This is a genomic window from Oryzomonas japonica, assembly GCF_008802365.1.
GTDB classification, from domain to species: Bacteria; Desulfobacterota; Desulfuromonadia; order Geobacterales; family Pseudopelobacteraceae; genus Oryzomonas; species Oryzomonas japonica.
In genome coordinates this window covers 56,031-113,701 of sequence record NZ_VZQZ01000007.1, presented here as the reverse complement: position 1 = coordinate 113,701, position 57,671 = coordinate 56,031, and the positions used below count along the sequence as shown (strand labels likewise).

Genomic DNA, 57,671 nt, shown 5'->3' with positions numbered 1-57,671 from the left:
CCGCTCCCGCAAGGGGGGTATGTGCAGTTTGTGGTAACATATCCGGTGATAGAGGTCTTCCCTGAATGCACCCTCGGCGACCAGCTGTTTGAAATCCCGGTTGGAGGCAACGATAATCCGCGCGTCGCTCTTCAGGAGGACATCCGAGCCCAGGCGGTAATACTCGTTTTCCTGCAGGAGCCGGAGCAGCTTGATCTGGGATTCGGGCGCCAGATCGCCGATCTCGTCGAGAAACAGGGTCCCGCCCTGCGCCTTTGCGATCAATCCCTGGCGAAGTTCGTTCGCACCGGTGAATGCACCTTTTTTGTGGCCGAAGAGCGTATCCTCGAACATATGGGCATCGAGCCCGGCCACATTCAGGGGGGTAAAACTGCCCTGCTGGCCGCTGGCCTTGTGAATGGCGCGGGCGATCAGTTCCTTGCCGACCCCGGTTTCTCCGGTGATGAGCACCGGGTAGCGGGAGGGGGCGATGGTCTCCACCAGCTTGAAAATGGACTGCATCTTGTCGCTGCGGGTCAGGATGTCCTTGAAGGTATCCGGCTGGGCCAGGGGATCGCCCAGGAGATAGTTCTGGAGTTGCTGGTTCTGGTTTGAAAGCTCGAGGATCTTGAATGCGTTGTTGATGCTGGATATGAGCCGTGATGAATCGAGGGGTTTGGTGATGTAGTCCATGGCCCCCTGTTTCATGCAGCTTACCACCGTATCGACATCGCTTACCCCGGTCATGATGATGACCGGGATGGTCGGATATTTCTGGGTAATGACCGGTAGAAGGTCGGCACCCGAGACGCCCGGCATGATCCAGTCCAGGAAAAGAGCAGAATAGATGCCCTTGTCCAATTCCGCCAGTACCTGGCTGCTGTCGGTAAGTGTCACCATTTCGCAGATCGAGGTGGAAAGAAGCACAAACCGAATCTCTTCCAGAAAATCGGCATTATCATCGACAAACAGGACAAGGGGCACCTTGCCGTTTTTTTGCGATTTTTGCGTATCGGTCATGGGTCTTCCCTCCTGCTGCGGAATAATGCAAAATTATCGCCAAAACAACTTATGGCAACAAAAAAAGCAGGTCAATCTGCCGGCACTGGGGAAAAGAATTTATTACAAGAGCGGCAACTCTCCGAGCTTGGCACTTCGGCCCGGAGAGCGGCGACTAAGGGGGCCCCGCACGGCCGACCGCACGGCCCGAAACGGGAAAAATGAACGGCACGCACGGGGCAAAAGGTGATGAAAAAGAGAGACGAGGCGCGTGGGCACAAGGCTCGGTCGGCAGGACGTTACAGGGTCAGCTCGTCTGCCACCCTGACAAGGTTGGGCAGATCGGGTTTGGTCAGGATATGGTTGGCCCCCAGTCCGATCCACTTGCGCTTGTTATCCTCGGAGGCAAGGGAGGAGAAGATCACAACCGGCAAACTCTTCAGCGTTTCTTCCTTGCGCACGAGCGAGGTCAGGTGCAGGCCGTCCATCTGCGGCATCTCCACGTCGGTGATCATCATGCTGATGTGGGACCTGAAGTCGCTGCCATCCTGGGTGCAGTGGGTGATTTTATCCTGAATGATGCCCCATGCCTCGGCGCCGTTTTCCGCTTCGGTAACGGCATAGCCGGCCGAACGCAGGGTCTGGCACAGGGTATTGCGAATGAATAGGGAGTCGTCGGCGACCAGTATCGTTTTGTGGGAGCGGTCCACGACGCCACCTTCGGATGACAACAGGGCACCTTCTGCAAGCGGCCTCAAGGCGCTCTCCGAGCAGAGCTCGCCCACGATCTTCTCGAAGTCCAGCACCAGGATGATACGATCATCCATTTTCACCAGCCCGGTAACCTGTTCGCTGTGCACCGAGTGGGACGGCGGCTCGACGTTTTTCCACGAGATCCGGTAGATGCGGGAAACCGAGTGGACCAGCACCCCGACCATCAGGTTATTGAACTCGAGGACCACCACCCGGTCCGCCACCAGGTCTCCCGTATCCTTGCCGAGCACCTTGGCGAGGTTGATAACGGTAATGACCTTGTCCCGCAGCTTGATCATCCCCTCCACGCCCGGCTTGGCATTGACGACCCGGGACATCTGGGGCAGCCGGATAATCTCCCGGACCTTGGCCACATTGACGCCGTAGTGGCAGGGCACGAGATTATTGTGGGCATCCATCTCGTCGATCCTGAACTCGACGATTTCAAGCTCGTTGGTATCGCTCTCCAGCAGTATGTTAGTCTGTTTCATATCCGGGCCCTTTGCAGTAATTTTCGGAGCAGTATATCAACGAAAATCTATGAAGGGAAGAGTTTATAAATATCAAACCTGACGACCGGGCCACCCCGCTGAACTTGACTCCCCCGGGCGGTCTGTGCTAGCTTTTCCAATCATCCTGACAGATTTTCGGAGCCACGCACATGTTTTTTCCCCCCATTGACACCTTTCGCACCCTGTCCAGGAGCGGCAACCTGATCCCGGTCTACCGGGAAATCATGGCCGACATGGATACGCCGGTCACCGCCTTTAAAAAGCTCGACGACGGACGTTTTTCCTTTTTGCTCGAAAGTATCGAGGGTGGCGAAAAATGGGGGCGCTACTCCTTTCTCGGCTCCAGTCCCTCATGCGTCATCCGCTCCAAGGGGCACACCGTCGAGATCATCGAGAACGACGTCACGACCACGGTAACCACCGATGATCCGCTCGGCGCCATCCGCACCCTGCTGGCCCGATTCACCCCGGTGGAGGTCGAGGGCCTGCCCCGCTTCTTCGGCGGCGCCGTCGGCTACCTGGGGTACGACATGGTGCGCCACTTCGAGCACCTGCCCACGGAGAAACCGGCCGTCCTGGATGCCTACGAAGCCTATTTTCTGGTGACCGACACCATCGTCATCTTCGATACCATGGCCCAGAAGATCAAAGTGGTCTCCAATGCCCACCTGGATGGCGCCACTACCCCGGAAGAGGCCTATCGGCAGGCTACGGAGAAGATCGAAACCATCATCAGCAAACTGCGCGCCCCGCTACCGCCGGCCGCGCCCCCGTCTTCGGGAGGCCCGGTGGAGATGCGCTCCAATGTCACCCGCGAGGCGTACGAGGCGGCCGTGGAAAAGGCCAAGGAGTATGTCCGGGCCGGGGACATCATCCAGGTGGTCCCATCCCAGCGTTTCAGCGGGCGGCTCTCGGCCGACCCGTTTGACGTCTACCGCGTGCTGCGCACCATGAACCCCTCCCCCTATATGTTTTTCCTGAAACTGGACGGCACGGTCATCGCCGGGGCCTCGCCCGAGGTCATGGTGCGCAAGGAGGGGGACCGGGTCGAACTCCGTCCCATCGCCGGCACCCGCCCCCGGGGCGCCACGCCCCAGGAGGATGCCCGGCTGGCCGAGGAGTTGCTGGGCGACCCCAAGGAACGGGCCGAACACGTCATGCTGGTGGATTTGGGACGGAATGACCTGGGGCGCGTCTGCACCACGGGATCGGTCACGGTGTCGGAACTGATGGTCATCGAACGCTACTCCCACGTGATGCATATCGTGTCCAACGTACAGGGGCGGCTGAGGAGCGACCACGACGCCTTCGACGTCGTGCAGGCCACGTTTCCGGCCGGCACCCTCTCCGGTGCGCCCAAGATCAGGGCCATGGAGATCATCGACGAACTGGAACCGGTGCGCCGCGAAATCTATGGCGGCGCTGTGGGTTATTTTTCCTTTTCCGGCAACATGGACCTGGCCATCACCATCCGCACCTTGGTAATCAAGGACGGCATGGTGCACATCCAGGCCGGGGGCGGCGTTGTTGCCGATTCCGATCCGGCTGCCGAGTGGCAGGAAACCGTCAACAAGGCCATGGCCGCGCGGCGGGCGCTGGAGATTGCCGAGAAAGGGCTCGAATAACATGCTGCTGATGATCGATAACTACGATTCCTTCACCTTCAATATCGTCCAATACTTCGGCCAGCTGGGCGAAGACGTGCGCGTCTACCGCAACGACAAGATCACCCTGGAAGAGATCGAGGCCCTACAGCCGGAGCGACTGGTGATCTCCCCCGGCCCCTGCTCCCCCGGCGAGGCGGGCATATCGGTGCAGGCGATCAAACATTTCGCCGGCAAGATTCCGATCCTGGGTGTCTGTCTCGGCCATCAGGCCATCGGGGAGGCATTCGGGGGAAAGGTCGTCAGGAGCGTTTCCCTGATGCACGGCAAGACCTCGCCGATCATCCACGATGACCGGGAACTTTTTGCCGGGCTTCCGAACCCGTTCCAGGCCACCCGCTACCACTCCCTGGTGGTGGAGCGGAGCAGCCTGCCGGATTGTCTTGAGGTCACGGCATGGGTCGAGAACGGCGAAATCATGGGGATGCGCCACACGACGCTGCCCATCTGGGGGGTCCAGTTCCATCCCGAGTCGATCCTCACCGAGGGGGGGATGAACCTGCTGGAGAATTTTTTGAAGATAAGCAGATAACAAATGAACATCTGCCACGGAGACACAGAGACACAGAGAAAAATAAGAGATTACAGCAGGCCGCAAAGGCAAGATTCCTGATTTCCCTGAAGCCGTTACGCCTTTCTTTCTCTGTGTACCTCTGTGTCTCACTGTCTCTGTGGCGGATTTTGATGCTCTTATCACAAAAAAGCCCACCGGAAAGAATCCGGCGGGCTTTTGCTGTTTCTGCTATGAATCCAGAGATCAGGCGGCCTTGATGGTCACCTTGAGGGTTGCGACAACTTCGGGGTGAATCTTGACCGGAACGCTCGTCTCGCCCAGCTGCTTGATCGGCTCGGCAAGAACGATCTTCTTGCGGTCGATGTCAAAGCCCTTTTCGGTGAGGAACGCGGCGATCTCCATATTGGTGACGGAACCGAAGAGTTTTCCTTCTTCGCCGGCCTGGTGGATCAACTCGATGGCAAGCCCTTCCAGTTTGGCGGCCAGGCTGCGGGCGGCCTCCAGGGTCTTGTTCTTCTTGTAGGTCAACTGGCGTTTGGCGTGTTCAAGCGCCTTGGCGTTCTTCTCGGTCGCCTCGATGGCAAACCCTTTGGGGACCAGATAATTGCGGGCATAGCCGGGAGCAACCTTGACGATGTCGCCGATGTGGCCGAGGGTTTCGATGTTTTCCTTCAGAATGACCTTCATACTTCTCTCCTTTCGAGCCTGATTATTACAGGTTTTCCTGTTTTTTGGGGGTACGGAAGTCTCCCCACAGATCAAATATGCCGATGGCGGCAACAATGGCCGCGAGATACGGTTGTATCAGCAGCATCACCCAGAGAAACACGCGTATGATGCTGTAAAAAGCCTGGCGGGCGGTGAGGGTCAGGATAACCGCCAACCCCTGCAGAAAATAAAGCGTTGTCGTTACGACCAGTACGTTGAGAGCCGGCATCGTGACGAACCGGCTGGGCGCCAGCATGGCAAATCCGGCTGCAATCAGGATCCAGACCAAAGGTTCCGGCAGCCGGAGATCCTTGAAATCGCCCAGGGGAAACCGGTACCCCATCAGGAATGCCGGCCTGCGTATGAGCGCCAGATTGCATCCCGCCATAATCCCGAGCAGGATGGTCACCAATGACGGATAAACCCTGATCAATAGCGCTGCAGCCATGTCCATGGACTTTTTGACCATGGACAGCTCGTCGCCTTTGACGCCGCTCTTTTCATACAGGGCGAGCGCCCGGGAGATACTGGTGGAAATCTCGCCGGAAAGGGCTTGTTGCAGATCCTGGTTGCTGACCAGCGTCAGAGTGACGGCGACCACGGCCACAAGCGCCGCGCTAACGCCCGTGGTCCAGGCAATAGTCCGGGCCGCGCCATGCCCTCGCAGCAACAGTTCCGGCATCAGCAGGGCGATAACCCCGCATTGCAACAGATAGATAGCGCCCACATTCGGACTGTATACCGCCGTCAATGCGATACCGGCCAACGCAAGGATGACGGCCGCTGTGCCGCGTCCCTGACGCAAGCGATAATACACCACCGGGAAGGGGGCCAGAAGCCCCGTAAAGAAACCGAGCGGCGGTAGTACAAAGGACACCGCAAACAACGCGAACGTGCCTGCGGTGCCCACGAGAACTGCAGTAAGCCGCGCCTTAATGGAATCGGCCGGTGTGTTCGGGTTCATTCAGACCCTAGGACAGCGAGTGGTTCGCGGCGATCGGCAAGAGCGCTAGGTTGCGGGCGCGCTTGATGGCCTCGGTAATTTCCCGCTGGTGTTTCGCACAGTTGCCAGAGATGCGGCGGGGAACGATCTTGCCGCGCTCCGAGATGAAGTAGCGCAGGGTACGGGGTTCTTTGTAATCAATGGTCAGGTTCTTTTCGGCGCAAAAACGGCATACCTTCCTGCGCTGAAACGGACGGCGCTTGCGGGGGCCGCCGGGGCCGCCTGCGGGACGCTGGCCGGGACCGCCTGCCGGACGTTGATACGGGGTGCTGGGTCTTTCGTCGCTCATGATAGTATATCCTCCAGGAAATTATTCGTTTGCCGCTTCAACGGCAGGGACTGCTTCTTCAACAGCCTCGACCGCTTCCGCTTCGACTACGGGAGCTTTTTTCTCAACAGCCTTCTCGGGCTCTCCGGTAATGTTGACGCTCTGGTACCGGAGTACCTTTTCGTTAAGTCTGAGGCGCCGTTCCAACTCGGCGATCAGCTCCGCCCCGCCATCAAAACGAAGATAGTAGTAGCGTCCTCTGGCAAACTTCCTGATGGGGTATGCCAGCTTCCTGACACCCCAGTCGTCCAGCCTGAAGCACTCGCCATTGTACGACGAGATGACCTCCTGAACCTTGGCGCCGATGCTTTTGATCTCGTCTTCGCCAAGTTCCGGCTGGAGGATGAAAATTGTTTCATACTTCCTCATGTGATGTTTCCTCCTCACGGTTTTCGAGCCCCGGTCCTGCCCGGAGCAAGGAGATGCGGCACGGATGCCGTCTTTAAAAGAACAGGTTATGTACAATATTTTTCCAGCGATTGCAAACTATTTATCGTTTTCCCCTCACCTCCGGGGAGGATCAACCACCCCCTGCCCCCCTCCTTATCAAGGAGGGGGAAGAGTTTGGCGCTTTCCCCCCCTCCTAGTTTAGGAGGGGTCGGGGGTGGTAGCCTTTCTCCGTTTATGCGAAAGATCCGTGACAATCAATGATTGCTATAAATAGCTTGTGGTTATGGCGCCCGGCGAATGCGGAACTTTTTGATCAACTCGGCCGGATGGTAGGAAAGTTTGGCACTGCGCAACCCCGCATCCCCCAGGTCCTGCTCCCGGTTCACAAATTTGCAGTCATTGAACAAAAGACGGCTGTACTCGCGGTTAATGAGCTGGGAGAGCCCCTCCATGAAAGGGTCGGTCTTTTCGAAATGGCACACCGTGGTCTCGACGTTGAGCCGCTCCCCCAGGCTGAAGGCCTTGACCTCCCCGGCAACCGTCACCACAACCCCTTCCAGCCCCAAAAGTTCCGCTTTTTCCACCGCCTCGGCGGTGGCCTCGATCTCCAGCCCGAAGGACGGCTCCTCCTCGGCAGCCATACCCCTCCAGACCTCCAGCAGCTTACGACACCCCGCCCGGTACTGTTCCGAGAAGGGCTCCACCCGGTACTCGTGGCGGGCGGTAAAATAGCTGATACGGTTCTTTTTCTTGTGAAAACGGTTGCCCGGCAGGGTAGCAAGCTCCTCCCGCAGGTAGAGATAGTCGAAGGAGTCCCGGTCTTCCACCGCGGTCACCCCTCCCCGCTTCAGACAGCGTTCCGCAAACGCCTCATCGGTGCCGTAGAGTTCCAGCCCGTCGTCCCACACCCTGTCCAGCGCCGTTTCCACGCCCCCCCCCAGGGGCGGCATGCAGTAGCGCTCCCCCGAATACCCGCGCCCCAGGACCACCAACGAGTCCCCCACCATGGTCAACCGATAGTCGTGGGCGGCGCGAAACAGGTACAGGCCGGCAAAGGTCATTTCGGAGATACGCGGTTGGAAAACGGAAAAACGCACATCCAGCAAAGGCTTATCGACAAGATCGAGAGGACGTGAGTCAGGGTAGGATGGAATTTCCATTGAGTTCTCCGGAACGGTTGTAGTAATAAAGAAAGGAGTATCTTATCAGAAAAGGCACCAGGGAGGAACAGCCATGGCCATCGCTACCAAAATTGCCGGATTCATCTCACGATCATCCTGGATTCGCAAGATGTTCGAGGAGGGAGAGATTCTGCGCCGGGAATTCGGTGCCGACAACGTCTATGACTTCACCCTGGGAAACCCGAATGTGGAACCGCCCGAAGCCTTCTACCGCGAGCTTCTGGCCTTGGCCCAACATCCCCTGCCCGGCATGCACAGTTATATGAACAATGCGGGCTACACCGAAACCCGGGCCGCCGTGGCGGCCAAACTGGCCAAGGATTCCGGGCTGCCGGTCACCTTCGAACACGTGGTCATGACCTGCGGAGCGGGAGGGGCACTCAATGTGGTGCTCAAGACCATCCTCAATCCGGGTGATGAGGTTATCGTCCTGGCCCCCTATTTTGTGGAATACACATCGTACATCGACAACCACGGCGGCGTTCCGGTGCCGGTCTGGACCGACCGCGACACCTTCCAGCTCGACGTGGACGCCATCGAACGGGCGCTCACGCCGAAGACGCGGGCCATCATCGTCTGCTCTCCCAACAACCCTACCGGGGTGATCTATCCTGCGGAAAGCCTGCGTAAACTCGGCGATCTCCTGGAGAAGACGCAGCAGAAGACCAGCCGCCATATTTACGTCATCTCCGATGAACCCTACGCCCGCATTACCTATGACGGCAAGCACGTCCCCAATATCTTCCCGCTGATAGAAAATGCCGTCATCGTTACTTCCCACAGCAAAGATCTGGCCCTGCCGGGCGAGCGGATCGGGTACCTGGCCATCAACCCACGGATGCCCACCGCCATGCAGTTCATGGGGGGCGCCATCTACTGCAACCGTGTCCTGGGTTTCGTCAATGCACCGGCCCTCATGCAGCGTCTGGTGGCCAACCTGCAGGACGAGTCGGTGGATATCGAACCGTATCGGTCGAAACGCGATCTTCTGCTACGGGAGTTGACCGCCATGGGGTTCAAGGTGGTTAAACCGGACGGCGCCTTTTACCTCTTCCCCGCCTCCCCCCTGGCCGACGACGTGGCATTCATCAAACTGGCCCAGAAACACCGCATCCTCCTGGTGCCGGGAAGCGGATTTGGGGCGCCCGGCTTTTTCAGGATCGCCTACTGCGTGGACATGGGCATGATCGAGCGGAGCCTGCCGGCCTGGCGCGCATTGGCCCAGGAAGCCGGGCTCAAAGGATAAGTCGCCTTACCGACCGTACCCGCAGCAACATACCGGACATGAAACGGCAGAGGCCCCCAAAGGATTTTTCAACCTTTTGGGGGCCTCTGCCGTTTGGCTCGGCACACCTAACCACCCTGAAAACGTCCGCCACAGAGACACGGAGACACGGAGAAAAGCGGGAGCAAAACAAATAAACAGCGGATTCAAATGTTGTTTTCCCCAAATTAGATACTGCGTTTTTCTCTGTGTACCTCTGTGTCTCCGTGTCTCTGTGGCGGGTGTCGATCTTAAAACTGGGTCTGCCGCATCAATCCCGGAAACGCTTCACCAGGTCCCCATAGGCGTCGATACGCCGGTCACGGAGAAACGGCCAGATGCGCCGCACAGTTTCGCTCCGCGCCAGATCCAGGTCCACCAGCAGGATGTCCTCATCCTCCCGAGAGGCCTCCGCCAGCAGTTCCCCTTGGGGCCCGGCCGCAAAACTGCTTCCCCAGAACCGGATTCCGGTTTCGGGATGGTGAGGGGACGGCTCGAACCCGACCCGGTTAACGGCCAGAAGCGGCAGGCCATTGGCCACGGCATGGCCGCGCTGAACGGTGATCCAGGCGTCCCGCTGGCGCTCCTGCTCTGCCGTGCCGTCGGCCGGGTCCCAACCGATGGCAGTGGGGTAGATGAGGAGATCGGCCCCGGCCAGGGCCATCATGCGGGCCGCCTCGGGATACCACTGGTCCCAGCAGACCAGGACCCCGAGGGTGCCGACCGAGGTCTTGATCGGATTGAACCCCAGATCCCCCGGCGTAAAATAGAATTTCTCGTAAAAGCCCGGGTCGTCGGGGATGTGCATCTTGCGGTAGATGCCGGCGGTGGAGCCATCCTTTTCGAAGACCACAGCGGTGTTGTGGTACAGGCCGGGGGCACGACGCTCGAAGAGCGAGGCCACAACGACCACCCCCAACTCGCCGGCCAGGCCGGCAATGGCGCGGCTGGCGGCACCCGGGATCGGCTCGGCCATATCGAACAGGGCGGGGTCCTCCACCTGACAGAAGTATGGGCCGGCATGCAATTCCTGTAGGACCACCAGCGCAGCCCCATCGGCCGCGGCGCGCCTGATCATGGCGCAACTTCTCTCCAGGTTTGTGCCTTTATCGTTGCCGCAACGCTGCTGAATCAATGCAGTCCTGAGGAGTCGCGTCATGGCAGGACCCCCTGGGGCAACTGCATGGTCACGCAGTGCAGGGAGCCGTGCTGTTCCAGGAGCGGCAGGCAGTCGATGCCGATGATCTCCCGGCCGGGAAAGGCCTGACCGATGCACGCCATGGCCGGTTCGTCCTTTTCCGGATCCCGGTAGGTGGGGACCAGCACGGCGCCGTTGATCACCAGAAAATTGGCGTAGGTGGCCGGCAGACGGTGGGCCTGGTCATCGAAACGGGCCTTGGGCCAGGGAAGCGGGAGCAGGCGGTAGGGTGAACCGTCCGGAGCCCGGAAGGCCTTCAGTTCCTCCTCCATCAGTTTCAACTCCTGATAGTGTTCGTCCCGGGGGTCGTCGCAGGCCGTATAGACGATGGTATTGTCCGGGCAGATGCGCGCCAGTGTGTCGATATGGGAATCGGTGTCGTCCCCGGCCAGGAAACCGTGATTGAGCCACAGCACGCGGCCGGCCCCCAGAAGGGAGGCCAGGGCCAGTTCGATCTCCCCCTTGTCCAGTTGCGGGTTGCGATTGGGCGATAGCAGGCATTCGGCGGTGGTCAGGATGGTGCCGAGCCCGTCGCTCTCGACGCTGCCCCCTTCCAGGATCAGGCCGACGGTCTTGAGGTTGGGGACCAGCGCGCCCAGTTCCTTGAGCCGTTTGGAGATCAGATTATCATGATTGGCGGCGAACTTGAGTCCCCAGCCGTTGAAGCCGAAGTCCAGCAGCACCGGCCGGTCGTTGAAGATTACCGTAAGGGGGCCAAAGTCCCGGGCCCAGGTATCATTGCTGGGCACCTCGCAGACAACGACCCTGTCCAGGTCAATACCGGCGGCGGCCAGGCACTCCCGGGCCGAGGCGGCGCTGGGCGCGGTCAACACCACCCGTTCAAACCGGGTGATCCGGCGGATAATCTCGACAAAGGCCGGATGGACATCGTCCAGCATAGAGGACCAATCGGTGCCCTCGTGGGGCCAGGCCAGCAGGACGCCGTCCTGCGCTTCCCATTCGGCGGGAAATCTCGGATTCACGGTCACATCTCCTTTTGAACGAATCTCACCCCTGTCGTCAGGGGCGGTGACCAGTATAGTATGGTGAAACCTCGCCGCGCAAGCCCGCTTTTTATCGTCAAACGAAAAACCGCCGGCCCGATCTCCCCTGTTGCAGGCAACCGGGACGATGCCCGGCACCGGATAAACTCGCCGATGAGTTTTTAACCACCATGCCCGTGGACACTTTGGGCTTGCCTTTAAGGGGCTCTTGCGTTAAGTAAATATTCCCAATTTCAACCCACATCACTGCGGGGTGCGCCCCGCAACCATGGAGTGTGTGTGAAGAGCCTGACGTTACAAGCCCCTGCCAAGGTCAACTACCGCCTGGACGTGATCCGGCGCCGCCCCGACGGCTATCACGATCTGCGCATGGTCATGCAGCGGGTCAACCTGTGCGATATCATTACCATTACCCTGACCGACACCCCCGGCATCACCGTTACCTGCGGCAAAAACGGCGTGCCCGACGGGCCGGGAAACATCGCCTGGAAGGCTGCCAAAGCCTTGCTCGACCTGGCGGACCAGGGGATGGGGGCGGCCATCGACATCGCCAAGAACATCCCCGTTGCGGCCGGCCTGGGCGGGGGGAGCAGCGATGCCGCCACGGTGCTGATGGGCATGAATGAGTTGCTGGGCCTTCAGCTCTCGGAACAGCGCCTCATGGAGATCGGCCTTACCCTGGGGGCCGATGTGCCCTTCTTCGTCTTTCAAAAACCGGCCCTGGCGGAGGGCGTCGGCGAACAGCTCGCCCCCATGCCGGCCATGCCGCCCGTCTGGGTGCTGCTGGTCAACCCTGGTGTGCATGTTTCCACGGCCTGGGTTTATCGAAGTTTACAGTTGACAAACCGGGACGGTCTGGCTAAACTCCCCGAGCTTTTTCGGAGTATTGAGGATATCTGTTCGATCTTTTCCAACGACCTGGAATCGGTAACCATCCCCGCTTTTCCCGTAATTGCCGAGATCAAGGAAATCATGCTTCGCGAGGGTGCGGCAGGCGCCATGATGTCCGGTAGCGGCCCCACCGTCTTCGGTCTCTTCCGGGACCGGGAAAGCGCCGAACGGGCCCGCACCGTTCTGACCGCCGACACCGGTTGGTTCGCCGCCGTTGCCGAAACAATCTAAGATACAATCTCTTCCTCTTTCGTTTATTGGGGCGTCGCCAAGCGGTAAGGCACCGGATTTTGATTCCGGCATTCGCAGGTTCGATCCCTGCCGCCCCAGCCAATAAAACAGCCACTTACGTTAATTCGCAGGTGGCTGTTTTGTTGTTTTGAGACACACTGTAGCTTTTTTTCACTATCTCATGACACAGGTGGCAGAGCCGGATGGACAATCCTCCCATCCCGGACGTTCACCGCTGTTGCCAAAGCTGGCAGCTTGGCAACAGCCCGCTCTACCCCGTGTTCGGCAAGCATCATCACGTAGGGGAGTGTGGCATTGGTCAAGGCCAGGGTGGAGGTTTGCGGGTAGGCCCCAGGCATGTTGGCGACGGCATAGTGGACAATGCCGTCCACAAGGTAGAAGGGATCGCCATGTGTCGTGGGACGGGTCGTCTCGACGCAGCCGCCCTGGTCCACCGCGACGTCGACGATTACCGCCCCCTTCTTCATCTCGCCCACCATCTCCCCCGTTATGAGCAACGGAGTCCTGCCGCCCGGCGTCAAGACCGCGCCGATGACCACGTCCGCATCCCTTATCTCGGTGCTGATGGTTTCTCTCACCAGCGACCCGGTTCGCACCCGGCCGCCCGTCAACTCGTCGATCCGCCGCAGTCGCTCGATCCCCCGATTCAGCACGACGGTCTCCATGCCGATGCCCGTCGCAACCCGAGCTGCATGGGAACCAACCGTACCAGCCCCCAGGATGAGCGCCTTGGCAGGTCGTACCCCCACCGCACCCGTCGGAAGCAGGCCGCCCCCTCCCACGCACCTTTGCAACAACCAAGCCGCCACCAGGGGGGCCATCCGGCCTGCCACCTCGCTCATGGGGGCCAATAGCGGGAGGTCGCCGTTGATTTCAAGGGTTTCATAGGCCAGGGCGGCAATCCTTCTTTCCACGAGAAACATAGTCAATTTGCGATTGGGGGCCAGGTGAAGGTAGGCAAAGAGGGTCTGTCCTTCCCGGAATAGATCAAATTCCTCCGGTAGTGGTTCCTTAACCTTGACAATCAGTTCGCCCTGCCGGAACAGCTCTTTGTGAGCAACAATCGTGGCGCCGTTCTGCCGGTAGTGATCGTCATAGAAGCCGCTCCCGTTCCCCGCGCCGCTTTCCACAAGCACCTTGTGACCTGCCTTTGTCAGTTCCGCGGCGCCGGCCGGTGTAAGGGCCACCCGGTACTCTTCTCTCTTGATCTCTTTGGGAACGGCTATTATCATGGCATCCTCCATTCTCTGCCGCTCGTTATGATCGCCACGTTGTTGGCTCATGATTCCTCAGTTTGCCATTAAGTTTACCATCTTTCCGCTCTTGCGCCCGAAACCGTCGGACAGAAATTCACGTGTTATAATAAATTTCATAGCAGCCTCCCCCGAGGGTGAGTAGACGCCGGACAACCGGACAAATGAGGCACGGCTATGAGAGATACAGAGGGGCAGCGGGATAAAATCCGGGCAGCAATGGACTCTCTCCAATCACGCCTAAACCGCTCACCACTCTTTTTGCCCATTTCCCGAAAAAGGTTTATGATAATAATAAGGTAGTACGATGTACGACACATCCCGAAAGGGGGATCAGGTCATGGCAAGCAAAAGTGCAAAGATATGCGCGGTTACCGATAGCCGACAGCGCGCCCAATTGAGCAGCGAACCCGCATTCTATTGTTCCAGATGCGGGGCGAAAACCCACAGCAGCACCAGCGTCTGCGAACCGGTGCCGTTCGAGCCGGATCACTGAATCTCCGAGGATCATCCGATCCGGAGCATAGAGGCAAAGAATCAAAGTAAAGAGGCATCTTCATCGATAGATGGAGGTGCCTCTTTGCTGCGTAAGTCCCCCACCCCAGCGCATAACGCCGACAACGGCACGGGAAACCGCAAGGCCGCCCACAACTACCTGGGCAAAGCCTCTGCGGCCTCCGCTATCGGGGCGAGGTTCATTGCGAAATGTGAAGGAATGCGATTATGAACGGGTTGGTGCCGTCGCGGTATTTTCAGGCGTCTGTGGGCTTTTTGTCGGCATTTATGTGGAGCTGGCAATGGAGACATTTGCGCAAATAAAGGAGGGTCATACCATTGACATGGAAAAGATTTCCGCAGCGGGGGCAGACGCACACAGCCGACCAGAACATGGTAATAATGAGAATAACAACCCATATCCCGATGGAGGTGCCCATCGTGCGGTAGGTCGGCGAAATTGAATGGATGACCCACATGGCCGGTATGTAGATGGCGACGGTTCCGAAAAAATACCTGCGTCGTTTTCGAATCACGGCAAGTCCGGGACCGAATCCGGCTGCGTCAGGGGTTTGCTTGTCATCCATAGGCTTGCGTCCCTCGCCTGCGGTCATTGGGAAGAGAGTTTTGCGGAGAACCGAAATAAAGGCCGTTTTCTGTGCGAAAACGGCCTTTGCTTGTGTGACGCCCCGGCCATGCTGGGTTTAAAAAAGCCACCCATTGATACAGAGCTATTTCTTTTTTGCCTTTTTAGGAGCCGCCTTTTTGGGAGCGGCTTTCTTCGGCGCAGCTGCCTTAAGGTCTTTCAAAGGTTTGCCTGCGGAGAACTTGCCAACGGTCTTGGCCGGAATCTTGAGAGCCTTGCCGGTCTGGGGGTTCCGTCCGGTACGAGCTTTTCGCGTGACCGCACTGAAGGTACCGAAGCCGATCAAGGTGACTTTTTCGCCACTCCTGAGTGCTGCGGTTGTAGCATCGATGAACCCCTTGAGGGCCTTTTCAGCCTGCGTCTTGGTGATTCCTGCCGCCTCTGCGATCTTTACTGCCAGCTCTGCCTTGGTCATTGTGCTCTCCTTTCGAGCTCTATGAATTAGCCTCCATTACGAAGGCATCTGTACATGAATCAGAGCATTGCTTCTTGTAGATCAGACTAGATTCTTGCGACGACCACTCTCAGGTTTACCTGCTACTTCTTGCTATTTTTCATACACATATCACAAACCCTTTGCAAATTGCCAATAAAAATGCGGCTTGGCGACGACCTACGCATATAATTTGCTGGTATACAATGGTGCAGGTAGTGTAAACACCGGGCACACATCCCCGGCCAGCCACGGTAGTATCGAGCGAACATATTGATTTTGCTATTGACTTTGACCAGAAATTGTAGTAATTTTCCAAGCAACAAAGAAGGATCGCTACCAATAGGGTTAGCTTGCCAAGCTAACCCTTTTTCATTGTACCGGCCGCAAACCGCCTGGGCGTCCCCTTACCGGACGCTTCTTGAAAGGATTCGCACCCGTGCGCATCACCCTTGTCTCACTTCATCCCGCCCCTTCCCCCCAGGCGATTCCTCTTGCCAACGCCTTTTTAAAATGCTTTGCGGCCGAAACAGGCACAGAAATAGACTTGGAGGATTTTTTTGTCGGCGACGACGCCCTCGCGTGCGCCCACAACCTGGTAGAGCGGCAACCGGCAGCCATCGGTTTTTCCCTGTATGTATGGAACCGCGCCGCCTGCCTGGCAATCGCGGCCGAGGTGCGCCGCTGCATGCCCCGGGTGCTGCTTTTCGCCGGCGGGCCGGAGGTGACGGCCGACCCGCACGGCGTGCTCGACGGATCTTCCCTGGACCTGGCCATCGTGGGTGAAGGGGAAAAACCTTTTGCGACCCTCTGCACGCGACTGGCCGGCAACGCCCCCCTGGAGGGCATCCCCGGCATACTGCTGCCAGGGACGGCGACGCCCTTTACCCCCGCCGCCCCCTTGGCCGATCTGGACGCCATCCCCTCCCCTTACCTGGAGGGCCTTCTGGATTACGGCCGCTATCCGGGCATCCTGTGGCAGCTTTCCCGCGGATGCGGCTTTACCTGCGATTTTTGTTTCGACTCCCGGGGTCAGCACGGCGTACGGCGTTTTTCCCTGGAGCGGATCGAATCCGAACTGCGCCATTTTGCCAAGGGCCGGGTATCCCAGGTCTTTGTGCTCGATTCCACGTTCAACCAGGACTTGAAAAGGGCCAAGGCCATCCTGAGGCTGATCAAAAGGATCGCGCCCGGCATCCACTTCCACTTCGAAGTCCGCAGCGAGTTCATCGACCGGGAACTGGCCAACCTCTTTTCCCAAATCACCTGCTCGCTGCAGATCGGCCTGCAAAGCGCCGACAGCCATGTCCTGCGGGGGGTTGGGCGTTCCTTTCGGCCCGACGACTTTGCCGCACGGATCAGCCTGCTCAACGAGAGCGGCGCCACCTTCGGCTTCGACCTCATCTACGGCCTGCCCGGCGACACCCTGGCGGGTTTCCGCCGCAGCCTGGACTTTGCCCTGGCGCTCTACCCCAACCACCTGGACATCTTCCCCCTGGCGGTGCTGCCCGGCACCCCCCTTGCCGACCGGAGCGCCGCCATCGGCCTCAACCACCTGCCCCAGCCGCCCTACACCCTGCTCTCCTCCCCCACGATCTCGGCTGGCGACATGATCGTGGCGCAGCGCCTGGCAACGGCCTGCGACATCTTCTACACCCGGGGCAAGGCCGTGGCCTGGTTCAATGAGGTCGTCAAAGCCCTCAAGACATCCCCCAGCGGTTTTCTGAACCTGTTTTCCCAATGGCTGCCGACCGTGCAGGACGCGCAGATCGGTGAAAGCGATCTGGACGACCAGGCGGTCTGGCAACTCCAACGGGACTTTCTGGGCAGCGCATTCGGCAAACCGGGCCTGAAACGGCTTCTGCCCGTGGTTCTCGACCTGGTGGATTACCACTACCACTATGCCGCCGCACTCCTGACCCCGCCGGAACAACCGCCGGGGCGAAACAAGGATAAGGGCCGCCTCCTGCACCTACCATTGCGGCTGGCAGGGTCGGTCCGTCTGGCGGAGTTTCACTACGAAATCTTGGAAATTCTGGATGCCGGCGTGCCGGACATTCGCCGCCTGGCCGACACCCTGGCCCCGGTCGGCTCCTTTGCCGCCATCTATCCGGGCCGCGACGGGGTCTGCACCGAGTCCCTGGCCGAGCCCTATTTCCGTCTTCTGGAGCGTTTGAACGGCACGGACCCGGCCGGGCGCATCGCTGCAGACCTGGAGCTAGAGGCCGACGAGGCAACGCATTTTCTTCTGTTTGCCCTGACCGAGGTGATCGTGCTGCGGGGCTGACGCCGCGCCCCTCCGCGCACCACGGCCGGACAAACGCACGTCCGAGCCGGTTTGGATGCCTCCGGCAGGGAATAAGCGCCCCATGAGCGAAAGAGGTTGCATTTTGACGGTCGTTTTAGTATATCTTTCATTTCCTTTTTGGAAATTCAGGGATTTCCGCGCGTAGAGCCCGGTATAGTCCTTTTTGGCTGAGAGGCAGACAAACCATTATGCTCGACAAGATCAAAATCTTTTCCGGCAATTCCAACCCAACCCTTGCCCTGAAAATTTGCGAGGCCCTCAAGATGCCGTTGGGGGCGGCCCGTGTCCGTAGGTTTTCGGACGGCGAGGTTATGGTTGAAATCAACGAAAACGTCCGTGGCCGTGATGTCTATGTCATCCAGTCCACCTGCGCCCCGACCAACGACAACCTGATGGAACTGCTGGTCATGACCGACGCCCTCAAACGGGCCTCCGCCGCGACCATCACCGCCGTGGTCCCCTATTACGGTTACGCCCGCCAGGATCGCAAGGCCGCGCCCCGTACCCCGATCACCGCCAAGCTGGTGGCCGACCTGATCACCACGGCCGGTATCGACCGGGTGGTAACGGTAGACCTGCACGCCGGCCAGATCCAGGGGTTCTTCGATATTCCGGTGGACAACCTCTATGCGGCACCCGTCATCCTCAATCACCTAAAAAACCGCTTCGACGGCCAGCCGATCGTGATGGTGACCCCGGATGCGGGCGGCACCGAACGGGCGAGGGCTTTTGCCAAACGGCTGGAATGTTCACTGGCGGTGATCGATAAACGCCGCACCGGCCCCAACGTTGCCGAGGTCATGCACCTGATCGGCGATGTGCGCGGCAAGATCGCCATCATTCTGGACGACATGATCGACACCGCCGGAACACTTACCCAGGCGGCCAAGGCGCTCAAGGAAAACGGCGCCACTGCCGTCTATGCCTGCGCCACCCATGGCGTGCTCTCCGGTCCGGCCATCGAACGTATCAACAATTCGGAGATCTCCGAGGTCGTGTTGACCGACACCCTCCCGCTGGGAGACAAGGAAAACATGACAACGAAGATCACGATGCTGTCCGTGTCGGGGCTTCTGGCGGAGGCCATCCGCCGCATCCATGAGGATGAATCCGTCAGCTCGCTTTTTGTTTAGGAACATACTTTTATAATTGTACAGGGTGGGGTCCGCCCCATCACTACACGTGGAGGAACACCGTATGCAACAGAAACTGATGAACATCGAACTGAGATCGAAGACCGGCAAGGGCGTCAGCCGCCAGTTGAGAATTGCCGATATGGTCCCCGGCGTCGTGTACGGCAAGGGAATGGATCCTGTTGCGGTAAGCATCAAATATCGCGATCTTCAGGATGCCCTTGCAGGCGAAGGCGGCCAGAACAACCTGATCACCCTGGTGGGAGGCGGCAGCCTGGACCAGAGCATGGCCATTATTGCCGATATGCAGCGTGATGCGCTCAGAGGCACCTATCGCCACGTTGACCTCCACCGCATCAACATGAACGAAAAACTGCGCGTTACGGTCCCGGTCATCCTGAAGGGCACCGCCGCAGGCGTCAAGGAAGGCGGCCTGCTGGACCTGGCCCATCACGAACTGCACGTGGAATGTCTGCCGGGCAATATCCCCGACACCATCGAGATCGACATCACCAGCCTGCAACTCAACCACTCGATCCACATCGGCGAGATTCCTCTCCCGGATGGGGTCAAACTGCTCGAAAACCCCAAGACCCCCGTGGTCAGCGTCCTCGGCAGAACCAAGGAAGAAGCGGAAGAAGATGCCGCAGCAGCGGCTGCTGCCGCAGCCCCCGCCGAACCTGCCGCGTAACCGGATCAGTTTTATTCCATGAAGACTTTACTCATAGCGGGGCTGGGTAATCCCGGCCCCATGTACCAATGGACCCGCCACAATGCGGGTTTCCTTTTTTTGGATCGCCTGGCTCACCGGGAAAACCTCTCCATAACCCGCAAGTCCTTTTCCGGGCTGGCGGGCGAATGGAGCCGCGGCGACGACCGCCTGATCCTGCTCAAGCCGCAGACCTTCATGAACCTCTCCGGAAAGTCGGTCATGCAAGCGCTCCAGTTTTACAAACTCCCCCTGTCGAACCTGGTCGTGATCCATGACGAGCTCGACCTGCCGTTCGGAACGGCACGCTTCAAGCAAGGGGGCGGGCATGGCGGGCACAACGGCCTGCGTTCCATTATGGAACAACTCGGCAAGGGGGATTTCATCAGGCTGCGTATCGGCATCGGCAAACCGGTCCACGGGGATACGAGCAATTACGTCCTGGGAAACATCCCTCCGGACCAGATGGAGGCCCTTCCCAAAATACTGGACGGCGGCCAGGACATGCTGGAGATGATGCTGGACGAGGGACTGCCCAAGGCCATGAGCATGTTCAACAACCGCAACTTCCTGGATGGGTGAAATTACAAAAAATCAGAAAATCTGCCACAGAGACACGGAGACACAGAGGTTCACAGAGAAAAGCGCAATGAAATATGAATAGTTGTTTTTTCGTTTTTCATTTCTTTGGTTTTCTCTGAATCTCTGTGTCTCTGTGGCAGATTATGATCTTCAATGTTGTGGCAGAATTGACGTTTGAATAGTACGCAATTAAGGATGAAATCATGGGTTTTAACTGCGGTATCGTCGGGCTGCCCAACGTGGGCAAGTCCACCATCTTCAACGCACTGACCTCGGCCGGCGCCGAATCGGCCAACTACCCCTTCTGCACCATCGACCCCAACGTGGGGATCGTACAGGTGCCCGACCCGCGCATGGATCAGCTCTCGGCCATTGTCAAACCGCAGAAGATCCAGCCCACCACCATCGAGTTCGTGGACATCGCCGGTCTGGTCAAGGGGGCCAGTTCGGGAGAGGGACTCGGCAACCAGTTCCTGGGCCATATCCGCAGCGTGGACGCCATCGTCCATGTGGTGCGCTGTTTTGACGACGATAATGTGGTGCATGTCAGCGGCCGTGTCTCGCCGGCCGACGACATCGAAGTGATCAACACCGAACTGGCCCTGGCCGATCTGGACACGGTGGACAAGAAAATCCTGCGGGCCGACAAGATGGCGCGCAGCGGCGACAAGAAGGCCAAGGACGAGGTCGCCTTCTACCAGCGGGTCCGGGCTTTGCTGGAACAGGTCAAAAGGCTCCGCGGCGTGGCGGAAAACGAGGATGAGCGGCTCTGGCTGCGGGACCTGCACCTCTTGACCGACAAACCGGTCCTGTATGTGGCCAACGTGGCCGAGGACGACCTGGGCGGCGAGCACCCCTTTGTGGCCCAGGTACGGGAGATCGCCGGGGCGGAAGGCGCCGGGGCGGTGGTGATCTGCGGCAAGCTCGAAGCCGAGATCTCGGAACTGGAAGGAGAGGAAAAACAGGCATTCCTCCACGACATGGGGCTGGCGGAAGCGGGTCTGGACCGCCTGATCCGCAGCGGCTACGAACTGCTGGGGCTGATCACCTATTTCACCGCCGGCGTCAAGGAAGTACGGGCCTGGACCATCGTCAACGGCACCAAGGCTCCCCAGGCTGCCGGTGTGATCCATACCGACTTTGAAAAGGGTTTTATCCGGGCCGAGGTGATCGCCTATGCCGACTTCATCTCGTGCAACGGCGAGGCCGGGGCCAAGGAAAAGGGGCTCATGCGCCTGGAAGGCAAGGAGTACGTGGTTAAGGACGGCGACGTGATGCATTTCCGCTTCAACGTTTAAAAGTATATTGAAAATCTACTGCGGGGCCGATCTGCGGCGTTGCCGCTCGCTCACAAGCTCGACGTACCGAGGGGTACGCCTCGCTTCCTCGCTCGCTTGCGCCTTGCATATCGGCCTCCTCATTACGATTTTCAATATACTTTTAAAGCACGACGGCATGTGAGGTAGGTACGATGGTACACGACACCCGGATCCTCCTGATTGACGACGACGACTCGGGGCGCGAGGCCCTGGAACTGCTCCTTAAATCGGTCGGGTACAGTGTTGCCTCGGCAGCCACCGGTGAAGCGGCCCTCGAACTCATGGCCCAGGAGCCGTTCAAACTGATCGTCTCCGACCTGTTCCTGCCGGACAAAAGCGGGTTCGACATCCTGCAGAGCGCCCGCACCATCTCCCCTTCCACCGAGGTCATCGTCATCACCGGTCACGCCTCCGCCGAAACAGCGGTGCGGGCCATGAAGGAAGGAGCCTGCGACTACATAACCAAACCGGTCAATTTCGACGAGCTGAAGCTGGTCATCGGCAAAGCCCTGGAGAAGCAGCAGCTCCTCTCAGAAAATATCTACCTGCGCAAGCAACTCCAGAAACGTTTCGAATTCAGCAACATCATCGGCAGTTCCCCGGCCATGACCCTGGTCTTCGAACGGATGACCCGCATCGTCAAGACCGACTCGACTGTATTGATCAGCGGAGAATCGGGCACCGGCAAGGAGTTGGTGGCCCGGGCTCTCCATTACAACGGCAACCGGCGGGACAAGCCGTTCATTGCCGTCAACTGCAGCGCCATACCGGAGGCCCTGCTGGAGAGCGAACTGTTCGGTCATGTACGCGGCGCCTTCACCGGCGCCATCAGGGACAAGGCCGGAAAATTCGAGGCGGCCAATCACGGGACCATCTTTCTGGACGAGATCGGGACCATGCCTCTGCACCTGCAAACCAAACTGCTGCGCGTCATCCAGGAACAGGAACTGGAACGGGTCGGCTCGAACAAACCGATCAAACTTGATGTGCGGATCATCTCGGCCACCAACCTGGACCTGGAGCAGCAGGTCCGCCAGAACAAGTTCCGCGAAGACCTCTTCTACCGCCTCAATGTCATCCCCCTGCACCTCCCTCCCCTGCGTGAACGCCAGTCCGACATCATGGCGCTGGTGGAACATTTCCTGGCAAAATGCTGCCGGGTGATGTCACGCACGCCCATGACCATCAACAAGCACGCCCTGGAGGCGTTGGAAGCGTACGCCTGGCCAGGTAACGTGCGGGAGCTGGAAAACATGGTGGAACGGCTGGTGGCCCTGACGGAGGGGGACGTTATCCACTATGAAGACCTCCCGCCAGGAATCAGCGGCCAGAGGCTGGCATCGGGCGGACCGTACATCGAACTTACCGAACAGGGGATCAACATGGTCGATTCCCTGACCACCATCGAAAAATCATTGATCTCGCAAGCCCTGGCCATGGCCGGGGGGGTTAAGGCAAAGGCAGCCACACTGCTCGGCATCAACCGGACAACCCTGGTCGAAAAGATGAAACGCCTCAGTATGTAGGGCTGCGGATCATCTTTTGTCGGCAAACAGTGGCGTCCAGACGTTACGGTAGCAGTATCGTCCGGCTATATGCGTTTTCCTTTCGGGACGATGTGTTTCAGTTTTTTTGAGCCATCATAATATGTTTGCTTTATGACCCCCCGTTTTTCTTTAAGATCCTTCTTAGAGGCTTCCTCCTCTATCAGGATTTCGGCTTCTCTTGTCAGCCCCTCGATTTTTTCCTCCTCTTTTTCATTAATCTGAACTGTCATTTAGAACACCTCCGTGATTGACGTCCCTGCTATTTTTAGTCTGGATATGGTTAAAGGTATCTCTCACCATTGTATTGTCAAGACGGTGCTGAACGTTATCACGTCTTTTCAATGGATAAAGCCGGTCTCCCACCAGGTTATTCCGAGTGATGACCAGCCATGCCGCAGGATTTTTCCGGATCGGATTCCACAGCATTTTTTATCCCTTTTGTGCACACCAGGTTGTAAGAGGTGACGCTGCGCCAAACAGGATGATCGTCTCGCCAAATAGATCGCTGTTACTTCCCGTCACATGGGGTGGCAAAAATGTTTTTTCAAGCATTGAAGAACCTGCTCTTCAGGCTATACTCAAATTGAAGTAATAGATGAACGGCTTTCTATTTGCCTGGCAGCGCAGGGAAACCCAAAACACGAAGATCGGACGGATGAAATCGGACGGGACAGGAGACGGAGATGAACGTATTCGATTTTGCGCTGAAAATGGAAGAGGACAGCAAGGCATTTTATGAGAAACTGGCCGCGGAAACGAGCGAGCCCGAGTTAAAATCGATTTTTTCCATGCTGGCTGCTGCTGAGGAGGAACATAGCAGGGCGATCAAAGCGATGAAGAAGAATGTAACCCCCGGCAGTGCCGACTCAAAGTTGCTGGAAAATACCAAAAATGTCTTCCAGGACCTTCTGGACAGGAAGAATGTCCTCACAATACTGAAGAGTGATCCCGACGGGTACCGGCATGCAATCAAGTTTTCCATGGCGGGGATCATGTTGTACGAGGATATGGCCAAGAGGGAGGCAGCCCCAGCGACAGCAAAAATCCTCCTCATGCTCGCCGAAGAGGAGAGAAAACATCTCGAAATCATGGAAAACATCTACGACTTTGTGGAAGCCCCCAAGGACTTCCTGGCCTGGGGAGAGTTCAGTAATATCAAGGAGCTTTAGCCGAGTGAGAAGGCTGGCGAGCCCTCGTGCGGATAAAGGCGCCGTTTTCTGTTGCTTCCAGACGATGCTTACCGATGCCGCGACAGGGGCTGCCATCGTCCCCTGCGCTCCGGGATAGCTCTTTGGAACCGGCCGAAGCCGGGGTGCGCATCCGGTGGCGGAGGACCAACACAGAGGTGTCTTCTGGCGGGCCCGGGAGCGGCAATGATTTCATCCTTACAACAAAATGAGGACAACCGCTATGCCGATCTATGAGTATCGATGTGAAGCATGTGGCACGATCTTTTCAGTAAAGATGAGTATGGCGGATCATGAGCAGGGGCCCAGAGTGTGCCCTACCTGCAAAGGGAGTAACGTACTCCCGCACTACACCACATTCTACGCAAAGACGAGCAAGAAGAGTTGATCCGGGCAATCTTTTCTTCTTCCAATGGGCGAATCCAGCCGGCGAACCGCTCGCGGTCCCACTGCACGGTGTATGCGAGGTATATCGCACCGGTGATCTCGTTTGGCGCCTGAAGCTGGTGCAGGTTACCCCAGCCGAATGCCGGACATGCGGCTTTGTTTTCACCGGGCGCGACCGGTTGCCACCTCCATCCAAGTGCCCGATCTGCCGCAAGTTCCGCCATACGCATCAGATGCCGATACCGGCTATGGCGGCACCGCATTCGGGACAGGCCCCATTGCGAATCCTGTTGGTGCCTATGGCAAAACCGTAACGCTCGATCAGCAGTGTTGAACAGGAGGGGCACCGGGTGTTTTCACCGCCTTCGCCGGGCACGTTGCCTTCGTAAACATAGCGCAGCCCGGCGGCGCGGCCGATCTCCCGCGCCTTTCGCAAGGTATCAACTGGCGTCCTCGGACGGTCGGTCAACTTGTAGGTGGGGTAGAACTGGGTCACATGCCAAGGGGTGTCGACCCCAAGGTTGTCAACAATGAACGCTGCTATGCCCTTCAACTCGGCGTCAGAGTCGTTGAGTCCCGGGATAATCAGGGTGGTGAGTTCAATCCAGATTCCCTGGTTGCGATGCTCGATGATCGAGTCGAGGACTTCGGAGAGACGAGCATGGACAACGTCGCGGTAAAAACTTTCCGAGAAGCCCTTCAGGTCGATGTTGACGGCATCCAGGTATGGCGTGATCATCGCCAGCGCCTCTTTGCTGATGTAGCCATTGGTGACGAAAATATTGCGCAGCCCCGCCTCCTTGGCGAGGCGGGCGGTGTCGTAGGCGAACTCGAAGAAGATGGTCGGCTCGGTATAGGTGTAAGAGATGGAACGACAGTCGTTATTCCTGGCGCTCAGAACGATCTCCTGAGGGGTCTGCTCCATCCCCGGGATCGGTTCATCCCGCTCCACCTGGGAAATGGAGTAGTTCTGGCAGTGGCGGCAGCGGAAGTTGCACCCCACCGTTGCAATGGAATACGACCTGCTTCCCGGCATGACATGGAAGAGCGGTTTTTTTTCGATTGGATCAACATGCTCGGCGCAGAGTTTACCGTAGACCAGGCTGTACAGGGTACCACCCCGGTTTTCCCGGACCATGCAGATGCCCCGCGCCCCATCGGCGATCAGGCATCGGAAGCGGCAAAGGCCGCAGCGCACCCGGCTGTCTTCTTCCCGTTCATAAAACAGCGCTTCCTTCATGGTCTCCTCCTGTGCGTCCGGTGCCATTGCCACATTAAGTCGCTCTGGCCGAACGCTGACGACCGGTATCGCTTGTGCTACAGTCCTGCCGTGATGATCTCCAGGTAACCCGCGTGCCCACGGGCGTTCCGCCCGGCACGTACGGCCTGTTTTAACTATACTGCAAGAACACTGACACGCAATCGATCACGCAACGCAAGGCCTTCAACATCATTATCATAAAATCAATGCCCAATAATCGGTGCAATCCTGTCGTATTGACGCGTTTTCCAACGTATTTTGTGAATAGCCGCAAAATGCAGGAACGTAATTGTCTAGACTTGTGAGAACATACTTGTTATTTTCATAAATTGTAAAATTTTCAACCTGTTTTCACGGAAATGCGCCCCTGCAACAGCAGCGGATTATGATGCATTTTGATAGAAACGTAATGGTCTGCCGAAAATTATCGCCCGGAATCACCTGAAAAATACCATTGGTCCTGTGATGCGACACCTTCCGTTCACGATAGGCCGTATCATGGAGCCCCAGGAGTTCAAGATGAAACGCAAAGCACTGGCCCTCCTCTCCGGCGGGCTTGATTCCACCCTTGCCGTCAAGCTGATGCTCGACCTGGGCATTGACGTGGAGGCCCTCAACTTTACCTCCCCTTTCTGCACCTGCACCGGCAAGAACGCCGGCTGCAAATCCGAGGCGGTCCGGGTGGCCGAGGAATTCCAGATCCCCATCAAGGTCATGAGCAAGGGGCTCGACTACCTGGAGGTGGTCCGCAACCCGCGCCATGGTTACGGCAAGGGGATCAACCCCTGCATCGATTGCCGCATCTACCTGTTGCGCAAGGCCAAGGAATACATGGCTGAGAGCGGCGCCGACTTCGTCTTCACCGGCGAGGTGCTCGGACAGCGGCCCATGAGCCAGCGCCGCGACGCCATGCGGGTGATCGAGCGGGAAAGCGGCCTGGAAGACCTGCTGTTGCGGCCGTTATCGGCCCATTTCCTCCCTCCGACCCTCCCCGAGCGTGAGGGCTGGATCGACCGGGAAAAACTCCTCGCCATCAGGGGACGTTCCCGCAAGGATCAGATTCAACTCGCCGACGAGATGGACGTCAGGAACTACCCCTGCCCCGCCGGCGGTTGCCTGTTGACCGAGCTCTCCTTCGTCCCCAAGGTCCGGGATATCTTCGACCACAGCGACGAACTCAAACTGCGGGATTGCCGTCTGCTCAAGATTGGCCGCCACTTCCGCATCGGGGCACGCACCAAGGTCATCATCGGACGCAACGAGGCGGATAACAATCTCCTGGAGAACGTGATGCAGACGGGCGAGACGGCCATTACCTGGATGGACGGCAATACGCCCGCAGGGGTCATCATCGGCGACCAGGACCCCGCCGGCATCGGGCTGGCGGCGCGCATCCTTTTGCGCTACACCAAGGCCGAGCAGAGCGGCGCCTGCCGGGTCAAGGTCCGCCGCAACGGTGCCGAAGAGATCATTACCGTTGCGAACGACCTGAACGAGACAGCCGTCACCCCGTACCTGATAGCGTAATCCCGGGACTCCAACTACCATACTCCACAAGGGAGCATACTCATGAGCATCGTCAGGAAGTCACTCGCTATTCTCATCGTCCTTGCCGCAGCCAGCCAACTGGTCCCCTACGGGAAGGATCATACAAATCCGCCGGCGGTCAATGAACCGACCTGGGACAGCCCCGCTACGCGCGACCTCGTAAAGCAGGCCTGCTTCGACTGCCACAGCAACGAAACCGTCTGGCCCTGGTATTCACGGATTGCCCCGGCCTCGTGGCTGGTTTACTACGATGTGGTCGAAGCGCGTAGGCACCTGAACTTTTCCCAGTGGCAGGGGGGCACGGGCAAGGGAGAGAAACCCGATAGGGCGACTAGAGAGGTGGAGTCTGGGGACATGCCCCCGTTCCAGTATCGCATCGCCCACCCCCATGCCCGGCTGGACGACGCCTCGCGGAAGGCCCTGCTGCAAGGCTTGGCGGCGACCATGAACGGGTCCGGTAAACACTGAACCGAAACGGACACAGTGGTCCGCACAAACAATAACGCGCCCGGCAGACATGCCGGACGCGTTTTTTTATTCCCGTAATTCCCCTGTGCTACCCCAGGCGCAACTCGTCCAGGGACAGCCGGTAGCCGGGCAGGAACTTTTCCAAAAAGTAGCGCACCTCGGGCAGCGGGCTATTGGAAAGAGCCTCCAGATGTTCGGCCCCGGCCCGTTTGAACTCAAGATTGCCGGATTTATCCTCTTCAATGCACTTTACCAGCGCAGCGATCTTGTCGGCAGCCTTGACCAGAATACGGTACTCCTCATCCCCTTCGAAAAAGAAGAGCGGCTCGTATTCCTTGGCCAGTTCAGGCGGCAGCATGGCCAGGAGCTTGCGGCGCGCCCGGTCTTCCAACTGGTGGAAGGAACGTTTGAAATTGGGGTTGAAGTGCTTGACCGGGGTGGGCATATCGCCGGTGAAGATCTCGCTGGCATCGTGAAAGATACCGAAGAGCGCGGCCCGGGACGGGTCCAGAACACCGCCGAAATAGGTCTTGCGGATCATGGCCAGGGCATGGGCGATCACCGCCACATCCAGGCTGTGCTCCTGGATATTCTCCGGCACGGTGTTGCGCATCAGGCCCCAACGGCCGATGTAGCGCATACGCGCCAGAAAGGCGAAAAAATCGTAGGTGCCGTCCTGCTTCTCTGCCTGCTGCATCTCTTAGCCCCGTTCGTACGGCTCGAAGAGCCGCTTGTATTCATCCAGCGCAAAACGGTCGGTCATGCCGGCGATATAATCGCAGACCACCCGTTCCAGGCCGAAACGGTCGAACCGCGCCCGGTATTTAGGGGGCAGCAGGTTCGGAAAACGGATATAGGTCTCGAACAGCCGGGTGATGAAGATCTCAGACTTGACCCGCATCTTATCAACCTTGTAATGGCGGTAGAGGTGCTCGAACAGGAACCGCTTCAACTCCATGTTCTGCACCGTGATACCGTCGCTGAAATGCACCAGGGGGCGGTTGACCTGCCGCAGGTCGTCCAGCGAAGCGATGGCGTACCGCTCCAGGTTGGCAACAATGGTGGCGCAGATGTCCCCGATTAACAGGCCGATCAGGGCGCTGATGGTCTGGTACATCAGGCGCTTGGTGTCGGCGGCCGGGTATTTCCGCTGTACCCCGTCCCAGGCCTGGCGCCAGATATCGATCTGCTCCAGCATCTCCAGGGTGATGTACCCGGATTTCAGCCCGTCGTCGATATCATGGTTGTTGTAGGCGATCTCGTCGGCATAATTGATGATCTGGGCTTCCAGGGAGGGCACCACGCCCGGCAGGAACCCGGTCATGACCTCCGACGGGGCATCGTAGGGGCTGGAATGCTTGATGATCCCCTCACGCAGTTCCCAGGTCAGGTTCAGGCCGTTGAATTCGGGGTAACGCTCTTCCAGCTCATCCACCGTGCGGAAGGATTGCAGGTTATGCTCAAAGCCGCCGTGCCCGGCCATGAGCCGGTTCAGCACCTCCTCCCCCGTATGCCCGAAGGGGGTATGCCCCAGGTCGTGGGCTAGGGCCAGCGCCTCGGTCAATTCTTCGTTCAGGTGCAGGCGACGCGCGATGGCGCGGCCGATCTGGGCCACCTCCAGGGAATGGGTCAGGCGGGTGCGGTAATAGTCCCCCTCGTGGTTGACGAACACCTGGGTCTTGTACTCCAGGCGCCGGAAAGCGGCGCAATGGATGATACGGTCCCGGTCCCGCTCGAAGGCCGGACGGTCATCGCGAAATTCCTCGACATGCTTTCGGCCGCGCGACTGGGCGCTGGTGCAGGCGTAGCCGGCCAGATCGGTACGTTCGGCGGATACGAACATGGCATTACCTCGTGGAAAACGTGGGGACAGGGCGGACAAATGGTGGCAAATTTAAAAGAAAAAAGCACTTACGAAATATCGTAAGTGCTTGAATTTCTGGTGGAGCTGAACAGGATCGAACTGTCGACCTCTTGAATGCCATTCAAGCGCTCTCCCAACTGAGCTACAGCCCCATTGACTAAGGAAGTAATTAACTACCAGATGACGCCGTCACTGTCAATATTATTTTGAATTTTTTTGCAGTATTTTTTTCAAGGGCGACATCCCCGCCCCTCTGAGCCGTGGAACAGCGGTATTTATTCTTGACGGGCAAGAAGGGTTACAGTATAGTGCCGAGACCTGCCGGAGTGGTGAAATTGGTAGACGCACTGGACTCAAAATCCAGCGCCCGCAAGGGCATGCCGGTTCGACCCCGGCCTCCGGCACCATCTATGAATATAAAGGCTTTGCGGATTTTCCCGCAAAGCCTTTTTCTTTGACAAGTATCGCAGACCATTGTCTGGGGCAAAACAATTAAGTATATTGCTTAAATGCATAAGTAGCTGTTGAGGTGGGAGGGGCTAGCCCACTAATTTCAGAAATTGAAAATTGCGGCCTTGCCTCTCATGGCATCTGCTCCCCAGCCCTAATCCCCAAAACACGTATGCACGCTGCGGGCGCTCTTGACCCAGTCATGATCCAGCGGCACGGTCTTGCGCTTCCCCACCACGTCCTTGAGCGGCACCGCCTTGACGCCGTCGCCCCGCGCGGCCACCATGACGCCGAATTCGCCTTTATTGATGAGATCGGCACAGGCCGTACCCAGGCGTGTGGCCAGCAGACGATCCCCCGCCGAAGGCGTCCCCCCGCGCTGCAAGTACCCCAGGATCGTGAGGCGCGATTCCAGGCCGGTGAGCTCTTCCAGCTGCCGGGCCAGTTGCAGGCTGTTACCCGGCTTGCTGTCGGCAATCCGTTCCTGGGCCTGCTGTTTTTGCTCTTTCTTCTTTTTATCCTTGCCCTTGCCCCCTTCGGCCAGCCTAGCCGCGTCTTCCCGGGAAACGGCACCTTCGGCCATGGCAACGATGCTGAACCCCTGCCCACTGTGACTGCGGCGCATGATTGCCGCGGCAACCTGTTTCACATCGTACGGTATTTCCGGGATCAGAATGACATCGGCCCCGCCGGCAATGCCGGCCCCCAAGGCCAGCCACCCCGCCTTGTTGCCCATCAACTCCAAAACGAGGATACGATGGTGGCTGTGGGCGGTGCTGTGCAACCGGTCCACCGCTTCCGTGGCAATACCGAGAGCGGTGTCGTAGCCAAAGGAGACATCGGTCAGGGCCACGTCGTTGTCGATGGTCTTGGGCAGGGTAATCACATTCAACCCCTGCTTCATCAGATGATAGGCGTTCTTCTGCGTACCGCCGCCCCCCAGGCAGACCAACGCATCCAGGTGGTGCTTGCGATAGTTTTCCACAATGACGCCGGTCATATCCATCAGTTTGCCGGCAACGGGCATGGCGTAGGGCTTGTCACGGCTCGTGCCCAAAATGGTGCCGCCCAAGGTGAGAATGCCCGAAAGCGCGGCCGAATCCAGCAATTGCGTCCGGTTTTCCATCATGCCGCGAAAGCCGTCGCGGAACCCGATGACCCTCATGCCGTACCGTCCCAGGAGCGCCTTGCCGACCCCTCGGATTGCCGCATTCAGCCCAGGACTGTCGCCCCCGGAAGTCAAGATGCCAATCATTTTGCTCATGGTTTGCCGGCCTTTCCCCTCTGAATCCCAGATCTACGCTTTTGCAGCTCCCCCCAACCCCTCACCGATCCAGCACCTCCCGCACCTTGGCCGCCAAATCGGGCAGGGAAAAGGGCTTCGAGATAAAGTATACCCCTTCATCCAGCACGCCGTGGTGGGCGATGACGTTCGCCGTATATCCCGACATGAAGAGGCACTTTACCTTCGGGCAGAGCTGCGCCAGATTTCTGGCCAGTTCCCGCCCGTTCATCCCGGGCATGACCACATCGGTCATAAGGAGCTGAATCGCGGCGGCATGCTCCCGGGCCAGCCGAATCGCCTCGCTTGGGCCGCTGGCAGCCAGCACGTCGTATCCCTGTTTTTCCAGCAGTATCTTCGTCATCTTCAGTATGCTCGAATCATCCTCGACCAGCAGAATGGTCTCCCGCCCCCCGGAAAACGGCTTTGCAGCGTCCTCAAACGGGACCTGTCCCCCTGCGCCTTCGTACCGGGGCAGGTACATCCTGAGCGTCGTTCCATGGCCCGGCTCGCTGTAGATAGTGATAAATCCGTTGTTCTGCCTGACGATGCCGTAGACCGTCGCCAGGCCCAGGCCGGTGCCCCGGCCAACCCCCTTGGTCGTGAAGAACGGCTCGAAGATATGCGCCATGGTTTCCTTGTCCATGCCGCAGCCATCATCGCTCACGGCAAGCAGCACGTACTCGCCCGGCAGAAACCCCACGTGGGCGGCACAATACTCCTGGTCAAAAATGCGGTTTCCGGTTTCGATGGTGATCTTGCCCACATCGGCGATGGCATCGCGGGCGTTGACGCACAGATTTGCCAGAATCTGGTCGATCTGGGACGGGTCAAACTTGACCTGCCACAGATTGTCTGCCGGCTTCCACGCGAGATCGATATCCTCGCCGATGAGGCGCCGCAGCATCTTGAGGGTGTTCTCCACGGCCCCGTTCAGGTTCAGCACCTTGGGGGCAATGGTCTGCTTGCGGGCAAAGGCCAACAGCTGCTGCGTGAGATCGGCGGACTTCTGGGCGGCCTTGTGAATCTCCTCCAGCTTGGCCTGTAACGGGTGCGCCGGCTCCAACTCGGCGATCCCCATCTGGGCATACCCCATAATGACCGTCAGCAAATTATTGAAGTCATGGGCCACGCCGCCGGCCAGCCGGCCCACCGACTCCATCTTCTGGGCCTGCTGGAGTTGGGCTTCCAGGTTGGCCTTTTCCTCCTCGGCCCGCTTGAGCTCCGTGAAGTCGGCAACCAGCACAAAGAATCCCTGCGCCTTACCCTCGACCAGATCAGGGACATAATGGGTCCAGGTGTAGCCCACTTCACCGTTCGGCTTTACCAGGGGCCTCTCGAAACGCTGCGGCTCGCCCCGCAGGACGCTGCGAATGCGGGGTTCATACTTGCGAAATTCCGTTTCGCCCATCAGTTCCAGAAGGGAAATCCCCATCATCTGTTCCGGACTCTTGCCGAACCACTCCAGATACGCCCTGTTGGCGAACCGGCAGCGAAGCTCATCGGTCCAGTAGCTGACCATGCCGGGGAGTTGATCGTTCAGCGTCCGGAGGAACCGCTCGCTGGCGATCAGCTTTTCTTCCGCCTGCTTGCGCAACATGGCCTCGCCGATATTCTCGGCGACCCCTTCAAGCGTTTCTATGGCCTCAAGGGTGAAACACCCGGCTTTGCGATCGTTCAGTTGCAACAGCCCGACGATGCGCCCTTTGGCCCGAATGGGGATCAGGGCGATGGAGGCGAATCCCTGGTGTATGCACTCGTTGCGGGGGTTGCTCCTGGGGTCTTCGTCGGCAGGCACCTGAAGAGCGGGAAACGAATCATTGGTCCAGCAACTGCCCCCTTTGGTGAAACCGGCGTCCGCGGCATCCGTCTTCCCGGTAACCACCAGCCCGCAAGTGCATTCCAGGCAGACATCACCGCATTCGTCCCGGCAAATACCCCCGTCCCGTGTTCTGGCCAGGAGCGAATTTTCCTTGTGCAGGAACTCCTGGGAGAAACCTTCCTGGTAGAAATAGGGGAAGTCGTCTTCGTCCTGCAGGCGAATGCCCACGGCATCAACCCCGGTCGCCGTCTTCACCAGGCCGATGACCTTTTGGATGGCCTCTTTCTGGTCCCCTTTTTCGTTCAACACCCGCAGTATGTCCTGGCCCATGCCGCGGTAGGCTTCCGACCTTTTGCGGGCCGTGATGTCGCGCGCGATGTGAACGCAGGAGGTCAAGACCCCCTCGGCATCATAGATCGGCGATACCGTCACCTCGAAAATGCCGTTCAGCCTCTTTTCTTCAACCTGCTCCGTATGCATGCACCCATCCTGCGTCATCCTGACATGGGGACAATTCCCCGCCGAATCAGGCGATGCATGCATTACCTCATGACACTTCCGCCCGATCAATTCTTCCGGGCGGAGACCGCAACGGTTCGCCATGGCCCGGTTGACGCGCCGTATGGTGTAGTGGGCGTCAATGATCGTTATGAGGTCGGAGACGGCATCGAAGGTCTGTTCCCAATCCTGCCAGGCTTGGTGGTTCTGGTGCCGCTCGTCTTTCGGTTCAGGTGATATTCGCTTGGCGCAGACCGGTTCATCGGCCATAGCCGGTAAGCTCGATTGATCATGCATGAAAGAGGCCCCTTGACGGTATCGACATGTCGATAGTAGTGCCAAGAACTTTATCAGATGATTGTGTCGATGCAAGAGCGGCCGGAGCGGGGCCAGAAAGGAGCAGCCGCAGAGCAGGCGTCGGCATAGGGGGCGGGAGTAATGATCAGGGCCAAACTCCGGCCGGAGAAAACATGGGGGCTTTGCCGAAATCCCCAGGGAAGCGTTTTCCTTTTAGGCATCCGCAGGCGGACATCCGTCTGGAGGCACGACCGGGCAATCCGCATCGTCTTCCCCCTTGAACGTCGGAGTTGCTCTGATATACTAGGACTACCCAACAAGGAGGCGTCATGCGCCATACCGTATTCATACTGGCGGTTGCCACCATTCTTTTTGCCGGCTGCGTCTACAGGATCACCCCCCAAAACGTCGAGCAGAAGCTCATCGCCGGAAAAACGACCAAACAGGAGGTGGTGAAACTCTACGGCGCCCCCTACCTGAGGTACAAGACCCCCGGCATGTCCATGGCCTCGGGCAAAAAGGAATACCAACTCCACACGGGAGGGGAAATCTGGCTCTATTACATCCATTACCTAGGGCTGCTCGACATCATGGAGCAGGAGACCTTGCGCATCCTGTTCAACGAGAAGGGGATCGTATCCTCCTATACCTTTACCAACGCCACGTCAGCCGGCTCTTTCCCCCAAAAACCGCCGCAACAATCCCCCTCCCCCACCCCGCTTCTCCGGTAATGCGCGCCTCACCGCCTTCGTCCCGCATACCATTTCCAATAGAACAGGAGCGATATCATCGGGATCGCGATCAAGGCCGCAATGATATACGGCACGATAATATCGATGTTCGTATCGAAAAACATGCTGCGCAGCTGGGGGGAACAGGAGGGGATGAGGCAGATGGTTGAGAGGTAGAGGCCGATGCACATGGTGATGATGGAGTTCAGGATCAACCAATGGAATATGGTTTTGTATTTGTCAGATTTCATGTCGTGCCTACCTTTACCACGGAGTAGCAGCAACGAATCCCGAAACACACGTCCTTACACGTCCCCCTGATTGAGTAGCATTTGACATGCCAAAAACCGCTCCCGGCCCACCCCACTTTCAACATACCGGTATTGCACATAAAAATAGCGATCCCCCGCCCTGTGCATCGTCTGAAGATGAATAGTTTCAAAATACCAATTAAAGCAGTCAACAACACACAACCGTTCGTAGTTGTTTGTTTTTTGTATATTTCACCGGATTCAGTGCTGTATAAATTATTGTTCACAGTCGCCACAATTGGCGAGCCCCAGAGCACTGTCGGTATTGTTTGATGATTAATGTGGTAGGAGAAGAGCGCGAAGACAACAGAAAGCCCTCCATGATGCGTCCGCACCGTGGAGGGCTATTTACTGGACTCTATTCAGCGAGGCGAGCCCCCCCGCCGCAAAAAAGTGGGGGAGTCTCGTGATTCGAACCGAGGATCGTTTAAAACGCAAGATTCAGACTGCACTGAACCTTCGCCTCGGATGGATACGAGTGATTGTCGTATTTAACGGTACCAAGACCGTAAGCACCGTCGATATCGAGGTATATCATCGGGGCACCGACACTGAGACCGGCGGTCACGGCACCACCCGATTCGGAAAGATCGGTGTACCCACCGACACGGAGCTTGAGAGACTGGAAGGGGTGAAATTCCGCACCACCACCCAATAGTTGGCTTTTCAGCCCTGGGACAACCGTGGTATTTTTGATCACGTCGATATCGGCGACCACATCCAGCCAGCTCGCGAGCTCTGCAGCGACCCCGGCACGGATTTGCGGATCCACGTTGAATTTGTCGCCGTTCTTTGCGGAAAATGAGGGGGCGTTGAGATTCTTACCGATCAGGCCGACGGTGACCGGAATCGGCAGAAGAGCTTCCGGTTTCCACATCACGCCGAGATCGATTCCCCATGAGGACGAGCCGTTACGGTTTCTGGACAGGTCCTTTGTCAGGTCTTTCGAGGAGAGGACCGTACCATTATTAAATATTTTTGGATTTTCTGAAGTAACCTCACCATACAGGTATTTGCCGGTGATGCCGAGGCCGACGTGGCCCAACTTGCCGACATCCAGGAGATACCCGTACGATATGGGGGCTTCGATAAGCGCGATGCCGCGTGTTGTTACGTAGTCATTATTCAGCGACGTAGTAATACTGCCGGGAGGGTTTGTTGTGTCAACGGGAACGGTGTGAGGAACCGCGCCCCCCTCAAATGTTCCGAAGACACCAAAACCGAACTGTTTGACTTGGGCGCCGAGAGCGGTGTTGGCGGTGACCCGGAGGTTGTCGGAAGCGGAGACATTGGCAACGGCATTGGCAAGGTTGTTTATGGCGGTAGTGTTTGTCTGGTTACTGTTCCAGGCCTTGTACGTTGTTGAAAGATTGTCGATGTCCTCTGCCAGTTTTTTTTCCGGTTTAAGGCCGGCAGCAGCAGTCAAGGACACGCTTACGGTCTTCTTCGCAAAGGCAAGGCCGGCGGGATTCCAGTACGGAGACATGGCGCCATCACTACGAGCGACTCCGGCCCCTCCGACGCCGAGGGCGCCGCTGCCTACCGCTTGAAATTCGAGAGCATACCCGCTCTTACAGAGACTGAGGATCGCAAAAGCGGCTATTACTGAGCGTTTCATCATACAGTTTCACTCCTGGAGGTGAGATTAATGACGGCAAAATGCAGACACATGATTAATGAATTCCCCCGCCACAAAGGATAGGCGGAATTTGGCCCGCAGAGATTAATATCTTTTCGTAGGTATTACAATAGGCAGAAGCGCCCGCATTGACAAATTTCAAATGTCGGGACTCGGACTGGTGGAGGCGCTTGGTGGCCTTTGCCGGTTTTTCAGGGATTTTTTTTACAATGGATACAACCGAAACAGCGTTGAATGGCAAACGGGAAGGTGCAGGTGGAAGTAGTAGCTCTTTCCCCGCTGGAGCAGATGTGGTATACGATAAGGGCCTTCTTTTGTATCTCGGCTTGTGTGCCGAAACGAGAAGAAGACCCTTGATAGAAAAACTGCCATTTCAAGCAGTTATAGCGTTTTTTTGGGGTGGCTAGTGGGATTTGAACCCACGCATGTACGAGTCACAGTCGTATGTGTTAACCGCTTCACCATAGCCACCATAAAAGAGTTCGTTTATATATCCCGAAACAGGAAAATCGTCAAGCCCAAAATCATGCGATTGATCTGGCGCCTGTGCATATCACTTGAGCTTTACCTGCGTAACGACGCCAGAGAGGCGGTGCCCCCCGAGGCGGACCCATGAGGCCGCACTGCCGGAGTTCCATTTTGTGGGGCAACCACCAACGCCGCAACGAATTTCTGCTCTGAACAGAGGACATTTTGTGGTAGGCTACCCCAAAAGCCTACACGTAGCGACAGCGCATTCTTATCTTACGAGGCAGACATGGCAAAAAACTTCATTTCCAATCTCTCCGGTCCATGGCTTGAATCTCTCTATGAAACCTGGCAGCGGGACAACACGGCAGTGGCGGAGGAGTGGCAGCATTTTTTCAGCGGTTTCGAGCTTGGCAGAGAGAACGGTGCGCCTCCCACGCCCGGGGTGATGGACGAGACTGCCGCCCTGAAACAGTCCGGCGTTCAGTCGCTCATCTACCGTTACCGCAATATCGGCCACCTGCTGGCCTGCACCGATCCCCTCTCCCCCTGCCTGCTCGAGCACCCCCTGCTGCTGCTTTCCGAGTTCGGCCTGGGCGACGACGACCTTGACACCCGTTTTACCGCGCGGCGGTTCATCAGGCAGAGCGCAACCCTGCGGGAGATCGTGGCGACCCTGCGGGAGAGCTACTGCCGGGAAATCGGCGTCGAGTTCATGCACATCCAGGAACCGGCCGAGCGGCAATGGCTGATCGACCGCATGGAGCCGCGCCGCAACAGGCCGGAGCTTTCCTCGGGAGAGCGGCTGCACATCCTGGAGAAGCTCCACGAGGCGGCGCTGTTCGAGTCGTTTCTCCAGCGGCGCTTTCCCGGGCAGAAGCGTTTTTCACTGGAAGGGGGCGATGTCCTGATCCCGGTGCTGGATGCGCTCAGGCAGGCGTGCCCGGCAGCCGGCATCAGCGACCTGGTGCTGGGCATGGCGCACCGCGGCAGACTGAACGTGCTGGCCCATATCTTCGGCAAGCCCTATGAGGACATCTTCGCCGAATTCCGCGACACCATGGAATTCGGTTTCCTGGGCGATGGGGACGTGAAATACCACAAGGGGTACTCGGCCGACATCGAATTGCCCGGCGGCAAGCTGCACCTGACCCTCACCTCCAACCCAAGCCACCTGGAGGCGGTCAACCCGGTGGTCGAGGGCAAATGCCGCGCCCGGCAGACCCGCTACGGCGAGGGAGGGGCTCAGCGGGTGCTGCCGCTCTTGATCCATGGCGACGCAGCCTTTGCGGGACAGGGGAGCATCATGGAGGTGCTCAACATGTCCCAGCTTGAGGGGTATGGAACCGGCGGCACCATCCATGTGGTACTCAACAACCAGATCGGCTTTACCACGCTCCCCAAGGATGCCCGTTCGACCCGCTATGCCACGGATGTGGCCAAGATGTTGGCCTGCCCCATCTTCCACGTGCAGGGCGAAGCCCCGGAGACCGCCGTGCACGCCGCCCGCCTGGCCTTGGAATACCGGCAGACATTTGGCCGCGACGTGGTGCTCGAACTGATCTGCTATCGCCGCCATGGCCATAACGAAGGGGACGAGCCGGCCTTCACCCAGCCGCTCATGTACCGCAAGATTACGGCCCGCCCCCCGGTCAACCGGATTTACGCCGATACCCTGGCCGAAGCGGGATTGGATGCGACGGAACTGGCCGGCATCGAGCAGGGGATAGCGACCCGCCTCGACAACGCCCTGCAAACCGAAACTCAGGCGACAGAGATCGGTTTTCATCAACAATGGAGCGATATCGGCCGCAATTATGCCACCGCCGCCAGCGAAACCGGCGTCCCGGGGGAAAAACTCGTGGCCCTCGCCCGAAGCCTGGTGGAACTGCCGCCCGGTTTCACCCCCCATGCCAAGATCCTGACCTTGATCAAGAAGCGCTTTGAAGCGGTGACGAGCGGGAATGGACTGGACTGGGGCAACGCCGAGACCCTGGCGTACGCCACACTGCTTGACGAGGGCATGCCGGTGCGCCTCTCGGGACAGGATTCGAGGCGCGGGACCTTCAACCACCGCCACTGCGTCCTGCACGACACCACCACCGGCGCCTCTTATACGCCGCTGGCGGCGACGGCACGGGCGGGGGCAACGTTCCAGGCCTGGGACAGCCTCCTGTCGGAGTTCGGCGTACTCGGCTTCGAGTACGGCTATTCCCTGGAAACCCCCAACGGCCTCGTCATCTGGGAGGCCCAGTTCGGGGATTTCGCCAATGGCGCTCAGGTCATCATCGACCAGTTCATCGCCAGCGGGGAAACCAAGTGGAACCGGGCCAGCGGGCTCGTCATGCTGCTTCCCCACGGCTACGAAGGCCAGGGGGCCGAGCACTCCAGCGCACGCATCGAGCGCTACCTGCAACTGTGCGCCCGGGAGAACATGGTGGTGGCCACGCCCTCCACACCGGCCCAGATGTTCCACCTGCTGCGCCGCCAGCTCAAGCAGCCCTTCCGGAAACCGCTGATCGTCTTTACGCCCAAGAGCCTGCTGCGCCACCCGAGTTGCGTTTCCTCCCTCGACGATTTGCAGCATGGCGGCTTCCAGGAGGTGATCCTGGACAGCCCCGACACCGCCGAAGTCACCCGGGTGCTTGTCTGTAGCGGCAAGATCTATTATGAACTGGTTGAAGAGCGCGACCGCCTGGGTCGAAGCGATACCGCCATCGTCAGGGTCGAGCAGCTCTACCCGTTGCGCAGTGACCTGCTCGGGGAGATTGTCGGGGTTCTGCCCCCGGGAACCCGCTTCACCTGGGTCCAGGAGGAGCCGGAGAATATGGGGGCGTGGCCCTATCTGCGCCGCTATTTGACCGAGGCAGCAGGGGCGATACGCTACGTGGGGCGCCCGGAGGACAGCTGCCCCGCCGTCGGCTCCCATCGTATCCATGCCGACGAACAGAAGGCCATCATCAGCGCAGCATTCACCGACTGACCATCCCACGCCCGCGCCGCCGGGCGTGACACCACAAGATGGATTGCCCAGGGATTTTATGCCAGATTTGCTATTCATATCCGACAACCCCAAGGTGGTGCAGATAAAAGATCTGCTCCAGCCGTCGCTCAAGCTGGAAATCGGCGTAACGGCGAGCCTCCAGGACCTCGGGGAGGAACTCCACGGCCACCAACCGTCAGTAATCTGCATCCAAGAACAGGTAGCGGGGACAGGGTCCGAAGAGATCGTCAACCTCATTCGGGCGGAGCTGGGAGAGAGGCCCTCCCTGTTTGTCCTGCTGCGCGCGGGGGACGACAACGCCGTGCCGGCCGGACCATGCTTCAAGCACGCCATCGACCTGAGCCTGCCCGTGGAACAGCTTGCCAAGAGTATCCTTCGCGTGGTACTCAAACCGGCTTTCAAACTCCGCTGGAACGATATCTACATCCCCCGGGACCGGCACAAAGCGGCGACGGCGCCCCCAGCCCGGGAGGAAACGGAACCTGGAGGGGCGGACGCCGCCCCTCCAAAAGCGGAGATCCCGGCCGAGCTATTGAAGGCGTTTGAACACAACTACCACTCCCGGCATCGCGGCAGATGGCTGAAGTATGCCGCAGCCTCCCTGGCGGCATGCCTGGCCGTCGGGGGCTGGTACCTGACCTCGGGCAGGTTAGATCAAAGGGGGAGCGTCTCCTCGCCGCCACCGCCACCGTCACGGCCGGCGGCCAAATCTCCGGCGGTGCCCCCTGCCCTTCCGGCAAAAAAGAGCATCCCCCGCCCCCCGGCCCCCTCTCCCGTTGCAATCGCCCGGAAGGCCCCATCGGCCTCGCGCACGGCTGCCGCCCCCCCGGTTGCGACGGTGAAACTGCCGTCGTTTATTCCGGGGAAAGGGAGGGACAACGCCTATTCCCGGCGGAAACCGAACTGGGAGCGCTATACCGATGCGAACTACGAGTTCCGCATTCTCAGGTCGGGCAGCCGCATCAAAGCCCTCCAGGTGCTGGCGTCAAAACGACATGCCATCAGCGAGGCATTTCTCAAATCCGCCCTGGCCGAAGTTGCGGGAACCAGCGACTACCGCATAACCTCCCACGAGCAAAAGGATGGTTTTTCCATACGACGCGGGAAGGTAAGCAACGGGGCGGGAATTGTGCTTTACGACCAAGGGCAGAACCTGCGGGCCTTTGTCATCTCGATCCCCTAAGTGTCGCACCGGTCGACAACACTGGAGTTGCGTGAACCAGAACGACACCAAGCGCCTTGGTGACGGATGACAATGCAGAGTTGCGGTTCGCCTTGGCGCTACGCCTGGGCGCCTTTGACCATCTGACCGAGCCGTTTGAGACGTATTTACCATTTGGACATACCGGCAAGTTATGTTAAGTTATTTTTCATATTACTTCAGGAGTCTTGATATTTATGAACCGGATCGTAGCAGTTGCCATGTTGTGCCTTATCTCCCTGCCGGCCGCCTTGTGGGCCGGTTCCTCCTCCCCTTCCCTTCCCAAGTCGTACCATTCCTGGCAAAAAAGCGGCCGCAAGGTCGTCACCGACAAAAGCTCGCTTTTTTACGGGATTCACTACATCTATGCCGACAAGAAGGCCATGAATGGGTATAAGGCCGGCAACCGCTTTGCCGAGGGGAGTTCCATCATCATCGAGCACTTCAACATCAAGGACGGCGCAGGTTCTCCCACCGAGGGTTCCAAGAACATGGTCGTCCTGATGCGCAAGGACAAACGCATGAAAACGACCGGTGGCTGGCTGTTTGCCGGATACGGCGCCGACGGCGCCCCCAGCGGGCTTGACCCCGTGAGCACCTGCTTCGGTTGCCACCAGAAAGACGCGGCCAAGAAGGATTACGTTATCTCTACCATCAACGATTTCAAAAAGTAGCCATGTGGCGAATCCGCATCACGATCACTTCACCGGGCAGACATGACCTCATCCGCAGAGCCGCTTGACCGTCGGCTTCCCCATATCCTCGTCGTGGACGACGAGGAGGATATTCTGCGCCTGATTACCTTCGGCCTCGAACAATCGGGATTCAGGGTCAGTACCGCCGAACATGCCGCCGGGGCGCGCCGCCTGCTGCAAGATGACGAGTTCGATACGATCATCACGGATGTCATGATGCCGGACGAGGACGGCATTACCTTTCTGGGGGACATCCACCGGCGCCGGCCGGATACCCCCATCATCATCATGACCGGATACGCCCAGTTCCAAGTGGCTGTCAACGCCATCAAGAACGGGGCATTCGACTTCATCTCCAAGCCTTTCGACTTGCTCTACCTGCAGAACGTGGTCGCAAAGGCCGTCAACTACTCGAAGTTGCTGCGCATGGAAAAGAACTGCCGTGCCGAACTCGAAGAAGCCGTTGTCGCCCGGACCGGGGAGTTGAAAAACGCCCTGACGGAGTTGGAAAAGACGCGCACGGCCCTGCTCGGGGCGGCCAACGAAAAAAGCGAATTCATGGCGACCATCACCCATGAAATGCGCACCCCCATGAACGGCGTGATCGGGGCGCTTGATCTGCTTGCGGATACGGATACTTCGGGCGTTCAGAAAGAATACCTGGAAATGGCCCGCCAGTCGGCCGAAAAGATGATGGAACTCGTAGACCGGGTGCTTTCGTTCAGGAACGGAGCCAGCCGCACGGCGGCGATCAGGCGTGAATTTCTCGACCTTCCCTCGACCGTGGAGCGGTTGGCCCGGGAGCATCGCGAACGATTCGCCGAAAAGAAACTCAGCCTCGATGTCCGGATAGCGCCGGACGTACCCCGGAGAATCGCCTGCGACGGCGAACAACTGTACCGGCTCTTGGGGATACTGCTGGAAAACGCCCTCAAGTTTACCGACGCCGGATGGGTGCGCCTGGAGGTTGCCGCGGGGGGGCCAGAAGATTCCTGCGTATGCTTCACCGTGCGCGACAGCGGCAGCGGCATCCCTGACGACATGCTCGAACGGATTTTCGAACCCTTTGTCCAGGTGGACAGTTCGCTGACGCGGCGCTTCGGCGGCGTAGGACTCGGCCTGAGTATTGCAAAACACATCGCCGACCTTCTAGATGGCCGTTTGTGGGCTGAAAGCCGGCCAGGCGCCGGATGCAGCTTTCATTTCCAGGTCAAGGCAGATACGACGTTACACTAAAAAGGAGCCCTTCGTGAAATGCCTCATTGTGGAAGACGACTTCATTTCGCGCCGAATTCTCAAAGAGATGCTGTCGGAGCATTTCGACTGCGATATCGCCATCAATGGCGAAGAGGCGGTGACATCCTTTCGGCTGGCCCACGAGGGCAAACACCCCTATGACCTGATCTGCATGGATATCATGATGCCGGGGGTCAACGGCCAGGAGGCGCTGAAGCGTATCCGGGAGTTGGAACGCTCGCTCCAGGTTCCCCCGAAACTGGAGGCCAAGGTAATCATGACTACCGCACTGGACGACCCCAAAACGGTCGTTCAGGCATTCTACCAGGGTGGCGCGACCGCCTATCTCGTCAAACCGATCAGCAGGCAGAAGCTGATGAACGAACTACGGGTGCTCGGTCTGCTGTAACTTCCCTCACCCCCATTAAGGACGCATTCCATGCCCTCTGCAACACCGCACATCACCATACCCCCGGTCGGATCGAACAGCGAAAAGGCACTTGCCGGGTGGCGCTCCGTCATAACCCCTTCAATCGATACACTCAAAAAACTGGCAGGCACCACCGAGGACGAGTTTCTTCAGATCGGTGCCCAAATGCAGGATTTCTACCAACGTTCCCAAGAGATCACGTCCATGGCCAACCGGATGGTCGAGGCCGTCTCCGGCCCACAAGCCCAGACGGTGGTCGAGCGTCTGCGCGAGATGATGGGAAATATGGAGGCCTATCTCTCCAGCACCCGTTCCCAGAGCCATGAGAACTGCACCATGCTGGAACGTATTCTGGAACTCCTCGACCATTTGACGGAGCCCCTGGACGGGTTTCAGAAGATGTACAAGATTCTGCGGATGCTGAGCACCTCGACAAAGATCGAGAGTTCCCGCCTGGGCGAACTGGGCCTCGGGTTCCATACCCTGGCCATGGACGTGGAAAAGCTCTCCCACATGGTGCACGAGAAATCGGCCAGTATCCAGGGCGACCGGCAGATGCTGGCCGACATGATCGGGGATACCCTGCGCACCGTCCGCACCAGCGAAGCCGACCAGGACAGGGAGTTGAGCACGACCCTCGCGAGCGCCTCCCACACCCTGGAAGAGTTGGTCTCCGTCAACGACCGCTGTACCAGCTTTGCCACCATGATCTCATCCATCTCCGGCGAGGTCTCCGGCAATCTCAGCGAAGTGGTCGCTTCCATGCAGATGCACGACATGACCCGTCAGCAGTTCGAACACATTGTGGAGGCCTTGGAATGCCTTGCCGCCAAGTTACAGGGCTTCTCCGCCGCCGATCATACGAACGGGGATCCCCACAGACTGATCACGGAAACCGGCGACGTGTGCGAACTTCAATCCGCACAACTCCGTCATGCGGCATCAGAGCTCTGCGGAGCGGTTCGCTCCATCGTCGATAACCTTCGGGACATGGCCGGAAAACAGGCTCGGATGACCTCGGAGACCCTGAGCACCACCGGCATCACCGATTCCACAACCGGAGGTTCGTTCGTGGGGGCCATCAGCGACGACATGGGCACCGTAACCGCGGTGCTGGCCAAATGTACCCTGGCCGACCAGGAGATGTCCGCCACGCTGAAGAAGGTTGCCGATACGATGCAGGAGGTAACCGGCTTTGTAACGGATATTGAAGACATCGGCCTGGAGATCGACCTGATCGCCCTCAACTCCCAGATCAAAGCGGCCCACACCGGCCGCGAGGGCGCCGCCCTGGGGGTGCTCGCAGAGGCGATCAAGCGGCTTTCCGTTGATGCAGTGACCCAGACCTCGGCGGTTTCGGAGGCCTTGCTGCAAATCAACCATGTCACGGAGCGCCTTTTCGGCGAGGCGAGCCAGGAGCGGGAGCACCTTGGGGCGAAGGTTGCCACCATGGAAGAGGAAACCGAACAGATCCTTGCCTCCCTGGGCACGATGAACGGCGAACTGGTCTCCCTGCTGGCCGCTCTCAACGGCAAGGTTCAAACCCTGACGGAGAGGATAGAAGAGGCCACGGGAAGCATGGATGCCCACGAGCGGGTCGCGAGCCTGACGGACGAAGTCATGTCCCGCCTCGATGTCATTGTCAGGGAAGCCCGGGAACTCGAACCGGCCAGCACGGAATTCAAGGATAACCTGCGCCACATGGAAGAACGCTACACCATGGAGAGCGAACGCAGCATCCATGAGTCGATTGCCCGCAAGCGCGGCATAGCCAGTGCCATAGTGGCACCGAAGGACGCCGCACCGGAAGTGCCGTCATCCACGGACGCCGATTCGGAGTTCGGCGACAATGTCGATCTTTTTTAGACATGATACATGAGCGAGGGGGAATGGCATGATGGAACAAAAAGCATGTGACCCGAAAAGAACGGCGGATGCTTCGGCCAGAACACTGGCGATCGATGGCGCCTTGACCATCGAACGGAGCGGCGAATTCCGCCAAACCCTTAGGGACGCCCTTGCCGGCGCTCAGCAGGTCGTCCTGGATGTGACACAGGTGCAAGAGATCGACATACCGGGCTTGCAGTTGATCTGCTCCGCATGCAAGACGGCAGCAGCCGCCGGCAAGGTGTTCACCTTTGCGGGGCACCTCCCCGCGTGTCTGCTGGAATTGAAGGACGGGATCGGGGCATGCCAGAACAGCCCGTGCAGTCACAACGGAAACTCATCCTGCATTTGGTTCGGAGGTATGAAATAATGGCAAAACTGATAATGACGGCCGACGATTCGGCCAGTGTCCGGCAGATGGTCAGTTTCACCCTCAAGCAAAACGGCTATGACGTTCTTGAGGCGGTGGACGGCAAAGACGCCCTGGTCAAGCTTTCCTCCCAAAAGGTAGATATGCTGATTACCGACCTGAACATGCCGAACGTCGACGGCCTGGGGTTGATCAGGGGCGTTCGGGCCGGGGCGCTCAACAAGTTCATCCCAATCATCATGCTGACCACCGAATCCCAAGACGGCAAGAAATCGGAAGGCAAGGCCGCCGGCGCAACCGGCTGGATCGTGAAGCCTTTCAAACCCGAGCAGCTTATAGCCGTCATCAAGAAGGTTCTCGGGTGATCGCTGCCGCTTCGACACATACCCTAGCCGCACGAGGCCCACTATCATGATCGAACAGCATATTGTCACGTACCGGGAAGAGGCGAACGAACTGCTGGCGGAACTGGAAACGTCGCTTCTCGAACTGGAAGAGAACCCCACGGACGAAGAGTTGATCGGCAGGGTCTTCCGCGCCATGCACACCATCAAGGGGTCGGGCGCCATGTTCGGCTTCGACGAGGTCGCCCAATTTACCCACGAGGTGGAAACGGTCTTCGATCTGGTACGCAACGGGAAGATGACGGTTTCGAAACTGCTCCTGAACCTGACCCTGCGCGCCCGGGATCACATCAAGAGCCTCCTGGACGCATCCGTTTCCGGGGAGGAGTCCGACCGCGCCGAAGGCGAGGCGGTTATTGCCGGACTCAAACAGCTCGTTCCGTCATCCCCGAACGAACCGAGTCCACCGCCAGTCCAGAGTCAGCCCGCTCCTGACGCCGAGGCCGAGACGTTGAAGACCTGGCGCATCCGCTTCAAACCGTGCCCGGAAATTTTCCTGTCCGGCACAAAACCGCTGGGCTTGATCAATGAACTCCGCGAGTTGGGGACCTGCCATGTGGTGGCCCACACCGCGGGCGTCCCTGTGCTGAACGACATGAACCCCGAACTCTGCTACATTTACTGGGATATCATCCTGACCACCGCGCGTGGTATGGACGCCATCAAGGATGTCTTCATCTTCATAGAGGACGATTGCGAATTGAAGGTGGATTTGATCGACGACGGCGGCACCGGCGATACGGACCTGGACTATAAGAAACTGGGCGATATCCTGGTGGAGCGCGGCGACCTGAGCCCGATGGAAATCCAGAAGATCCTCGGCCTCCAAAAACGCTTTGGAGAGCTGGCGGTTGCCGTCGGGGCCATTACGCCCGACAAGGTGCAGTCTGCCCTGGTGGAGCAGCAGCACGTCAAGAACGTGCGCCAGGAGCGGGCCACACAGGAATCGACCTCCAGCATCCGCGTGCCTGCCGAAAAGCTTGACCTGCTGGTCAACCTGGTGGGGGAACTGGTCACGGTTCAGGCCCATCTCAGCCAGACGGCGGCCCTTCACGGCAACACCGATTTCGCCTCCATCGCCGAGGAGGTGGAACGCCTGACCAACGACCTGCGCGATACGGCCCTCAACATCCGCATGCTGCCCATCGGCACCACCTTCAGCAAGTTCAAGCGCCTGGTGCGCGACCTTTCCCAAGAACTGGGCAAGGAGATCGAGATGGAGACCGAAGGGGCGGAAACGGAACTGGACAAAACCGTCATCGAGCGGCTCAACGACCCCCTGGTGCACCTGATCCGCAACAGTATCGACCACGGCATCGAAATGCCCGACGTGCGCCTGGCCGCCGGCAAACCGGCCCAGGGGACCGTACACCTGGGGGCGATGCACTCCGGGGACAGTGTCCTGATCACCATCCGCGACGACGGGGCGGGACTCGACAAGGAGGCCATCCGCGCTAAGGCCGTGGAGCGGGGGATTATTGCGGCCACTGCCGAGTTGTCGGACAAGGAGATCTATAATCTGATCTTTGCGCCCGGTTTCTCCACCGCCGCCAAGGTAACCAACGTCTCGGGTCGCGGCGTGGGCATGGATGTAGTCAAAAAGGCCATCGAAGGGCTTCGCGGCAGCATCGACATCACCACGGCGCAGGGGACGGGCAGCACCATCACGCTCAAGATCCCCCTGACCCTGGCCATCATCGAAAGCCTGCTGGTGCGCATCGGCCCCGACTACTTCGTCATGCCGCTCTCGTCGGTCGAGGAGTGCGTCGAACTCACCCGGGACAACATCGAGGAGGCCCACGGCCGCCATCTGGCCAACGTGCGCGGCGCCATCGTCCCCTATATTCCGCTCCGGGATCAATTCAGCATCTCCGCCAACCGTCCGGACATCGAACAGATCGTCATCACGAACATCCACGGCACCAAGGTCGGCTTCGTCGTGGACAGCGTCATCGGCGAACACCAGACGGTCATCAAGTCCCTGGGGCGGATGTATCGCGACGTCAGAGGCATTTCAGGCGCCACGATCCTGGGAGACGGCACCGTGGCCCTGATCCTCGACATGGGGCTCTTGCTCCAGTCGGCCGAAGCCCTTGAGCAGGGCGGGGTATCCTCCGCTGCCCCAATGTGAACAGTACAAAACATTTTTGGGGTGCTACGCAACGTGTGGTTTCAATAATTGCCGATAATGCGCCGTGTTAAGCGGGCATCCCACCCCGTGGTATTTTTGATTGCAGTATAATGACAAACATCATCAAGGAGGCGACAGCATGCTCAACAACATGAAAATTGGAAAACGGCTCGCATTTGGATTTGGCATCATATTGGCGCTTATGTTGGCGCTGATTTGGATCGGCATCTCCGATATGGGGCAGATCCAGGGAAAACTGGAGCACATCGTCAAGGTCAACAATATGCGATCAGAGCTGACAAGCGATATGTTGAACAATGTCTACGAGGTATCGGTAAACCTCCGCAATGCGATCATCGACGAGAATGCCGAGAAACGCCAGGAATACGGCAAGAATATTCAGGAACAGCGCGACAAGTACAATGAGGGCCTCAAAAAGATCGAAAGCCTGACCACGAAAGAGGACCCGAAAGGCCTGGAGTTGCTTGCCAAGGTCAAGGAGGGCCAGGACGCGGCGCGCACCTTGAACAGCAAGGTGCTTGAACTCACCCTAGCCGGAAAAAACACGGAGGCGTCATCTTTGATGATGAAAGAGGCCCGTCCAGCGACCAGAAAATGGATCGGTTTTCTCAATGATTTTAGCGATTACCAAAAGGAACGCACCCGGATACGTCACGAGGAGGCGGTCAAGACCTACGAGACCGCCCGTATGTCGATACTTGTCATCGGCGGCGCGGCCATACTGTTTGCGGTTTTCGTGGCCTTGTTCCTGACGCGAGGCATCGTGCGCCCGCTCACTGAAGCCGTGGGTGTGGCCAACGCCTTGGCCGCGGGGGACCTGACCGTCGCGGTGGAGGTCAGGAGCAAGGACGAGACCGGCCAATTGATGGAAGCTATCAGGAACATGGTCGAGAAACTCAAACACGTGGTGGGTGACGTGATCGCCGCGGCCGACAATGTGGCCTCCGGCAGCCAGGAACTCTCCGCCACGGCGCAGCAGCTCTCCCAGGGGGCCACCGAGCAGGCGGCTTCCGCCGAGGAGATCTCCTCCTCCATGGAGGAGATGACCTCCAGCATCAAGCAGAACGCCGACAACTCGGGCCAGACCGAGAAGATCGCCGTCAAGAGCGCCAGCGACGCCAAGGAAGGAGGTAAGGCCGTGGCCGGGACCGTGGGGGCCATGAAGGAGATCGCCACCAAGATCTCCATCATTGAGGAGATCGCCCGCCAGACCAACCTGCTGGCCTTGAACGCCGCCATCGAGGCGGCCCGGGCCGGGGAGCACGGCAAGGGATTTGCCGTGGTCGCCTCGGAGGTGCGCAAACTGGCCGAGCGCTCGCAGGCGGCGGCCGGCGAGATCAGCGAGCTCTCCACCCGCAGCGTCCAGGTGGCCGAGGCCGCCGGCGACATGCTGGACAAGATGCTGCCGGACATCCAGAAGACCGCCGAACTGGTGCAGGAGATCAGCGCCTCCAGCAAGGAGCAGGACACCGGGGCCGAACAGATCAACAAGGCCATCCAGCAGCTGGACAGCGTCATCCAGCAGAACGCCTCGGCCAGCGAGGAGATGGCCTCCACCTCGGAAGAGCTTTCGGGTCAGGCCGAGCAGTTGAAGGATTCCATCAGCTTTTTCCGCATCGACGCAGGCCAGGCACGGGGTTTGCAAAACCCCCGTCCGGCCCGCAAGAACGTCCAAATCGCCCACGTCGCCCGGAACGTTTCCGCTCCGGCGGTCCGCAAAGGCAGCGGGATCAGTCTCGACTTGGGAACCCCGGGGCCGGATCGTCTTGACGACGAATTCGAGAAATTCTAGGGGGGCGCCATGAGTGCAGCGGACATCATCGAAACGGTCCAGTATCTCACCTTCAAGCTCGACGAGGAGGTCTTTGCCCTCGACGTGGCCAAGGTCAGGGAGATATTGGAGTACACCGGCATCACCAAGGTGCCCCAGACCCCGGACTTCATGCGGGGGGTCATCAACCTGCGGGGCAGCGTCGTCCCGGTCATCGACCTGCGGCTCAAATTCGGCATGTCGGCCACCGAGCGCACGGTCAACACCTGTATCATCGTGGTGGAGGTGGAATTGGAGGACGAGACCCTTATCCTGGGTGTTCTGGCCGACTCGGTTCAGGAGGTGATCGAGATGGAGCCGGAGCAGATCGAGGCCGCGCCCCACATCGGCACCCACCTCAACACCGACTTCATCAAGGGCATGGGCAAGCACGACAACAGATTCATCATGATCCTGGACAGCGATAAAATATTTACCGATGAAGAGTTGTACACGGTGCAGGACGTGGGGTGACAGCCCGATTCCACGTATGGCGGGGCAGCGACGACCATGCAGCACGAAGCGATAAAATACCAGGTATGGAGTTATCCCACGTCGCCCCAGGCGGGGCTTGCGGACGATAAAATGCCGCGCATCCTCCTGGCCGAAGACAACAGCCTGGACCAAGTCAGCATCCGCAGGCTGCTGGAAAAGGGCAACGTGCAGGTCCACTGCGTCGATAACGGCCGCGACGCCGTGGACGAGGCCAGAAGCGGGAGATACGACCTCATCCTGATGGATATCCTCATGCCGGAGATGGACGGTTTTGTGGCCACCCTCAAAATCCGCGAAGAGGAGCAGGCCGCCCGCGGGGGCACTGTGCCGATCATCGCCCTGACCGCCTACTCCCTCAAGGCGATCCAGGACAAGTGCCGTAGCGTCGGCATGAACGGGTATCTTTCAAAGCCGATGTCGGCCAGGGAGTTGCGGGCGGTGTGCGGCCTGTTTTGCGTCCTTCCCCCCGGGGAAGGGGCAGAACCGGAAGCCTGCGGAACGCTCCCCATCCTGGACGAAGAAGAGGCGCTGGAGAACCTGGGGGGGGTCCGGCCCCTCTATGATGAGCTTGTTGACATGTTCATCGACCAAGCCCCTCATTTGATCGACCATCTTGCCGACCTTGTCAGGGCCGGTGATACGGAGGCGACCAAAAGGCACATCCGCAGATTGATGGTATCCGCCGACACCATCGGCGCCAAGCGTCTCGCACATCTGTGCAGTCACATTCAGTCGAGCCTTGACGGCGGCAATCTGGACGACTGTGCACAATGGACCGCCCAACTCCCCCACGAGCTGGAGCTTCTTACGAACACTATTCTTCTTGACAGGGATGGCCTATGAGTGTGCACCGGCGGTCGATTATGACCTCTCCCCGTATTGGAACGCTTTTATGAACCCGCACGACGAGGCCTTCCATACCCCCGGCATTCCTGCAGTACTTAAAGACAGGGAATTCAACAGGTTCAGCGGTTTTATCTATGACGAGGTCGGCATCAAGATGCCGGCGGCCAAGAAGACCATGTTGGAGGCCCGCTTGCAAAAGCGGCTCAAAGCCCTCGGCATGCGTACCTTCGAGGAATACGCGGAGCACGTTTTCAGCGGCGCTGAGAAGAGCAGTGAGCTGATCCACCTGATCGACGTGGTGACGACCAACAAGACCGATTTTTTCCGGGAGCCCGCCCATTTCGACTTCCTTGTGAAATCGGCGCTTCCTGCGCTGGTGGAGGCGCGGGAGGCCGGTTACCGGTCGCCGCTCAAGATATGGAGCGCCGGCTGTTCCAGCGGCGAAGAACCGTACACCCTGACCATGGTCCTATCGGAGTTCATGGCGAGCAATCCCGGGTTTCGCGTTTCCATCCTGGCAACGGATATCTCGACGGCGGTGTTGGAAAAGGCAAAAAACGCCATCTACACCGAAGATCGCGTCGACCCCATCCCTTTGCAGATGAAGAAAAAATACCTATTGAGAAGTCGCGACAAAAGCAAGGGGCTGGTGCGTGTGGCTCCCCACCTGCGCTCCCTGGTCCAGTTCAGGCGCCTGAACTTCATGGAGGATTTCGGCATGCGGGAACAGATGGAGATCATCTTCTGCCGCAATGTCATCATCTATTTCGACAAGCCGACCCAAGAGCGGCTGCTGAACAAATTCTGCCGCCAACTGGTTCCCGGGGGGTATCTCTTTCTCGGGCACTCCGAAACCTTGAGCGGCCTGAATGTCCCCTTGACGCCGGTGGCATCGACCGTGTATCGAAAACTATGAAAAACCTGTACGACAAGCATGTGTGCAACGTATACTTGAAACCGGGGGAGATTTTCATCGCCCGGAGCCCTGCCCTTGTCTCCACGGTGCTCGGTTCCTGCGTTGCGGTGATTTTGCATGCGCCCCGGATCGGCGTAGGGGCCATCTGTCACGCCATGCTCCCCGGCGGAAAAGCGGAGCAGGATGATTTTCGTTATGTGGACAGAGCCGTAACATATCTGTATAACCGGATAAGCGCCCTGTGCGGCGGCCCAAACGACATCGAGGCCAAGCTCTTCGGGGGGGCGAACGTGCTCAACTTCACCGTCCGCAACGACGGAGCGGGGTCGGTTGGGGGCCAGAACATCGAAGCCGCCTTGCAGGCGCTCGACAGGCTCGGCCTGAAGGTATCGGCCGCCGATACCGGCGGCAACCAGGGCAGAAAGCTGTTTTTCTATTCCCATAGCGGCGAGGTTTTCGTGCGCCAGGTACGAAAGATCTTCTGATGATCGGTGTCCAGAGTACCAAGAGGGAATCATCATGACGGCCAGGATCAAGGTGCTGATCGTCGACGACTCTGCCCTCGTCAGGCAGGCGTTGACCGAAATCCTGTCGTCTGACCCCCACATCGAGGTCATGGCCGCCGCCTCGGATCCGTTTGTGGCAGCGGAGCGCATGAAGGAATGTGTCCCGGACGTCATCACACTCGATGTCGAGATGCCGCGCATGGACGGCCTGACGTTTCTTCAGAAGATCATGACCCAGCACCCCATCCCGGTGGTCATGTGCTCAAGCCTGACCGATTCGGGCAGCGAAACGGCCCTCAAGGCCCTGGAGTACGGCGCGGTCGAGATCATCGCCAAGCCCAAGATGGGGACCAAGCAGTTTATCGAAGAATCGCGGGTCCGCATCTGCGATACGATCAAGGCGGCGGCCATGTCCAGACCCCGGCCGCTGGCGATGCGGGCGACCCACACGGTGACCCCCAAGCTGTCCGCCGATGTCATCATGGAAAAACCCACGACCCGGGCCATGATACAGACCACGGAAAAGGTCGTGGTGGTGGGGGCCTCCACCGGCGGCACCGAGGCCCTCAAGACCTTTCTCGAAATGCTGCCGGAAAATGCCCCGGGTATCGTCATCGTCCAGCACATGCCGGAACATTTCACGGCCGCCTTTGCCAAGCGCCTCAACGGCATCTGCCGCGTAACGGTGAAGGAGGCGGCCGACAACGATTCGGTGGTCCGCGGGCGGGTGCTGATCGCGCCGGGAAACCATCATCTGCTGCTCAAACGTAGCGGCGCCCGGTATTATGTGGAGATCAAGGAGGGCCCCCTGGTGTCCCGCCACCGTCCTTCGGTGGATGTCCTGTTCCGGTCGGCCGCGCGCTACGCGGGGAAAAACGCCGTGGGCGTCATCATGACCGGCATGGGGGACGACGGTGCCCACGGCATGAAGGAGCTGTTCGACGCCGGCGCAATGACCCTGGCCCAGGACGAAGCGACCTGCGTGGTGTACGGCATGCCGAACGAAGCGGTCAAGCGGGGCGGCGTCCACAGGACGCTCTCACTTCAGAACATTGCCACGGAAGTACTGAAGCTGTGCGGGTAACGGGTTAACGCTATGGGGCAGAACAACGAAAATTTCTTTCTGGGCCGGCAACCGATCCTCAACCGCAAACAGGAGATCGTCGGCTACGAGTTGCTCTTCCGCGCCACCACGGTAAACCGCGCGGAATTCGAAAGCTGCTCCCAGGCCAGCACCAGCGTCATCACCAGCGCCCTGTCGAATTTCGGCCTCCAGGAGGTCCTGGGCGGAAAATTCGGTTTCATCAACGTCTACCTCGGCCTGTTTCTCTCGGAATTGCTCGAACTGCTCCCCATCAGGCAATCAGTTCTCGAACTTCTGGAAACCATCGAGCTCGACGACCATGTCGCCGAGCGCTGCCGCGAGTTGAGAAAGCTCGGTTTCAAGCTGGCCCTGGACGACCATGTGTACAGCCCCGAATATCACGAAATCTACTCCGCCGTCGATTACATCAAGATCGATATCCTGGAAACCAGCCCGGAACGACTGCCCGAGATCGTCCGCAAGCTGCGTCAGTGGCCGCTCAAGCTCCTGGCGGAAAAAGTCGAGACCTTCGAACAGTTCGAAACCTGCGCCGCACTTGGCTTCGATTACTTTCAGGGGTATTTTTTCGAACGTCCGGTGGTGCTCAACAAAAAACGGTTCGATGTCTCGAGCAGGGCCATGCTCACCTTGCTCCAACAGCTTACCATGGACGCCCCCCCCGAAGAGCTGGAACAGACCTTCAAGGAGAACCCGAGCCTCTCCTATAACCTTCTGCGTCTGGTCAACTCCGTTGCCCTGGGCATGCGCGAAAAGATCAAGACCCTCCGGCACGCAATCCTCATGCTGGGAACCAACCACCTGCGGCGCTGGATCCAGTTGTCCCTGTTCTCCGGCAACGATTCCCGCGGCATCGACAATCCGCTTTTGGAGATGGCGGCGGTACGGGGGCGCCTGATGGAAACACTGGTGCTGCAAAAGCTGCAACACGCCTCTTCCTCCGAACAATCGGAAGAGGCCTTTATGACCGGCATCCTGTCCCTTCTCGATGTCCTGTTCGAAACGCCCATGGACGAGATCATCTCGAACCTCAACCTCAACGAGGAGATCTGCGCCGCCCTCCTCGATCGCTCGGGGCGATTGGGCGAACTGCTCCTGCTTGCCGAGAAACTGGAAGTGACCGATTTCGACGCGGTCACGCCGTTACTCGAGCGGTGCGGCATAACACTCGACGAACTCCTGACAGCCCAACTCGAGGCCTTCAACTGGCGGTCCGGCATCATAGCCCACTGATGCGCCGACGGCATGGTCCGGTGCGGCAGCCGGGCTAAAGCTAAGCCTTTCCATCCTTGACACCCCATTCTTTTTGAGGTAGCCTATTATGTCCTACCATAGGACATGCCTGATTCCAGGGCGCATTCAAACAACACGCTTGCAGGCTTCCTGGCGTTTTTTCGGCGTACCGGTTCGTAGGGCGCTGCCATGCTCCTTGTTTGCCTGTTTTCCTTTGAATCCGCCCCGTGGTGTACCACTCGAAATTCCTTGCAAGGTCACGTCAGTATGAAAATCACAGCAATCATTCCCGCCCGATACGCTTCCACGCGTTTTCCGGGGAAGGCCCTGGCCGATATCGGGGGCAGGCCGATGATCCAGCATGTCTATGAACGGGCGTGCAAAGCATCCCTGGTCTCGCGGGTCATCGTGGCAACGGACGATACGCGCATCGCCGATGCCATCAGGCTGATCGGCGGCGAGGCGGTCATGACCTCCACCAGCCACGAAACCGGCACCGACCGTCTGGCAGAGGTAGCGCACAGCCTGGATACGGATATCATCGTCAATGTACAGGGCGATGAGCCGCTTATCTCCCCGGAGATGATCGACCAGGCCATCGAGCCCTTTCTCCATGACCCAGCCCTGCAGATGGGGACCCTGAAGACGCGCATCAAGTGCCTGCACGACTTTTTGAGTCCGAACGTGGTCAAGGTGGTGACCGGCGCCGACGGCTGCGCCCTGTATTTTTCCCGTTCCCCCCTCCCCTTTTTCCGGGACAAGTGGCAGGACCTGAAAGACGAATCCTTTGCCAATGGCAAACTGCTCTGCTACAAGCATGTCGGTCTCTATGTCTACCGCCGGGACTTTCTGCTGGAGTATGCCGCCATGCCGCCGACATTCCTGGAGATCTCGGAGAAACTGGAACAGTTGCGGGCCATAGAGAACGGCATACGTATCCGCGTGATCGAAACGGAATTCGAATCCATCGGTGTAGATACCCCCGATGACCTGGCCAAGGCGCAGGAGCGCTACCGCATAGTGACGCAATAATTTTCTAGCCTTTCCCACAGGAGCAGATTTTATGAAAACCAAGTTTATCTTCATCACCGGCGGGGTTGTCTCGTCCATCGGCAAAGGACTGGCGGCCGCTTCCCTGGGCGCCTTGCTCGAGGCGCGCGGTCTGCGCGTTACCATGCAGAAGCTGGACCCCTATATCAACGTGGACCCCGGCACCATGTCTCCGTTCCAGCACGGCGAAGTCTTTGTCACCGACGACGGCGCCGAAACCGATCTGGACCTGGGGCACTACGAGCGCTACACCAACGCCCGCCTCTCCAAGAAAAGCAACTTCACCACCGGCCAGGTTTATTTCTCCGTTATCGACAAGGAGCGGCGCGGCGACTACCTAGGTGGCACGGTACAGGTCATCCCCCATATCACCGACGAGATCAAGAACAAGATCATCGAGAACGCCAAAGGGGCGGACGTGGCCATCGTCGAGGTGGGGGGTACTGTGGGCGATATCGAATCCCTCCCCTTCCTGGAGGCGATTCGCCAGTTCCGTTACGACCGCGGCCACGGCAATACCCTCTATATCCATGTTACCCTGGTGCCCTACATCCGCACCGCCGGAGAACTGAAGACCAAACCGACCCAGCATTCGGTCATGGAACTGCGCAAGATCGGTATCCAGCCCGACATCCTGCTCTGCCGCTGCGAGCGGGAACTGCCCCAAGAGATGAAGAAAAAGATCGCCCTGTTCTGCAACGTCGAAGAGAAAGACGTCATCCCGGTAGTTGACTCGGAACACATCTATGCCGTGCCCCAGTCGCTCAACAAGGAACGGCTGGATGAGCAGGTGGTGGACAAGCTCAACATCTGGACCAAGGAACCGGACCTGACCCCGTGGCAGGACGTGGTGGAGACCCTGCGGCACCCCAGCCACGGCGAGGTGCGCATCGCGGTGGTCGGCAAGTACGTCAACCTGACCGAGTCCTACAAATCCCTGGCCGAGGCCCTGACCCACGGCGGCATCGCCAACGACTGCCGGGTATACCTCAAGTATGTCGACTCGGAAAAGATCGAACGGGACGGCATTGACGGCCATCTCGACGATGTGGACGG

Annotated in this window: 53 protein-coding genes and 4 tRNA genes (2 of these 57 cut by a window edge); 35 read left to right on the top strand and 22 right to left on the bottom strand. The window is 58.7% G+C overall.

Annotated elements, in window-relative coordinates:
• Together F6V25_RS11790 and F6V25_RS11785 are read right to left on the bottom strand one after the other, a co-directional pair.
• A protein-coding gene (locus F6V25_RS11790; protein ID WP_151128758.1) for a sigma-54-dependent transcriptional regulator crosses the window boundary here: on the bottom strand, positions 1-999 show its 5' portion. It extends 438 nt beyond the left edge of the window; the window shows 999 of its 1,437 coding nt (coding positions 1-999); it begins with the start codon at positions 997-999; its stop codon lies off the left edge, out of view.
• A 278-nt stretch (positions 1,000-1,277) separates the two neighbouring features.
• Positions 1,278-2,222: a chemotaxis protein gene (locus F6V25_RS11785; protein WP_151128757.1), complete on the bottom strand. Its 945-nt coding sequence runs from the start codon at positions 2,220-2,222 to the stop codon at positions 1,278-1,280.
• Between the two features lie 170 nt (positions 2,223-2,392).
• On the opposite strand from F6V25_RS11785, the gene trpE reads away from it, so the two are divergent.
• Positions 2,393-3,868, top strand: coding sequence for an anthranilate synthase component I (gene trpE, locus F6V25_RS11780; RefSeq protein ID WP_151128756.1), 1,476 nt, complete (start codon positions 2,393-2,395; stop codon positions 3,866-3,868).
• A gap of 1 nt (position 3,869) precedes the next feature.
• The gene (locus F6V25_RS11775; RefSeq protein ID WP_151128755.1) at positions 3,870-4,439 is read left to right on the top strand and encodes an anthranilate synthase component II; all 570 of its coding nucleotides are present in this window, start codon (positions 3,870-3,872) and stop codon (positions 4,437-4,439) included.
• 225 nt (positions 4,440-4,664) lie between these two features.
• Here F6V25_RS11775 and rplI read toward each other — a convergent pair whose 3' ends face one another.
• From rplI to F6V25_RS11750, 5 genes are all read right to left on the bottom strand, one after another.
• Positions 4,665-5,108: a 50S ribosomal protein L9 gene (rplI, locus tag F6V25_RS11770; protein ID WP_149306009.1), complete on the bottom strand. Its 444-nt coding sequence runs from the start codon at positions 5,106-5,108 to the stop codon at positions 4,665-4,667.
• 25 nt (positions 5,109-5,133) lie between these two features.
• On the bottom strand, positions 5,134-6,093 hold the full coding sequence (locus F6V25_RS11765; protein ID WP_151128754.1) for a YybS family protein: 960 nt from the start codon (positions 6,091-6,093) through the stop codon (positions 5,134-5,136).
• Positions 6,094-6,100: 7 nt separating this feature from the next.
• Positions 6,101-6,421, bottom strand: coding sequence for a 30S ribosomal protein S18 (rpsR, locus tag F6V25_RS11760; RefSeq protein ID WP_149306011.1), 321 nt, complete (start codon positions 6,419-6,421; stop codon positions 6,101-6,103).
• Positions 6,422-6,442: 21 nt separating this feature from the next.
• Complete coding sequence (rpsF, locus tag F6V25_RS11755; protein WP_149306012.1) at positions 6,443-6,829, bottom strand: 30S ribosomal protein S6; 387 nt, start codon at positions 6,827-6,829, stop codon at positions 6,443-6,445.
• Between the two features lie 302 nt (positions 6,830-7,131).
• Positions 7,132-8,010 carry a DUF2156 domain-containing protein gene (locus tag F6V25_RS11750; RefSeq protein ID WP_151128753.1) on the bottom strand — a complete coding sequence of 293 codons (879 nt, stop codon included), beginning with the start codon at positions 8,008-8,010 and terminating at the stop codon, positions 7,132-7,134.
• Positions 8,011-8,083: 73 nt separating this feature from the next.
• Between F6V25_RS11750 and F6V25_RS11745 the strand changes: the two genes are divergently transcribed.
• Complete coding sequence (locus F6V25_RS11745; RefSeq protein WP_151128752.1) at positions 8,084-9,277, top strand: pyridoxal phosphate-dependent aminotransferase; 1,194 nt, start codon at positions 8,084-8,086, stop codon at positions 9,275-9,277.
• A 289-nt stretch (positions 9,278-9,566) separates the two neighbouring features.
• Here the strand turns inward: F6V25_RS11745 and F6V25_RS11740 are convergent, their stop codons facing one another.
• Positions 9,567-10,454 (bottom strand): carbon-nitrogen hydrolase, encoded by an 888-nt coding sequence (locus tag F6V25_RS11740; RefSeq protein WP_151128751.1) that lies wholly within the window; start codon positions 10,452-10,454, stop codon positions 9,567-9,569.
• Positions 10,451-11,476 carry an agmatine deiminase family protein gene (locus tag F6V25_RS11735; RefSeq protein WP_151128750.1) on the bottom strand — a complete coding sequence of 342 codons (1,026 nt, stop codon included), beginning with the start codon at positions 11,474-11,476 and terminating at the stop codon, positions 10,451-10,453. The genes F6V25_RS11740 and F6V25_RS11735 overlap by 4 nt, the downstream gene beginning before the upstream one ends.
• Before the next feature lie 300 nt (positions 11,477-11,776).
• Here F6V25_RS11735 and ispE point away from each other — a divergent pair, with 300 nt between their 5' ends.
• Positions 11,777-12,619 carry a 4-(cytidine 5'-diphospho)-2-C-methyl-D-erythritol kinase gene (ispE, locus tag F6V25_RS11730; RefSeq protein ID WP_151128749.1) on the top strand — a complete coding sequence of 281 codons (843 nt, stop codon included), beginning with the start codon at positions 11,777-11,779 and terminating at the stop codon, positions 12,617-12,619.
• Positions 12,620-12,646: 27 nt separating this feature from the next.
• Positions 12,647-12,721, top strand: a tRNA-Gln gene (locus F6V25_RS11725).
• 77 nt (positions 12,722-12,798) lie between these two features.
• Here F6V25_RS11725 and ald read toward each other — a convergent pair.
• The 3 genes from ald to F6V25_RS11710 all read right to left on the bottom strand — a co-directional run bounded on the left by ald (position 12,799) and on the right by F6V25_RS11710 (position 15,476).
• Positions 12,799-13,872: an alanine dehydrogenase gene (ald, locus tag F6V25_RS11720; RefSeq protein ID WP_151128748.1), complete on the bottom strand. Its 1,074-nt coding sequence runs from the start codon at positions 13,870-13,872 to the stop codon at positions 12,799-12,801.
• 773 nt (positions 13,873-14,645) lie between these two features.
• Entirely contained in the window at positions 14,646-14,975 is a 330-nt protein-coding gene (locus tag F6V25_RS11715; protein ID WP_151128747.1) for a hypothetical protein, read from the bottom strand.
• A 144-nt stretch (positions 14,976-15,119) separates the two neighbouring features.
• Entirely contained in the window at positions 15,120-15,476 is a 357-nt protein-coding gene (locus F6V25_RS11710; RefSeq protein ID WP_275095657.1) for an HU family DNA-binding protein, read from the bottom strand.
• 430 nt (positions 15,477-15,906) lie between these two features.
• On the opposite strand from F6V25_RS11710, the gene F6V25_RS11705 reads away from it, so the two are divergent.
• The 6 genes from F6V25_RS11705 (at position 15,907) to F6V25_RS11680 (ending at position 23,044) form a co-directional block, all read left to right on the top strand.
• Entirely contained in the window at positions 15,907-17,754 is a 1,848-nt protein-coding gene (locus F6V25_RS11705) for a B12-binding domain-containing radical SAM protein (RefSeq protein WP_151128745.1), read from the top strand.
• Between the two features lie 209 nt (positions 17,755-17,963).
• Positions 17,964-18,908 carry a ribose-phosphate pyrophosphokinase gene (locus F6V25_RS11700; RefSeq protein WP_151128744.1) on the top strand — a complete coding sequence of 315 codons (945 nt, stop codon included), beginning with the start codon at positions 17,964-17,966 and terminating at the stop codon, positions 18,906-18,908.
• 64 nt (positions 18,909-18,972) lie between these two features.
• Positions 18,973-19,599 (top strand): 50S ribosomal protein L25, encoded by a 627-nt coding sequence (locus F6V25_RS11695; RefSeq protein WP_151128743.1) that lies wholly within the window; start codon positions 18,973-18,975, stop codon positions 19,597-19,599.
• A gap of 18 nt (positions 19,600-19,617) precedes the next feature.
• The gene (pth, locus tag F6V25_RS11690; RefSeq protein WP_151128742.1) at positions 19,618-20,199 is read left to right on the top strand and encodes an aminoacyl-tRNA hydrolase; all 582 of its coding nucleotides are present in this window, start codon (positions 19,618-19,620) and stop codon (positions 20,197-20,199) included.
• Between the two features lie 203 nt (positions 20,200-20,402).
• Positions 20,403-21,497: a redox-regulated ATPase YchF gene (ychF, locus tag F6V25_RS11685; RefSeq protein ID WP_151128741.1), complete on the top strand. Its 1,095-nt coding sequence runs from the start codon at positions 20,403-20,405 to the stop codon at positions 21,495-21,497.
• 173 nt (positions 21,498-21,670) lie between these two features.
• Positions 21,671-23,044, top strand: a complete 1,374-nt coding sequence (locus tag F6V25_RS11680; protein ID WP_151128740.1) for a sigma-54-dependent transcriptional regulator — start codon at positions 21,671-21,673, stop codon at positions 23,042-23,044.
• Between the two features lie 65 nt (positions 23,045-23,109).
• Here the strand turns inward: F6V25_RS11680 and F6V25_RS11675 are convergent, their stop codons facing one another.
• Positions 23,110-23,295, bottom strand: coding sequence for a hypothetical protein (locus F6V25_RS11675; RefSeq protein ID WP_151128739.1), 186 nt, complete (start codon positions 23,293-23,295; stop codon positions 23,110-23,112).
• Positions 23,296-23,748: 453 nt separating this feature from the next.
• On the opposite strand from F6V25_RS11675, the gene F6V25_RS11670 reads away from it, so the two are divergent.
• Complete coding sequence (locus tag F6V25_RS11670) at positions 23,749-24,234, top strand: ferritin-like domain-containing protein (RefSeq protein ID WP_151128738.1); 486 nt, start codon at positions 23,749-23,751, stop codon at positions 24,232-24,234.
• A 226-nt stretch (positions 24,235-24,460) separates the two neighbouring features.
• Positions 24,461-24,640, top strand: a complete 180-nt coding sequence (locus F6V25_RS17530; RefSeq protein ID WP_151128737.1) for an FmdB family zinc ribbon protein — start codon at positions 24,461-24,463, stop codon at positions 24,638-24,640.
• 228 nt (positions 24,641-24,868) lie between these two features.
• Here F6V25_RS17530 and amrS read toward each other — a convergent pair whose 3' ends face one another.
• On the bottom strand, positions 24,869-25,879 hold the full coding sequence (gene amrS, locus F6V25_RS11655) for an AmmeMemoRadiSam system radical SAM enzyme (RefSeq protein WP_151128736.1): 1,011 nt from the start codon (positions 25,877-25,879) through the stop codon (positions 24,869-24,871).
• A gap of 540 nt (positions 25,880-26,419) precedes the next feature.
• Between amrS and F6V25_RS11650 the strand changes: the two genes are divergently transcribed.
• Both F6V25_RS11650 and F6V25_RS11645 read left to right on the top strand, forming a co-directional pair.
• Complete coding sequence (locus tag F6V25_RS11650) at positions 26,420-27,427, top strand: hypothetical protein (protein ID WP_151128735.1); 1,008 nt, start codon at positions 26,420-26,422, stop codon at positions 27,425-27,427.
• 42 nt (positions 27,428-27,469) lie between these two features.
• Positions 27,470-27,916, top strand: a complete 447-nt coding sequence (locus F6V25_RS11645) for a heme-binding domain-containing protein (protein ID WP_151128734.1) — start codon at positions 27,470-27,472, stop codon at positions 27,914-27,916.
• An 88-nt stretch (positions 27,917-28,004) separates the two neighbouring features.
• Here F6V25_RS11645 and yfbR read toward each other — a convergent pair whose 3' ends face one another.
• From yfbR to F6V25_RS11630, 3 genes are all read right to left on the bottom strand, one after another.
• On the bottom strand, positions 28,005-28,613 hold the full coding sequence (gene yfbR, locus F6V25_RS11640) for a 5'-deoxynucleotidase (RefSeq protein ID WP_151128733.1): 609 nt from the start codon (positions 28,611-28,613) through the stop codon (positions 28,005-28,007).
• 3 nt (positions 28,614-28,616) lie between these two features.
• Positions 28,617-29,759 (bottom strand): deoxyguanosinetriphosphate triphosphohydrolase, encoded by a 1,143-nt coding sequence (locus tag F6V25_RS11635; protein ID WP_151128732.1) that lies wholly within the window; start codon positions 29,757-29,759, stop codon positions 28,617-28,619.
• A 97-nt stretch (positions 29,760-29,856) separates the two neighbouring features.
• A tRNA-Ala gene (locus F6V25_RS11630) sits at positions 29,857-29,932 on the bottom strand.
• A gap of 168 nt (positions 29,933-30,100) precedes the next feature.
• Here F6V25_RS11630 and F6V25_RS11625 point away from each other — a divergent pair.
• Positions 30,101-30,187 (top strand) — tRNA-Leu (locus F6V25_RS11625).
• 197 nt (positions 30,188-30,384) lie between these two features.
• On the opposite strand, the gene F6V25_RS11620 is transcribed toward F6V25_RS11625, so the two are convergent.
• Both F6V25_RS11620 and F6V25_RS11615 read right to left on the bottom strand, forming a co-directional pair.
• Complete coding sequence (locus tag F6V25_RS11620) at positions 30,385-31,494, bottom strand: 6-phosphofructokinase (RefSeq protein WP_151128731.1); 1,110 nt, start codon at positions 31,492-31,494, stop codon at positions 30,385-30,387.
• A 61-nt stretch (positions 31,495-31,555) separates the two neighbouring features.
• Positions 31,556-34,129 (bottom strand): PAS domain-containing protein, encoded by a 2,574-nt coding sequence (locus F6V25_RS11615; protein WP_246167033.1) that lies wholly within the window; start codon positions 34,127-34,129, stop codon positions 31,556-31,558.
• A gap of 329 nt (positions 34,130-34,458) precedes the next feature.
• Here F6V25_RS11615 and F6V25_RS11610 point away from each other — a divergent pair, with 329 nt between their 5' ends.
• Positions 34,459-34,860 (top strand): hypothetical protein, encoded by a 402-nt coding sequence (locus tag F6V25_RS11610; protein ID WP_151128730.1) that lies wholly within the window; start codon positions 34,459-34,461, stop codon positions 34,858-34,860.
• Between the two features lie 8 nt (positions 34,861-34,868).
• Here F6V25_RS11610 and F6V25_RS11605 read toward each other — a convergent pair whose 3' ends face one another.
• The 3 genes from F6V25_RS11605 to F6V25_RS11595 form a co-directional block, all read right to left on the bottom strand.
• Complete coding sequence (locus F6V25_RS11605) at positions 34,869-35,111, bottom strand: hypothetical protein (protein WP_151128729.1); 243 nt, start codon at positions 35,109-35,111, stop codon at positions 34,869-34,871.
• A gap of 487 nt (positions 35,112-35,598) precedes the next feature.
• A complete protein-coding gene (gene traF, locus F6V25_RS11600; RefSeq protein ID WP_151128728.1) occupies positions 35,599-36,792 on the bottom strand; it encodes a conjugal transfer protein TraF in 1,194 nt (397 codons plus the stop codon).
• A 413-nt stretch (positions 36,793-37,205) separates the two neighbouring features.
• A tRNA-His gene (locus F6V25_RS11595) sits at positions 37,206-37,281 on the bottom strand.
• Between the two features lie 286 nt (positions 37,282-37,567).
• Here F6V25_RS11595 and F6V25_RS11590 point away from each other — a divergent pair.
• The 18 genes from F6V25_RS11590 to F6V25_RS11505 all read left to right on the top strand — a co-directional run.
• Positions 37,568-40,261: a 2-oxoglutarate dehydrogenase E1 component gene (locus F6V25_RS11590; RefSeq protein ID WP_151128727.1), complete on the top strand. Its 2,694-nt coding sequence runs from the start codon at positions 37,568-37,570 to the stop codon at positions 40,259-40,261.
• Positions 40,262-40,319: 58 nt separating this feature from the next.
• Complete coding sequence (locus tag F6V25_RS11585) at positions 40,320-41,465, top strand: hypothetical protein (protein WP_151128726.1); 1,146 nt, start codon at positions 40,320-40,322, stop codon at positions 41,463-41,465.
• Between the two features lie 215 nt (positions 41,466-41,680).
• The gene (locus F6V25_RS11580; protein ID WP_151128725.1) at positions 41,681-42,157 is read left to right on the top strand and encodes a cytochrome P460 family protein; all 477 of its coding nucleotides are present in this window, start codon (positions 41,681-41,683) and stop codon (positions 42,155-42,157) included.
• A 42-nt stretch (positions 42,158-42,199) separates the two neighbouring features.
• Positions 42,200-43,414 (top strand): hybrid sensor histidine kinase/response regulator, encoded by a 1,215-nt coding sequence (locus F6V25_RS11575; RefSeq protein WP_151128724.1) that lies wholly within the window; start codon positions 42,200-42,202, stop codon positions 43,412-43,414.
• A 13-nt stretch (positions 43,415-43,427) separates the two neighbouring features.
• Positions 43,428-43,823 carry a response regulator gene (locus F6V25_RS11570; protein WP_151128723.1) on the top strand — a complete coding sequence of 132 codons (396 nt, stop codon included), beginning with the start codon at positions 43,428-43,430 and terminating at the stop codon, positions 43,821-43,823.
• A 30-nt stretch (positions 43,824-43,853) separates the two neighbouring features.
• Positions 43,854-45,710, top strand: coding sequence for a methyl-accepting chemotaxis protein (locus tag F6V25_RS11565; protein ID WP_151128722.1), 1,857 nt, complete (start codon positions 43,854-43,856; stop codon positions 45,708-45,710).
• Between the two features lie 28 nt (positions 45,711-45,738).
• Entirely contained in the window at positions 45,739-46,101 is a 363-nt protein-coding gene (locus F6V25_RS11560; RefSeq protein ID WP_151128721.1) for an STAS domain-containing protein, read from the top strand.
• The gene (locus F6V25_RS11555; RefSeq protein ID WP_151128720.1) at positions 46,101-46,466 is read left to right on the top strand and encodes a response regulator; all 366 of its coding nucleotides are present in this window, start codon (positions 46,101-46,103) and stop codon (positions 46,464-46,466) included. The genes F6V25_RS11560 and F6V25_RS11555 overlap by 1 nt, the downstream gene beginning before the upstream one ends.
• Before the next feature lie 46 nt (positions 46,467-46,512).
• A complete protein-coding gene (locus F6V25_RS11550; protein ID WP_151128719.1) occupies positions 46,513-48,636 on the top strand; it encodes a chemotaxis protein CheA in 2,124 nt (707 codons plus the stop codon).
• Positions 48,637-48,775: 139 nt separating this feature from the next.
• Positions 48,776-50,449, top strand: coding sequence for a methyl-accepting chemotaxis protein (locus tag F6V25_RS11545; protein WP_151128718.1), 1,674 nt, complete (start codon positions 48,776-48,778; stop codon positions 50,447-50,449).
• A gap of 9 nt (positions 50,450-50,458) precedes the next feature.
• Positions 50,459-50,941 (top strand): chemotaxis protein CheW, encoded by a 483-nt coding sequence (locus tag F6V25_RS11540; RefSeq protein WP_149309202.1) that lies wholly within the window; start codon positions 50,459-50,461, stop codon positions 50,939-50,941.
• Positions 50,942-50,977: 36 nt separating this feature from the next.
• The gene (locus F6V25_RS11535; RefSeq protein WP_151128717.1) at positions 50,978-51,805 is read left to right on the top strand and encodes a response regulator; all 828 of its coding nucleotides are present in this window, start codon (positions 50,978-50,980) and stop codon (positions 51,803-51,805) included.
• 49 nt (positions 51,806-51,854) lie between these two features.
• The gene (locus F6V25_RS11530) at positions 51,855-52,724 is read left to right on the top strand and encodes a CheR family methyltransferase (protein WP_151128716.1); all 870 of its coding nucleotides are present in this window, start codon (positions 51,855-51,857) and stop codon (positions 52,722-52,724) included.
• The gene (locus F6V25_RS11525; RefSeq protein WP_151128715.1) at positions 52,721-53,209 is read left to right on the top strand and encodes a chemotaxis protein CheD; all 489 of its coding nucleotides are present in this window, start codon (positions 52,721-52,723) and stop codon (positions 53,207-53,209) included. Before F6V25_RS11530 ends, F6V25_RS11525 begins: the two co-directional genes overlap by 4 nt.
• Positions 53,210-53,243: 34 nt before the next feature.
• Positions 53,244-54,314 carry a protein-glutamate methylesterase/protein-glutamine glutaminase gene (locus tag F6V25_RS11520; protein ID WP_151128714.1) on the top strand — a complete coding sequence of 357 codons (1,071 nt, stop codon included), beginning with the start codon at positions 53,244-53,246 and terminating at the stop codon, positions 54,312-54,314.
• A gap of 12 nt (positions 54,315-54,326) precedes the next feature.
• Entirely contained in the window at positions 54,327-55,565 is a 1,239-nt protein-coding gene (locus F6V25_RS11515; RefSeq protein ID WP_151128713.1) for an EAL and HDOD domain-containing protein, read from the top strand.
• Between the two features lie 267 nt (positions 55,566-55,832).
• Positions 55,833-56,597 carry a 3-deoxy-manno-octulosonate cytidylyltransferase gene (gene kdsB / locus F6V25_RS11510; protein WP_151128712.1) on the top strand — a complete coding sequence of 255 codons (765 nt, stop codon included), beginning with the start codon at positions 55,833-55,835 and terminating at the stop codon, positions 56,595-56,597.
• A 31-nt stretch (positions 56,598-56,628) separates the two neighbouring features.
• A protein-coding gene (locus tag F6V25_RS11505; RefSeq protein ID WP_151128711.1) for a CTP synthase crosses the window boundary here: on the top strand, positions 56,629-57,671 show its 5' portion. It continues 562 nt past the right edge of the window; 1,043 of the gene's 1,605 nt are visible here — the first part of the coding sequence; it begins with the start codon at positions 56,629-56,631; its stop codon lies off the right edge, out of view.

Coding starts and splice junctions, on each gene's coding strand:
- rplI (WP_149306009.1), bottom strand. CDS start 5,108: ATGAAGGTCATTCTGAAGGAAAACATCGAAACCCTCGGCCACATCGGC.
- F6V25_RS11540 (WP_149309202.1), top strand. CDS start 50,459: ATGAGTGCAGCGGACATCATCGAAACGGTCCAGTATCTCACCTTCAAG.
- F6V25_RS11520 (WP_151128714.1), top strand. CDS start 53,244: ATGACGGCCAGGATCAAGGTGCTGATCGTCGACGACTCTGCCCTCGTC.
- F6V25_RS11555 (WP_151128720.1), top strand. CDS start 46,101: ATGGCAAAACTGATAATGACGGCCGACGATTCGGCCAGTGTCCGGCAG.
- F6V25_RS11590 (WP_151128727.1), top strand. CDS start 37,568: ATGGCAAAAAACTTCATTTCCAATCTCTCCGGTCCATGGCTTGAATCT.
- traF (WP_151128728.1), bottom strand. CDS start 36,792: ATGATGAAACGCTCAGTAATAGCCGCTTTTGCGATCCTCAGTCTCTGT.
- F6V25_RS11745 (WP_151128752.1), top strand. CDS start 8,084: ATGGCCATCGCTACCAAAATTGCCGGATTCATCTCACGATCATCCTGG.
- yfbR (WP_151128733.1), bottom strand. CDS start 28,613: ATGCAGCAGGCAGAGAAGCAGGACGGCACCTACGATTTTTTCGCCTTT.
- F6V25_RS11585 (WP_151128726.1), top strand. CDS start 40,320: ATGCCAGATTTGCTATTCATATCCGACAACCCCAAGGTGGTGCAGATA.
- F6V25_RS11515 (WP_151128713.1), top strand. CDS start 54,327: ATGGGGCAGAACAACGAAAATTTCTTTCTGGGCCGGCAACCGATCCTC.
- F6V25_RS11715 (WP_151128747.1), bottom strand. CDS start 14,975: ATGGATGACAAGCAAACCCCTGACGCAGCCGGATTCGGTCCCGGACTT.
- ychF (WP_151128741.1), top strand. CDS start 20,403: ATGGGTTTTAACTGCGGTATCGTCGGGCTGCCCAACGTGGGCAAGTCC.
- F6V25_RS17530 (WP_151128737.1), top strand. CDS start 24,461: ATGAGGACAACCGCTATGCCGATCTATGAGTATCGATGTGAAGCATGT.
- trpE (WP_151128756.1), top strand. CDS start 2,393: ATGTTTTTTCCCCCCATTGACACCTTTCGCACCCTGTCCAGGAGCGGC.
- F6V25_RS11530 (WP_151128716.1), top strand. CDS start 51,855: ATGAACCCGCACGACGAGGCCTTCCATACCCCCGGCATTCCTGCAGTA.
- F6V25_RS11765 (WP_151128754.1), bottom strand. CDS start 6,093: ATGAACCCGAACACACCGGCCGATTCCATTAAGGCGCGGCTTACTGCA.
- ald (WP_151128748.1), bottom strand. CDS start 13,872: ATGATAATAGCCGTTCCCAAAGAGATCAAGAGAGAAGAGTACCGGGTG.
- F6V25_RS11700 (WP_151128744.1), top strand. CDS start 17,964: ATGCTCGACAAGATCAAAATCTTTTCCGGCAATTCCAACCCAACCCTT.
- F6V25_RS11635 (WP_151128732.1), bottom strand. CDS start 29,759: ATGTTCGTATCCGCCGAACGTACCGATCTGGCCGGCTACGCCTGCACC.
- F6V25_RS11575 (WP_151128724.1), top strand. CDS start 42,200: ATGACCTCATCCGCAGAGCCGCTTGACCGTCGGCTTCCCCATATCCTC.
- F6V25_RS11645 (WP_151128734.1), top strand. CDS start 27,470: ATGAGCATCGTCAGGAAGTCACTCGCTATTCTCATCGTCCTTGCCGCA.
- rpsF (WP_149306012.1), bottom strand. CDS start 6,829: ATGAGGAAGTATGAAACAATTTTCATCCTCCAGCCGGAACTTGGCGAA.
- kdsB (WP_151128712.1), top strand. CDS start 55,833: ATGAAAATCACAGCAATCATTCCCGCCCGATACGCTTCCACGCGTTTT.
- F6V25_RS11620 (WP_151128731.1), bottom strand. CDS start 31,494: ATGAGCAAAATGATTGGCATCTTGACTTCCGGGGGCGACAGTCCTGGG.
- pth (WP_151128742.1), top strand. CDS start 19,618: ATGAAGACTTTACTCATAGCGGGGCTGGGTAATCCCGGCCCCATGTAC.
- F6V25_RS11695 (WP_151128743.1), top strand. CDS start 18,973: ATGCAACAGAAACTGATGAACATCGAACTGAGATCGAAGACCGGCAAG.
- F6V25_RS11605 (WP_151128729.1), bottom strand. CDS start 35,111: ATGAAATCTGACAAATACAAAACCATATTCCATTGGTTGATCCTGAAC.
- F6V25_RS11580 (WP_151128725.1), top strand. CDS start 41,681: ATGAACCGGATCGTAGCAGTTGCCATGTTGTGCCTTATCTCCCTGCCG.
- F6V25_RS11775 (WP_151128755.1), top strand. CDS start 3,870: ATGCTGCTGATGATCGATAACTACGATTCCTTCACCTTCAATATCGTC.
- F6V25_RS11610 (WP_151128730.1), top strand. CDS start 34,459: ATGCGCCATACCGTATTCATACTGGCGGTTGCCACCATTCTTTTTGCC.
- F6V25_RS11560 (WP_151128721.1), top strand. CDS start 45,739: ATGATGGAACAAAAAGCATGTGACCCGAAAAGAACGGCGGATGCTTCG.
- F6V25_RS11545 (WP_151128718.1), top strand. CDS start 48,776: ATGCTCAACAACATGAAAATTGGAAAACGGCTCGCATTTGGATTTGGC.
- F6V25_RS11535 (WP_151128717.1), top strand. CDS start 50,978: ATGCAGCACGAAGCGATAAAATACCAGGTATGGAGTTATCCCACGTCG.
- F6V25_RS11615 (WP_246167033.1), bottom strand. CDS start 34,129: ATGCATGATCAATCGAGCTTACCGGCTATGGCCGATGAACCGGTCTGC.
- rpsR (WP_149306011.1), bottom strand. CDS start 6,421: ATGAGCGACGAAAGACCCAGCACCCCGTATCAACGTCCGGCAGGCGGT.
- F6V25_RS11525 (WP_151128715.1), top strand. CDS start 52,721: ATGAAAAACCTGTACGACAAGCATGTGTGCAACGTATACTTGAAACCG.
- F6V25_RS11675 (WP_151128739.1), bottom strand. CDS start 23,295: ATGACAGTTCAGATTAATGAAAAAGAGGAGGAAAAAATCGAGGGGCTG.
- F6V25_RS11785 (WP_151128757.1), bottom strand. CDS start 2,222: ATGAAACAGACTAACATACTGCTGGAGAGCGATACCAACGAGCTTGAA.
- F6V25_RS11670 (WP_151128738.1), top strand. CDS start 23,749: ATGAACGTATTCGATTTTGCGCTGAAAATGGAAGAGGACAGCAAGGCA.
- F6V25_RS11740 (WP_151128751.1), bottom strand. CDS start 10,454: ATGACGCGACTCCTCAGGACTGCATTGATTCAGCAGCGTTGCGGCAAC.
- amrS (WP_151128736.1), bottom strand. CDS start 25,879: ATGAAGGAAGCGCTGTTTTATGAACGGGAAGAAGACAGCCGGGTGCGC.
- F6V25_RS11750 (WP_151128753.1), bottom strand. CDS start 8,010: ATGGAAATTCCATCCTACCCTGACTCACGTCCTCTCGATCTTGTCGAT.
- F6V25_RS11550 (WP_151128719.1), top strand. CDS start 46,513: ATGATCGAACAGCATATTGTCACGTACCGGGAAGAGGCGAACGAACTG.
- F6V25_RS11565 (WP_151128722.1), top strand. CDS start 43,854: ATGCCCTCTGCAACACCGCACATCACCATACCCCCGGTCGGATCGAAC.
- F6V25_RS11650 (WP_151128735.1), top strand. CDS start 26,420: ATGAAACGCAAAGCACTGGCCCTCCTCTCCGGCGGGCTTGATTCCACC.
- F6V25_RS11680 (WP_151128740.1), top strand. CDS start 21,671: ATGGTACACGACACCCGGATCCTCCTGATTGACGACGACGACTCGGGG.